The following is a 56,864-nucleotide window of genomic DNA, read 5'->3' on the forward strand; positions in this document are numbered from 1 at the left end:
AATCGCTCTGTTTGCATCCATCGCCCTGATGGCCGCCTGCCAATCGGCGCCATCCCCTACCGCCACCGTCGCGTCCTTGGACGGTGAAGTCTTCTACCTGCAACGCATCGCCCTGCCGCCCAACGCCACCTTGAGCGTGAGCCTGCAGGATGTCTCGCTGGCCGACGCGCCAGCCGTGGTGCTCGACGAGCAGAGCGGCCCGGTCAACGGCCAGGTCCCACTGCCGTTCCACCTCAGTTATGATCCCACCCGGGTCAAGCCCGGCCATCGCTACGCCGTCAGCGCCCGCATCGAGGCGGACGGCCAGTTGATGTTCATCACCACCGAGCAACACCCCGTGCAGCTCGACGGTAAGGACCCGCAACCGTTGAAGATCCGCGTCAACGCCGCACGCTGATTGCCTCTCCAAACTTCTTCAAGGACGCCACCATGTTCCGTTCTACCCTCCGTTTCACCGGCCTGTGCGCGGGCCTGCTGATCTGCGCCAACGCCATGGCCCTGTCCTTGGGCGACCTGTCGCAAAAGGATGCCACCGGCGGCCTCAAGGATGCCCTGACCCAGGGCGCGCAAGTGGCGGTCAAGCAACTGGGCACGCCGGGCGGTTTCAGCAATAACCCGGACGTGAAGATCGAGCTGCCGGGCAAGCTCGGCAAAGTCGCCAGCAAGATGAAGGCCTTCGGCATGGGCGAACAGGTCGATCAACTGGAAACCAGCATGAACCAGGCCGCCGAAGCGGCGGTGGTCCAGGCCCAGCCGATCCTGGTCAACGCGGTGAAGAACATGAGCGTGGACGATGCCAAGGGCATCCTGAGCGGTGGCAATGACTCGGCGACGCAATACCTGAACAAGAGCAGCCGCGAGCAGATCCGCGCCAAGTTCCTGCCCATCGTCAAGCAAGCCACCGACAAGGTCGGTCTGGCTCAGAAATACAACACCTTCGCCGGCCAGGCCGCGTCCCTCGGCGTGGTGGACGCCAAGAGCGCGAACATCGAGAACTACGTGACCGAACAGGCGCTGGACGGGTTGTTCGAAATGATCGGCAAACAGGAAGCCACCATTCGCCAAAACCCGGCTGCCGCGGCGACCAGCCTGGCGAAGAAGGTGTTCGGGACGCTCTAAGCCCCCACATAAAACAAACTGTGGGAGCCTGCTCGCGATGAAAATACTACATACCTGACAAACTACATGACCTGTGGCGAGGGAGCTTGCTCCCGCTGGGCCGCGCAGCGGCCCCAAGCGTTTGCGGTTGCTGCGCAACCGAGCGGGAGCAAGCTCCCTCGCCACAGTTTCGGAGTGCAGTGGCGTGTCAGGCCTTCTTGACCCTGAACCACGCCGCATACAGCGCCGGCAGGAACAACAGCGTCAACGCCGTCGCCACGATCAGCCCGCCCATGATCGCCACGGCCATCGGGCCGAAGAACAGGCTGCGCGACAGCGGGATCATCGCCAGCACCGCCGCCAGTGCGGTGAGCACGATGGGTCGGAAACGGCGCACGGTCGCTTCGATGATCGCCTGCCAAGGCGTGAGCCCGGCTGCGATGTCCTGCTCGATCTGATCCACCAGGATCACCGAGTTGCGCATGATCATTCCCGAGAGCGCGATGGTGCCGAGCATGGCGACGAACCCGAACGGCTGGCGGAACACCAGCAAGAACAGCGTGACGCCGATCAAGCCCAGAGGCGCGGTCAGAAACACCATCGCCGTGCGTGAGAAGCTGCGCAGTTGCAGCATCAGCAGCGTCAACACCACGACGATGAACAACGGCACCCCGGCATTCACCGACTTCTGTCCACGGGCCGAATCCTCCACCGTACCGCCGACTTCCAGCAGATAACCGTCCGGCAGCTCGGCACGAATCGGATCCAGGGTCGGGAAGATCTGCTGCACCAGGGACGCCGGTTGTTCCTTGCCGTAAATATCCGCCCGCACGGTCACGCTCGGCAGGCGGTTGCGGTGCCAGATCACGCCCTCTTCGAAGCCGTACTCCAACGTCGCGATCTGCGACAGCGCAACGCTGCGCCCATTCTCGGTAGGCACCGCCAGGCTCGGCAACAACGACAGCTCGGTGCGCTCGTGCACCGTGCCCCGCAGCAGGATCTCGATCAGCTCGTTGTCTTCACGGTACTGGCTGACGCTGGACCCGGTCAGGGAACTGCGCAGGAAGCTCGCCAGGTTGGCGGTGCTCACGCCCAGGGCACGGGCACGGTCCTGATCGACGTTCAGGTACACCACCTTGCTCGGTTCTTCCCAGTCCAGGTGCACATTGGTCACATAGGGGTTTTCGCGAACCTTCGTCGCCACTTTCCGCGCCAGAGCCCGGACTTCCTCGATGTGCTCCCCGGTCACGCGAAACTGCACCGGGTAGCCCACCGGCGGACCGTTTTCCAAGCGCGTGACCCGCGAGCGCAGGGTCGGGAATTGTTCGTTCAAGGTGCTGATCAACCAGCTGCGCAGCGGCTCGCGGTCTTCGATGGTCTTGGCCAGCACCACAAACTGGGCGAAGCTGGACGCCGGCAGTTGTTGATCCAGCGGCAGGTAGAAGCGCGGTGAACCGGTGCCGACATAAGCGACATAGTTATCGATGCCGGGGTGATCCTTGAGCAGCGCCTCCAGACGCTTGACCTGCTCGGCGGTGTTACTCAGGGACGCGCCTTCTTCAAGTTTCAAATCGACCATCAGCTCCAGCCGCCCCGACGCCGGGAAGAACTGCTGCGGTACAAAACGGAACAGCACCACCGAGCCGACGAACAACAGCACGGTCAGGGTGATGACGGTCTTGCGCCGCTGCACGCACCATTCCACCAACCGCCGCACGCGCTGGTAGAACGGCGTGCCGTAGGGATCGGGCTGGCCGTGACCACTGCCATGCCTGGCTGCATGGATTTTCGCCAGGTCCGGCAGCAGCCGCTCACCCAGGTAGGGCACGAACACCACCGCGGCCACCCAGGACGCCAGCAAGGCCAGGGTCACCACTTGGAAAATCGAGCGGGTGTATTCGCCGGTCCCTGATTGCGCGGTGGCGATAGGCAGGAAGCCCGCCGCGGTGATCAGCGTACCGGTGAGCATCGGGAACGCGGTGCTGGTCCAGGCGAAACTGGCGGCCTTGAGCCGGTCGAAGCCCTGCTCCATCTTGATCGCCATCATCTCCACCGCAATGATCGCATCATCCACCAGCAATCCGAGAGCCAGCACCAGCGCACCGAGGGAGATCTTGTGCAGGCCGATCCCCAGGTAGTACATCGCGGCAAAGGTCATCGCCAGCACCAGCGGAATCGCCAGGGCCACCACCATCCCGGTGCGCAGCCCCAGGGAAAAGAAGCTCACCAGCAGCACGATCACCAGCGCCTCCACCAGCACCCGGACGAACTCGCCGACGCCGGTCTTCACCGCCGCCGGCTGATCGGAGACCTTGCGCAACTGCATGCCTGCGGGAAGATTGTTCTGGATCCGGGCAAACTCGGCTTCCAGGGCCTTGCCCAGCACCAGGATGTCACCGCCCTCCTTCATCGCCACGGCCAGGCCGATGGCGTCCTTGCCCATGAAGCGCATGCGCGGCGCCGGTGGATCGTTGAAACCACGACGTACATCGGCGACATCGCTGATACGGAACGTGCGGTCGGCGACGCGGATCGGGAAGTTGCGGATCTCCTCCACGGTCTGGAAATTGCCCGAGACCCGTAGCTGCAAACGCTCGCTGCTGGTTTCGAAGAACCCTGCGGTGGACACCGCATTCTGCTCCTCAAGGGCCTGCTGGACCGCCGCCATCGGCAGGCCGAGGGTGGCCAGCTTGACGTTCGACAGCTCGATCCAGATCTTTTCGTCCTGCAAGCCGATCAGTTCGACCTTGCCGGTGTCCTTGACCCGTTGCAGCTGGATCTGGATACGGTCGGCGTAATCCTTGAGTACCGCGTAGTCGAAACCGTCACCGGTGAGCGCGTAGATATTGCCAAAAGTCGTGCCGAACTCATCGTTGAAAAACGGCCCCTGGATGCCCGGCGGCAAGGTGTGGCGAATGTCGCTGACCTTCTTGCGGATCTGATACCAAAGCTCGGGAATCTGCGCCGAATGCAGGGAGTCACGGGCCATGAACGTCACCTGGGATTCACCAGGGCGAGAGAACGAAACGATCCGTTCATAATCGCCGGTCTCCATCAGTTTCTTTTCAATGCGCTCGGTGACCTGGCGCGAGACTTCCTCGGCGGTCGCTCCCGGCCAGTTGGTCCGAATGACCATGGCCTTGAAGGTGAACGGCGGGTCTTCGCTCTGCCCCAGTTTGGTGTAGGAAAGCGCGCCAACGATGGCCAGCAACAGCATCAGGAACAGTACGATCTGGCGATTGCGCAGCGCCCATTCGGAAAGATTGAAACCCATCGGGGATTACTCCTTGGCCGCCAGGTTGACGACGCGATTGGAGCGATCCACCGGCCGCACCTTCTGCCCGTCGAGCAGCACGTGCACGCCCGCCGCGATCACCCAGTCATTGGCGCCGAGGCCTTCGAGCACCGGGACGGTTTTTTCGCCAAAGGCGCCGACCCGGACCGGGACTTTCTTCACCGTGCTGTCAGGGTTGACCACCCAGACATAGCTCGCACCGTTCTCCGCCGTCAGGGCTGACAATGGCACGGCCAGCGGCACCTTGTCGGCGGTCTGGATAAACACTCGGGCACTCTGGCCCAGTTCGGCCGGCACACTGCCAGCGTTAAAGGCAACACGGGCCGCGAAGGTACGAGACCTGGGGTCGGCGGCCGGGGAAAGTTCGCGAATGCGACCGCTGAAACGCTGGTCGGGCTGGCTCCACAGTTCCACCGAGACCGGCTGACCAACCTTGAACCGGCCAAAGCTCTGTTCCGGCAGGCTGATCAGCACTTCACGCTCACCGTCGGTGGCCAGGGTGAAGACGGTTTGCCCAGCCGACACCACTTGCCCGACTTCCACTGCACGGCGGGCGACCACGCCATCCTGGGGAGCACGCAGCACCGAGTAGCTGGCCTGGTTGCTGGCTACATCGAACTCGGCCTTGATCTGCTTGAGTCGCGCGCTGCCTGCGCGATAGAGGTTTTCGGCGTTGTCGTATTGCGAACGGCTGACCATCTGCCGCTCCATCAGGGTCTTGTAGCGATCACGCTCGGCGCGCACCAGGTTCAGGTTGGCCTCGGCGGCAGCGACCTGGGCCCGGGTCGCTTCCAGTTGCAACCGGACATCTTCGGGATCGAGCTCAGCCAGCGGCTGATTGGCCTTGACCCGCTGCCCCTCTTCAACCAGCCGCCGGCTCACTTTACCGCCGATGCGAAACGCCAGGTCAGGCTCGAACCGCGCGCGTACTTCGCCGGGATAACTCTCTGTCGCCTGGGCTGAAGGCTCGGGCTTGACCACCATGGCCGGGCGCACGGCGACGGCCACCGGCTCGTCATGGCCACACGCAGACAATAAAAAAGCCAGGCTGACTGGCACGGCGAGGGACAACGCATAGCGGAACATGGCGGGCGACCTTTCGCTAATGATGCTTGGAATAATTATACTGGCGAGTATGTTATTAATAGCAAACTGACCAGTCCAGTATTAAAGCGAAGAAATGTCGAACAATCTTTCAACTCCCAGCGGCCCCGGCCGTCCGAAGGACCTGGCCAAGCGCCAGGCCATTCTTGACGCGGCCAAACGCCTGTTCGTGAGCCTGGGTTACGCCAGTACCAGCATGGACGCAGTCGCCACCGAGGCGGGCGTTTCCAAGCTGACGGTGTACAGCCATTTCAATGACAAGGAGACGTTGTTTTCCGCCGCCGTGATCGCCAAATGCGAGGAGCAGGTACCGCCGCTGTTCTTCGAATGGCCGGACGGCGCTGCGATTGAACAGGTGTTGTTGAACATCGCCCGCGGCTTTCACCAGTTGATCAACAGCGAAGAGTCGGTGAATCTGCATCGGGTGATCATGGCCTTGGGCAGCCAGGATCCGAAACTCTCGGCGATTTTCTACGAGGCCGGCCCGCAGCGGATGCTGTCCGGCATGGAGCGCCTGCTGAACAAGGTCAACCAGAGCGGCGCCTTGAACATCGACAAACCCCGCAATGCCGCCGAGCATTTCTTTTGCCTGATCAAGGGCGCGGCGAATTTCCGGCTGCTGTATGGCTGCGGCGCCCCGCTGGGACCCGAAGCGGCCGAAGCCCATGTGCAGGAGGTGGTGGGGTTGTTTGTGCGGGCTTACAGGCCTTAGATTTTCATTGCCCGGACCGGCCTCATCGCGAGCAAGCTCGCTCCCACAGTTTTGATCGAGGTGCCCACAGAATCCATGTCCACCGCAGCCCCCCTGTGGGAGCGGGCTTGCCCGCGAAAGCGTCGGCACAATCAAGATCTGCACCCACTGACCCACCGCTATCGCGAGCAAGCTCGCTCCCACAGTGATCTATGTTGTTTGCAGGATTTGCGGCACACCACAGGACCCCGTGGGAGCGAGCCTGCTCGCGATGGGGGCGCCGCGGTCTCAGGCCTTGAGCGCTTTCTTGGGATAAATATCGTAGCGACTGGATTTTCCCTCAAGCCCGTGGCTCGGCTTCGGCCCTTCGATGCACGGGGCCTTTCTCGGGCGCTTGACCACCACCCGGTGGGTCGCCAGGGCCAGGGCTGCGGCGAGCAGCGCCGGGGCGTCGGGGTCATCGCCCACCAGGGGACGGAACAGACGCATTTCCTTCTTCACCAGGGCCGTTTTCTCACGATGAGGAAACATCGGGTCCAGGTAGATGACCTGGGGTGGCTCCCCTTCCCAGTTGCGCATCACCTCGATGGAATTGCCCTTGAGCAAACGCATGCGGGCCACAATCGGCGCGACGTCGAAATCCTCCGCCGCACGGGCCAGGCCATCCTCCAGCAAGGCGCCGATCAGCGGCTGGCGCTCGATCAGGCTCATTTCACAGCCCAGGCTCGCCAGCACAAATGCATCCTTGCCCAACCCGGCTGTGGCATCCAGCACTCGCGGGCGCACGCCCTGGGCGATGCCGACCGCCTTGGCGATCATCTGGCCGCTGCCACCGCCGTACAGCCGACGATGGGCCGCGCCGCCCTCGACGAAGTCCACCCGCACCGGCCCCGGCGCGTCCGGGCCCAATTGCAGGAGTTGCAGCCCTTGTTCGCCGACTTGCAAGGCGAATTCGCCATCGTCTACCTGCAACGGCAAGTCGAGCCGCTGCGCCCAATGTTCGGCCTGCGCCTGGAAATTCGGGGCCAGGGCCTCGACATGGATGCGGCAGGCCGCCGGTTGTTCGCTCATGGAAAAACACGCTCAAAAAATTAAGGATCGGCAAAACCGGCCGATAACATCAGTGAACGGCATTTTGCCAGAGCTGAGCGTCGACCGAGAAAAATGTCAGACATTCATTCCATAGCGCCAGGCATCATCTCCCCCTACGGTGATTACCGCCTGCGCAACACCCAGGCCCTGAGCGGTGTCAGTCACCTGTGGCAGGATTTTTTTGCCCAGGCCCTGGCCGATCAGTTGGGTGATGCCGCTCCGGCGCCGGGTAGTTACCAGCCCGTTGCCCTGGATGAAAATGTCGAGCCGACCCTCGGCGCCGAGCTGCTGGACCACATTGTCAGCCAGCGCACTTGCGACGTGAAGGAAACCCTGGTGGCCCCGCCCGAGCCGCTGTTCCTGCCGATTGCTGAATTCGAACTCGACCTGCTGGACAAGCCCTTCCCACCCTTCCCGCCGGAAGAAATCACCGCCCAGCAAAAACAGCAGGATTTCGAAAGCCACTGGGTTCGCCCCATCGTCCTTGCCGCCGGCCAACCATTGCCAGAGCCCGGCCCGGCGCCACAGCCGCGCCCGCTGCACCTGCCTATCGCCGAGTTCGATCTCGACCTGCTGGACAAACCCTTCCCGCCGTTCCCGGAAGAAGAACTCGTGGCCCAGCAGAAAGAACTGGACTTCGACACCCGCTGGGCACGCCCGATCGTCTTGCAGAACCTGCGCATCGCCGCTTGATTCAGCGACAGATCCACCACGGCCCCACGTCCAGATGAAAATGGTTACGGTGCGCGGCGTTGTAATCCGGACTCAAGACCACACTGAACGTGTCACAGGCGCCGTCGCGCACCTGACGCAGGAAACGCGCGTCGTTGCTGTCTTTCGGCCAATCCCTGAGCACGCTGACCGTGCGCCCATCGGCCAGGCGAAAACCGGCGATGTCCAGCGCGCTGGCCGTGGCATGCTGGCTGCGCGCCCCGCTCTCACGCCCGTACATGTTGCGACAGGCGAAACTGCCGAGATGGTCGACCCGTGTGACTTTCTGCCCAAAGGCCGCTGCCGCCGCCGGTTGCAGCGCATGACGCTCGAACAGCGCGAACGCCACCGCCAGCGGACAACTGGCCAGAAAGCTGCTGCTCAACGCCACTTCACCGCCCTGAACCCGCAGCACATTGACCAGAGGGCAATCGGTCTTGGCGCCGCTATCAGCCTGGCGAGCGGTCCGCAGCCCGGAGGTCGCAATGGCCTGGTCGCACAGTTGCGGGTCGTTGCGCAGGGCCATGAGCTTGTAGCGGGTCAGCAGGTTCGGCGCCGCGTTGACGTCCAGGGGCGCCCAGGGATTCCATTGCGGCGGCAGTGACAGCCAACCGCGCCACACCGCGAACGCCGCAACGCCAATCAATAGCCCTAGCACCAGTAATCCTTTCAGAACCCGCACGGCCATGCCTCGTTCATCGCCCCTTGAACAGCTCGTTGGCCTGCTTGAACGGCATCGAGCGCCGGGTGAAGGTGAACGTGCCCTGCTGCTGGATTTCCTCGGCAGCACGGAAAAACTCGCCATATGCCGCCAAGGCCAGCGCCGACCCGACACTGATGCGCTTGACGCCCAGCTCGCTCAATTGCGCAACGGTCATGTCCAACGCGCCGGACATCAGCACATTCACCGGCTTCGGTGCCACGGCCTGTACCACCGCCAGCACTTGTCCGGCGGTGCTCAGCCCCGGGGCATACAACACATCGGCGCCGGCATCCGCAAAGGCTTTCAGGCGGCGAATCGTGTCGTCCAGGTCCGGATTACCATGCAGGAAGTTTTCCGCACGGGCAGTCAGCAGGAACGGATACGGCAAATTGCGCACCGCCTCGGCTGCGGCCTTGACCCGTGCCACGGCATGATCGAAGCAATAGATCGGGCTGTCCTCACGCCCCGTGGCGTCCTCGATGGAGCCGCCCACCGCGCCGGCTTCTGCCGCACGCAGCAGGTTGCGGGCGCAATCCTCGGGCGCATCGGCAAAGCCGTTTTCCAGGTCTACTGCCACCGGCAGGTCGGTGGCCGCCACAATCGCCCGGACATTGGCCAGGGTGTCTTCCAGCCCCACCGCACCATCGGGCCGCGCCAGGGAAAACGCATGGCCGGCACTGGTCGTCGCCAGGGCCTGGAATCCAAGAGAGGCGAGCATTTTGGCGGACCCGGCATCCCACGGGTTGGGGATGACAAACGCCCCTTCACGTTCATGCAGGGCCTTGAAGGCCTGGGCTCGTCGAATTTGCGCATCCATGGTGTTCGCTCCTGGGCAGGGAAGAGTGCGCCTCAGAGCAAACCGAGTTGCTCGGCGGCGGGCTCTCTGTATAGCTCAGGCAAGGCCGGCAAGCCAGGCAATCGACGCATCAATCGACTGTGGAAGTGTTGCGCCAGTTTTGCCGCCAGCCGGTTATCGGCGGTGTGCAGGAAAATGTAAGGCGTGCGCCCTTCTTCGATCCAGCCGGCGATTTTCTCCACCCACGGGGTCAGGAACGATTCGTTGGCTTCCAACACCGGATGCCCGATGAAACGCACCTGCGGACACTGTGTGAACGCCGTGGGCCTGGGCGGCACACGGGGCTTTTTCGATTGGGCGTGGAGCACCGAGGGATCGGTGGAGGTACAACTGAACAAGGCCCGAGGGTCGAGGCAGATGCGCTCGATGCCCCGATCCAGCAGCAGGCGATTGAGACGTCGCTCAGCCTCGCCCTTGGCGAAAAACTCGGCGTGGCGGACTTCTACCGCCAACGGCCCGTCGAAGGCATCGATAAAACCTGCCAGCTCTGGCAGCCGATGGGGCGTGAAGGCCTTGGACAACTGCAACCAGTACGGCGAAACCCGCTGTCCCAATGGGCTGAGCAGTTGCACGAAGGTTTCGATAGCCGTCTGATGCTCGCGCAAGTCGCCGTTGTGGCTGATGTCGCCGGGCAGCTTGGCGGTGAAGCGAAAGTGCTCGGGCATGCTCTCGGCCCAGCGCTGGACAATGGTCGCAGACGGGCTCGCGTAGAAGGTCGTGTTGCCTTCCACGGCGTTGAACACTTGGGAATAGAGATTGAGGAAATCGGAGCTTTTGGCATCCTGGGGATACAGATAGTCACGCCAGGCGTTTTCGCTCCAGGACGGACAGCCCAGGTAGTAAGGCAACACCATCAGATGTAGAGGTCGAGACCCAGCACTTCCATATCCCAATCGACGAAGCCGGCGGTGCTCAGGTAGCTGGCCAGGGCCGTCGCCACGCTGCGACTCATGGAGCGGTGATACAGCATGTCCTGCTGGCGGGCCGGAAGATTGCTCAGGCGTTGCGCGGAAGCCTTGGCGGCGCGGGCGGCCAATTGTTCTTCAGATGGGGTTTCCAACTCACCATCGATGTCATCGAAAGACTCGGGCTCGGCAGCCTTGCTCGCACGAGGCTTGCGCTTGATGGGATAGGACTGAGAGGAAACGCCGTCTATACGCATGACAAAATGCTCGGTATCAGTGATGGCAATTTAGCGGCACTTTCCTGGCCGCGCAAACGCGCAAGTGATAACTAGAACACATAAAGCCGAAAAGGTTTAAAAACCCGGGGAAAAAGTGACGACTGGTGGTATGGGGTGTGACTTTGCGACTGGGAAATGACTTTCGAGAGAAACGCATCCCCCTGTGGCGAGGGAGCTTGCTCCCGCTGGGTCGCGAAGCGGCCCCAAAAAGCGATGAGTGCTTCGCACTCAAGCGGGAGCAAGCTCCCTCGCCACAACGCTGCCCACTCAAATGTTCATCGCTATAGAGATTTACCGCTCAGACTTGGGAACAGCAACCTTATCGCGCAAATACACCGGTTGCGCATCGTCCGCCGGAATGACTTCGCCGCGCTCCCAGGCGAAGCGGGCCAGGGCCAGCAGGTCTTGCGCATGGGGCAGCGCGGTTGCGTCTCGGCCGCTGAGGTTGACGGCGATCCGCTCGCCATAGCCCCAGCCGGTGCCGGCGCCGAACCAGTCGCCGTCAGCACCCGCTGGCAATGTCGCCGCTTCCGGTGGCAGTACCGCTTCAGCGCCTACCAGACGCATTTCGCCATCGGTTTCGCGATAGCAACCCCAGTACACCTCGTCCATGCGCGCATCGATGGCCGCCGCCACTTGTCGGGCGCCATGCTCACGCAACGCACGCTGGGCCAGTACCGCCAGGTTGGAAACCGGCAACACCGGTCGTTCCAGGGCAAAGGCCAAGCCCTGCACCACGCCGATGGCAATCCGTACGCCGGTAAAGGCTCCAGGCCCGCGACCGAAGGCAATCGCATCCACTTGCTGCAAGGTCACTCCGGCATCGCCAAGCAGTTGCTGAATCATCGGCAAGAGTTTCTGGGCATGCAGGCGCGGGATCACCTCGTAATGGCTCGTGACCTTGCCGTCGTGCAGCAAGGCAACAGAGCAGGCTTCAGTCGCGGTGTCCAGGGCCAGCAAGGTGCTCATCGGTGTGTCCGTAAATCAGGTGGGAAAAAGTGCGCCAGTATAAACAACTACGGCCCGCAAGCGGGCCGTGGATGATTGCAGCAATCGGACTTTTCAGCTCAGCGCTTGAAGCACCTTGCCGGTGATGGCTTCTACCGAACCGACGCCGGCGATGTGACTGTACTTCGGCTTGCCCTGGGTCTTGGCCGACAACTGCTGATAGAAGGCTACCAGCGGCTTGGTCTGGGAATGGTAGACCGACAGGCGATGGCGCACGGTTTCCTCGGTATCGTCCTTGCGCTGCACCAGCTCTTCACCGGTGATGTCGTCCTTGCCGGCGAGTTTCGGCGGGTTGTACACGGTGTGGTAGACGCGACCCGACGGCTCGTGGACGCGACGACCGGCGATGCGCTGGACGATCTCCTCGTCATCGACGGCGATTTCAACCACGTGATCGAGCTCCACGCCGGCCTCTACCAGGGCTTCGGCCTGGGGAATGGTGCGTGGGAAACCGTCGAACAAAAAGCCATTGGCGCAATCGGCCTGAGCGATACGGTCCTTGACCAGGGCGATGATCAGGTCATCCGATACCAGGCCGCCGGCATCCATGATGCTCTTGGCCTTGACGCCCAACTCCGTGCCGGCCTTGACCGCGGCGCGCAGCATGTCGCCGGTGGAGATTTGCGGGATACCGAATTTTTCGGTGATGAACTTTGCCTGAGTACCTTTACCGGCCCCGGGAGCTCCCAGCAGAATGACGCGCATCGATGTGCTCCTCAATTTTTTTATGTAAACGCTCGGATTCGCCTCGTGGGGCCAATCTCGCAAAACGGGTTGGTGACCGCCCAAACGGCCAAAGGCTGATCAAGATACACAGCAGGCCCCACCCACACAAGCCGCCAAAAGTCGGAGGAACCGGCCCCCGGCGCGACCTTCGGAGGAGGTTGCAAGCGTCGCAACCCGACAACAAACTGTCGCCTGGCCGACCTGTTGCCTCCTCCTGCCGGGGAACGCCTTGAGCCTGTGGGCGGGCCGTTTCGGTAGGCTATCTGACTTTAGCCGGTGTTGCGCAAACCGGCGGCAATCCCTGCCACAGACACCAGCAACGCCTGTTCCACGGGGCTGCCCTGGGCGACTTCCGGCTTACGTGAGCGCGCCAGCAGTTCGGCCTGCAACAGGTGCAGCGGGTCGAGGTAGGTGTTGCGCAGGCGGATGAATTCCAGGGTCTCCGGGCTATGTGCCAGTAGCTGCGACTGACCGGTCAACCCGAGTACAACGGAGCAGGCCTGCGACAATAGGTCGCGTAAGTGCGCACCCAAAGGCAACAGTTCAGGTTCCACCAGACGTTCGTCGTAGGAGCGGGCGATATCGGCATCCGCCTTGGCCAGCACCATTTCCAGCATATCGATGCGGGTCCGGAAAAACGGCCATTGCTCGCGCATCTGGGCCAGCAAGGCGCCTTCGCCGCGCTCCAGCGCCTTGCCCAGTGCGGTTTCCCAGCCGAGCCAGGCCGGCAACATCAGGCGGGTCTGGGTCCAGCCGAAGATCCACGGAATGGCCCGTAGGCTCTCGATCCCGCCTGCCCGGCGCTTGGCCGGCCGGCTGCCGAGGGGCAAGCGGCCCAGCTCCTGCTCCGGCGTGGACTGACGAAAGTACTCGACGAATTGCGGGTTCTCCCGTACCACGGCGCGGTAGGCGTTGACGCCATCTGTGGCCAGCTCGTCCATCAGGTCTCGCCATTGCGGCGTCGGCGGCGGCGGTGGCAACAGCGTCGCCTCCAGCACGGCGGCCAGATAAAGATTGAGGTTCTGTTCGGCGATGTCCGGCAGGCCGAATTTGAAACGAATCATTTCGCCCTGTTCCGTGGTACGGAAGCGCCCGGCTACCGAGCCCGGCGGCTGGGACAGGATCGCCGCGTGCGCCGGACCGCCGCCACGCCCCACGGTGCCACCGCGACCGTGGAACAGCAGCAGTTCGACCTGCTGCTCGCGGCAGATCTCCACCAGGCATTCCTGGGCCCGATACTGCGCCCAGGCCGCCGCGGTGGTCCCGGCATCCTTTGCCGAATCGGAGTAGCCGATCATCACTTCCTGCGGCCCTTGCAGCCGCGAGCGATAGCCCGGCAGCAGCAACAATCGCTCGATCACCGGCCCGGCGTTGTCCAGGTCGGCCAGGGTTTCGAACAGCGGCACCACGCGCATCGGCCGCAGCACGCCGGACTCTTTCAACAACAGCTGCACCGCGAGTACATCGGAAGCCGCGCCGGCCATGGAAATGACGTACGACCCCAGGGACGCCGCCGGCGCCGCAGCGACTTCCCGGCAAGTGGCGAGGACTTCCGCCGTATCGGCCGAGGGCTTGAAATGCGCCGGCAGCAATGGACGGCGGTTGTTCAGCTCCTCCAGCAAAAAGCTGATGCGCTGTTCTTCGTTCCAGTCCTCGTAGCGGCCAAGACCCAGGTAATCGGTTATTTCGGTCATGGCCGCGGTATGGCGCGTCGAATCCTGGCGCACGTCGAGGCGCACCAGGAACAAGCCGAAGGTAACCGCCCGGCGCAGACAATCGAGCAGCGGCCCGTCGGCAATCACACCCATCCCGCATTCATGCAGTGACTGATAGCACAGCTCCAGCGGCTCCAGCAGTTCGCGGTTGTTCTGCAACACCTCGGCGGTGACCGGCGTGGCGGACTTCAGGGAAGCCTGGGCCCAGTTGCGCGTGGCCCGCAGGCGCTCACGCAGTTGCTTGAGCACGGCGCGATAGGGTTCTGCGCTGTCGCCCGCCTGGGCACGCAAGGCCTCGCTGGCTTTCTGCATGGACAGCTCGGCGGCGAGGTGGTCGACGTCCCGCAGATAAAGATCTGCCGCCATCCAGCGCGCCAGTAGCAAAACCTCACGAGTCACCGCCGCGGTGACATTCGGGTTGCCGTCACGGTCACCGCCCATCCACGAAGCGAAGCGGATCGGCGCCGCTTCCAGAGGCAGGCGCAGCCCCGTGGCGGCGTGCAGGGCCTGGTCGGCCTTGCGCAGGTAATTGGGAATGGCCTGCCACAGCGAATGCTCGATCACCGCGAATCCCCACTTCGCCTCGTCGACCGGCGTCGGCCGGGTGCGGCGGATTTCTTCGGTGTGCCAGGCTTCGGCGATCAGCCGCTGCAGGCGTTGGTGAATCTGGGCGCGCTCGGCGCTGGTCAGGTCGCGGTGATCCTGGGCTGCCAGTTGCGCGGCAATGGCATCGTATTTCTGGATCAGGGTGCGGCGCGCCACTTCCGTAGGGTGGGCCGTGAGCACCAGTTCGATCTCCAGGCGCGCCAACTGTCGGGCCAGGGACTCGGCGCCATGCCCCTCGGCCCGCAGTCGGCCGAGCAGCTCAGGCAAGACCCGCGCCTCGAAGGGCGCCGGCTGCGATTCCTCGCGGCGGTGGATCAACTGGTACTGCTCGGCGATGTTGGCGAGGTTGAGAAACTGGTTGAATGCCCGTGCCACGGGCAGCAATTCGTCTTCGCTCAATTGATTGAGACTGGCGCTGAGCTCGGCGTCCACGGAGCCACGGCGGTCGGCCTTGGCGCCCTTGCGGATCTGTTCGATCTTGTCGAGAAACGTGTCCCCGTACTGCTCGCGGATGGTATTGCCCAGCAGCTCGCCGAGCAGGTGAACATCCTCGCGCAGACGCGCATCGATATCGGTCATCAGCAGTTCTCCAGCAAAAGGTCCGGACAGCGATCGGATTAGACACATTGAGATAGACGCACTGGGTAAAGAGTGCCGATGCTGATCGTTTATGACAAGCGACGAAGGGTCTGTAAACCTTGTAGGACAAAGCTAGTCTGATGAATAAGCCACACAACGGCTTGTCACTCACCGCGCCGCCACGAGCAGGCTGATTGAGGTCATCATGAAAATCCGCGAGCTTGCCCAGCACTGGGAACAGAATGCCAAGGGTCGCTTGACCCAGACCGGCTACACGATTCATCTGGACATGGAAGCCGCCGCCCGCCTGGCGGCGATCTGCGACATGTACCCCAAGCGTCAGCCCGAAGAACTGTTGGGTGAATTGATCGGCGCAGCACTGGAAGAGCTTGAGGCGAGCTTCCCATACGTCAAGGGCTCGCAAGTCGTCTCCACCGATGAGGAAGGCGATCCGCTGTACGAAGACGTCGGCCCGACCCCGCGATTCCTCGCCTTGTCCCGTCGACACCTACAGCAACTCACTTCCCAGACAGACAAATCGAAACACTGAATCCTCCCCCATTTCGTCTCCCGGCACACTGTCCTGACTGCGCGACAAGTGCCGGGGATACCACCGCGCGCCTGGAAAGTTCAGCTTTTTAGCGCTGACCGATCAGTCAGCAATTGCTTTTTGGCGATTGGCCATCCCCGCTGAACTTTTGAAAAAAGCTTCAGGTCACACCGAATAACCATGCTGGAACGGTCGTTTGATAAACACCCTTGGCGCCAGCGCCACCTAGACGTCATGGCTGATGCCTCGGCATGGATATGTAGTTTTTTCAGGAGTTTTCCAATGGAGTTGAAGCCTATGAATACCTGCACTGCCAAACCCTCATCCGCGGGCCTGCGTGGCCTGAAATTGGCTGCCCTGGCCATCGGTAGCGGCTTCATCCTGGCCGGTTGCGCTGGCAACCCGCCTTCGGAGCAGTACGCCGTGACCCAATCGGCGGTCAACAGCGCCGTCACCGCAGGCGGTACCGAATTCGCCGCCGTGGAAATGAAGTCCGCCCAGGACAAGCTCAAGCAAGCCGAGCTGGCCATGCACGACAAGAAATACGACGAAGCCAAGCGTCTGGCCGAACAGGCCGAGTGGGACGCCCGCGTCGCCGAACGCAAGGCCCAGGCCGCCAAGGCTGAACAAGCGCTCAAGGATTCCCAGAAAGGGGTTCAGGAACTGCGTCAGGAAGGCATGAACAAGGTTCAGTAAACCTGTTCACGCCACGACGTATTGCCCATTGATAAAAGGACGACAGACTATGATGCACAAACATTTGATGATGCCCGCCCTGCTCGCCGCTTGCGTTGCACTGGCCGCTTGCTCTCACGATCCGAACGCCAACCTGGAACAGGCTCGCACCAACTACAACGGCCTGCAGGCCGACCCGGCCGCCACCAAGGTCGCCGCCCTGGAAACCAAGGACGCTGCCGACTTCCTGGCCAAGGCTGACAAGGCCTACCTGGACAAGGAAGACGAAGCCAAGGTCGACCAACTGGCCTACCTGACCAACCAGCGCGTTGAAGTGGCCAAGCAGACCATCGCCCTGCGCAACGCCGAAGCCGCGTTGAAAAACGCCGGCGACGAACGCGCCCGCGCCTTGCTCGACGCACGCAACGCGCAGATCAAGAAACTGCAGGACAGCCTGAACGCCAAGCAGACCGAACGCGGCACCCTGGTGACCTTCGGCGACGTGCTGTTTGCCACCAACAAGTCCGACCTGCGTGCCAGCGGCGTGTCCAATGTGAACAAACTGGCGCAATTCCTCCAGGAAAACCCGGACCGTAAGGTGATCATCGAGGGTTACACCGACAGCACCGGTTCGGATTCCTACAACCAGTCGCTGTCCGAGCGTCGCGCCAGCTCGGTGCGTACCGCCCTGGTGAAAATGGGCGTCGATCCGGCCCGTATCGTGACCCAGGGTTACGGCAAGGAGTTCCCGGTCGCCGACAACACCAGCGTCTCGGGCCGTGCCATGAACCGTCGTGTGGAAGTGACCATTTCCAACGACAACCAGCCAGTCGCCCCGCGTTCGAGCATGAGCGCCAACTGATCGGCTGAGTGCAACGCAAAAGCCCCGCCTGAGCGATCAGGCGGGGCTTTTCATTGGCATGTACTTCTCAAATGTGGGAGCGAGCTTGCTCGCGATAGCGGCAGTACATTCGATAAAGATATCGACTGAGCCACCGCTATCGCGAGCAAGCTCGCTCCCACAAGGGATAGCCGATGTTCAACAATCGGTGTCTATGGCTGAAGCTTCTGCGGCGTCTCCTGCCCCATGCAGCGCACGGCGCGCTTCTTCTCGTTGACCAATACGCCGGTCAGGCCTTTCTGTTCGGTGTCGAACAACACCAGCACGCCGTCGATGCACTGGGCCACCTGGGGCGCCGGCTCCAGGGAGACTTTGTAGTCTTCGCCCGGCACGGTCTTGAGCATGGTGAACTCGTTGAGCAGCAACGCATCCTCGGGCTTGGCGAAGTGCAGGTAGCCGTAGTACCACAGCACCGCGACGGTGCCGAGGATGCTACAGATGCCGGTGATGATCAGGGGGATGGCGTTACGTTCTTCGCTCATTGCGGGCTCTCTGGGGATTCAGCGGGTGATTTCGGATAATTCGGCACTTCGCCCAGGCGACGCAGGCCGTCGAAATGCCGGGGATCGTCGAGGTAGCGCAGCATCACGGTGCGCCAGGTCGGGTCGGCGAATGTCTGCACGTGCCCGCCGCGAGTCAATTGCAAGACCCTGGGCGGCGGCGCAGCTTGATACAGACGAATGCCATTGGAAAGCGGCACGATGGGATCATCGAGACTGTGGTAGATCAGTTTCGGCACCTCGCTCAGTTGCGCGATCGAGCCGATGGCACTGTCACCGTCGGGCACCAGCCAGGACAACGGCACCTGGAAGGCCCAGGTCAACCATGAAGTACTCAAGGCGAAACGCCCGACGTCGCGATAGCTGGCAGGTACGCCATCGAGCACCAGGGCCTTGAGCTGACCCTGGCGCTGTGGATGCTCCACCAGGTAATGCACTGCCAGCGCGCCACCCAGGCTCTGGCCGAGCAACACCAGTGGCTTGCCCTGGACCTCGGGCGACTGGTCGAGCCAGTTGAAGGCCGCATCGATGTCCTGGTAAATCGCCGGCAGGCTCGGCTCGCCTTCAGACACGCCGTACCCCCGGTAATCCACCATCAACACCTGATAACCCTGTTCCGGCAACCACCAACTGCCACCCAGGTGCCAGGCCAGGTTGCCGCCATTGCCGTGCAGGTGCAGCACCGTGCCCTTGACCTCGACGCCCTTTTTGACCGGCAACCACCAGCCGTGGAGCTTGAGGCCGTCGGCGGTGACGAGAGTCACGTCGCGGTAGTCGAGTCTGGCCCGCTCCGGGGTGAACGGCAGGCCGCGCTCGGGGTAGAACAGCAGCGAACTGCAACCACTGAGTGTCAATAGCAGGCAGATAATGCCGAGGGTTCGCATCCGGTGAAGCCTCGATGGAGGGTTGAAATGCAGGACCTGTGGGAGCGAGCTTGCTCGCGATGACGGTCGAACATTCAACATCTATGTCGACTGAACAACCGCTATCGCGAGCAAGCTCGCTCCCACATTTTTGACCGCGTTGTGGTTAAAGGATATTGGAATAATCCGCTTCGATCCGATCCAGGCTCAGGTGGTTCAGGAAGTTGGAGAAACACATCCAGGCCGACAGCGCGTTCATGTCGCGAAATTGCTCGGGCAGGTATTTGGGCGGTACGACCAGGCCCTCATCCACCAGTTGCCGCAGGGTGCGCATGTCTTCAAGGGTGGTCTTGCCGCAGAACAGCAGCGGCACTTGTTCCAGCTTGCCTTTGCGCACGGCCAGCTGAATGTAGTTGTAAACCATGATGAAGCCCTTGAGGTAGGACAAGTCTTTGGTGAATGGCAGACCGGTCGGCACCGAGCCACGGAAAACCCGGCTGGCGTTGCCGTAGCTTTCCGCCATCTCGAAGCCTTGCTCACGGAAGAATTCGAAGACCTGCAGAAAGTCGGCGCCCTCCTCCACCATGTGGATCGCGCGGGTGCGGTTGGTGAGTTTGCGCAGCCGACTCGGGTAGGAGGCGAAGGTGATGATTTCCATGAGGATCGCCAGGCCCTCCTGGGTCACCGTGGACGAGGGTGGCCCCTTGGACAGGAAGGTGCAGATCGGCTGGTTCAGGCCGTTGAGTGTGGTGCCGACATGCACCAGTCCTTCATGGACTTCCAGGGCCCGCACGTCGCGCTCGTTGAACATCGCATCGGTGCGGATCTTGATGTAGTCGGCGCCCGCCGCCGCGTCGGCCACGATGCCATCGGACTCGTACACCCGAATGGTTTCCTCGGCCTCGCCGAAGACCCGGTTCAGGCGGTGTTGCAGCAGATCGACGGCTTCCTTGGCACTGAGCACCTTGGGCTCGTCCTTCAAGTCGCCACGGCCGTCGATGTTGTTCAGGTAGTCGGACAGCATCAGGCCCAGGTCGGCCAGGGTCGGGTCGCCGGCATGGAACGCGTCGGACGCGGCGCCATACAACTCCTGGGAAATCAGCCCGAAATCCTCGGTCCCACGGGCTTCGAGCATGCGCACCACCATGCGGTATTCCTTGCACATGCGGCGCATGATCTGGCCCACTGGGTTGAACTGCCCGAGTTGGCGGGTGATGTCGCGCTCGATGTTCTGGAACTCCAGCTTCACTTTGCTGGAATCGAAGGACAGCGGCCGGTTGAGGTAATAATCGCGGTCCACCGCAGGCATTTCCTTGCCCTTGGCCTTAAGGAACCCCTTGCGGATGTTCTCGTCCCACTTCACCGCATCGAGGATGCGAATCGGCGTTTGCGCCAGCACAATGCGATCGGACAAGGTGCGTATCGTCTGCTGGTAATCGTCCACCCGGAACTCCTGTGAAAAAACGTCTGCCTGCTGCGTTATTGGGTTTTGTCCAGCCGCCGGTAGCGCACGGCCTCGGAGAACACATCGGAATTGGCCGGATCGTCGAGGTAACTGAAGACCGTGCGCATGTCGCTGTCTATCAGCACGCCATCACCTTCATCGCTCGGGTTCGCCTGGCCGCTGAGCCGCTTCTGGCCGATGGCCTGGTTGATCTGCTCCAGGTCCAGGTTGTAGACCACCAGTTCCTGCCGATCGGTCAGTTCAAAACCGGCGATGATGTAATGGCCGCCGAATCGGGCCGGCACCTTGGCCGACAGGTACCAGCGGCTGCCATGTCGGGAGACGGTCAGGGGGATGGCTTCGCGCTCCTGGGGGCGGGCCCGGAAGTAGCTGATGGCCTGGTAATGATGCTTGCTGACCTGGGTGAGTTCAAGATTCAGCGGCTCGCCCCAGGCATTGGTGCTGGTCCAGTGACCGAGCAGGCCCTTGGGCGCGGCTTCGCTGTCAGGCAACGGCGCCTTGAAAGACACCAGACAGCCACTGAGCAGCAGCAGCAACGACACGGCCAGTACAACGGCACGCCAGGCTTTCATTTGAACTCCCTATGGTAGACGACGCTTTTGTCTCTCTTGTGGCGAGGGAGCTTGCTCCCGCTGGGCTGCGCAGCGGCCCCATTTTGTGAGTGCTGCGCACTCAAGCGGGAGCAAGCTCCCTCGCCACAAGACAATGGTGCCCCCCCAAAAATGGGTTTACACCGACGCCAATACCAGGTGCATGTAGCGGGTCAGGATGCCGAGCATGTCTTCATCGGCCACCGGCTCGGCGCCATTGAGCAAGCCTTGATATTCCATCCGACCGATAATCGCCGTCAACACTTTGGCATCCTGTTGCGGATCGCGCGAGCCCAGTACCTGGAAAATCTGACAGGTACCTTGCAGCAGGATCTGCTGATGGGAACGCACCAGTTCAGCCAGCCGGGGGTTAAGGAGTGCCTCCTGGCGAAAGGCTTGCTCGGCCATCAGGTACTCACGACGGGTATGCAGCTGGTGTTGCACGTAATCGGCGGCCAGGCGCGCCATATCGTCCGCCAGTTGTGAGCGGGACTCGGCGCTGCCGTCCCCGTAGGCGACCATTTCCCGCAAAAGGCCTTCCTTGTTGGTCCACAGCTTGGCCATGAACGCGGCACTGCGCTCCACATACTGGGCGAAGGTATCGGTGAGCAGGTCATCGATGTCCTTGAAATAGTAAGTGGTGGCCGACAGTGGCACGCCCGCTTCGGCGGCCACGGCACGATGGCGCACGGCCCGCACGCCGTCGCGCACCACGATGCGCATGGCCGCGTCGAGAATTTCCTGGCGACGCTGCTCACTGCCCTGCCGGCTGGCCTTGCGACCCTGGTACTGAACACTTTCAGCGACAGCCGTGGCGACGCCCGCTGCACCTTCTGAAGCCATTGCACGATTCACGACAGGTCTTTCCTCGCTGTTTCACAAGTAACCATTTGATACGTTTGTACCAGACAGGCAATAAAAAGCCGCCCATCGAGGCGGCTTTTTAATTGAAGCACTTACGCTTGAGGCCGCATGTGCGGGAAGAGAATGACATCCCGGATCGACGGTGAGTTGGTCAGCAACATCACCAGGCGATCGATCCCGATGCCCTCACCGGCGGTCGGCGGCATGCCGTACTCCAGGGCGCGCACGAAATCGGCGTCGTAGTGCATGGCTTCGTCATCACCCGCGTCCTTGTCGGCCACCTGGGCCATGAAGCGCTCGGCCTGGTCTTCGGCGTCGTTGAGCTCGGAGTAGGCGTTGGCGATTTCACGGCCGCCGATGAACAGCTCGAAGCGGTCGGTCACGCTCGGGTTTTCGTCGTTGCGACGGGCCAGCGGCGAAACTTCGAACGGGTATTGGGTGATGAAATGCGGCTGCTCCAGCTTGTGCTCGACCAGCTCTTCGAAAATCATCACTTGCAGCTTGCCCAGGCCTTCGAAGCCGAGCACCTTGGCGCCGGCCTTCTTGGCAATGGCCCGCGCCTTGTCGACGTCCTGCAGATCGGCGGCGGTGATGTCCGGGTTGTACTTGAGAATCGAATCGAACACCGACAGCCGCGCGAACGGCTCGCCAAAGTGGAACACCTTGTCGCCGTACGGCACGTCGGTGCTGCCGAGAACAAGCTGTGCCAGCTCGCGGAACAGTTCCTCAGTCAGATCCATGTTGTCTTTGTAATCGGCGTAGGCCTGGTAGAACTCGAGCATGGTGAACTCGGGGTTGTGCCGGGTCGAAACGCCTTCGTTACGGAAGTTGCGGTTGATCTCGAAGACCTTCTCGAAGCCACCGACCACCAGACGCTTGAGGTACAGCTCGGGCGCGATGCGCAGGAACATTTCCATGTCCAAGGCGTTGTGGTGGGTCTCGAACGGCTTGGCCGCCGCACCGCCGGGGATGGTCTGCAGCATCGGCGTCTCGACTTCGAGGAAGTCACGCTTCATCAGGAAGCTGCGGATGTGGGCAATGACCTGAGAGCGCACGCGGAACGTCTGGCGCACGTCTTCATTGACGATCAGGTCGACGTAGCGCTGGCGATAGCGCTGCTCGGTGTCGGTCAGGCCGTGGTGCTTGTCCGGCAGCGGTCGCAGGGATTTGGTCAGCAGGCGCACGCTGGTCATTTCAACGTACAGGTCGCCCTTGCCGGAACGGGCCAGGGTGCCTTCGGCGGCGATGATATCGCCCAGGTCCCAGGTCTTGACGGCGGCGAGGGTTTCTTCCGGCAGCGTCTTGCGATTGACGTAGACCTGGATGCGCCCGGTCATGTCCTGGATCACCATGAACGACCCGCGGTTGAGCATGATGCGACCGGCCACCTTGACGGGGATCGCCGCCTCGGCCAGCTCTTCCTTGGTCTTGTCCGCGTATTGCTTCTGCAACACGTCGCAATACGCGTCGCGGCGGAAATCATTCGGGAAGGCCTGGCCCTTGGCGCGCTCGGCAGCAAGCTTTTCCTTGCGCAGGGCGATCAGGGAGTTTTCTTCCTGTTGCAGGGCTTGCGGGTCGAGTTCTAGGTCGCTCATGTCTTTAAGGATTCCATCACAGGTTCGTTGCCTCCGGCCCCGGGCCGGAGTTTGCCGGCAAGCCTCGCTTCATCGTGCAAGCGTGCCCGTCCGGCGCATGGTTGTCGCGTCAAAGCCCTTGCTTGAGGCTCGCTTCCAGGTATTCGTCGATGTCGCCGTCGAGCACCTTGTCGCAGTCGCTGCGTTCGATATTGGTGCGCAGGTCCTTGATCCGCGAGGCGTCGAGCACGTACGAACGGATCTGGTGGCCCCAGCCGATGTCGGACTTGGTGTCTTCCAGGGCCTGGGACGCCGCGTTGCGCTTCTGCACTTCCTGCTCGTACAAACGGGCCCGCAACATCTTCATCGCGGTGTCTTTGTTGGCGTGCTGGGAGCGCTCGTTCTGGCAACTGACCACGGTGTTGGTCGGTACGTGGGTGATCCGTACGGCCGAGTCAGTGGTGTTGACGTGCTGGCCACCGGCGCCCGAAGAGCGGTAGGTGTCGATGCGCAGGTCCGCCGGGTTGATCTCGATTTCAATGTTGTCATCGATTTCCGGCGAAACGAACACCGCCGAGAACGAGGTGTGGCGACGGTTGCCGGAGTCGAACGGACTCTTGCGCACCAGGCGGTGCACGCCAATCTCCGTACGCAGCCAGCCAAAGGCGTATTCACCCTTGATGTGCACGGTGGCGCCCTTGATCCCGGCGACTTCACCGGCCGACAGCTCCATGATGGTCGCGTCGAAACCGCGCTTGTCGGCCCAGCGCAGGTACATGCGCAGCAGGATGTTGGCCCAGTCCTGGGCTTCGGTGCCGCCGGAGCCGGCCTGGATGTCCAGGTAGGCGTTGTTCATGTCCATCTCACCGCTGAACATGCGACGGAATTCCAGCTTGGCCAGGGACTCCTCGAGGCGCGCCAGCTCGGCGACGACATCACCGACCGCGCCTTCGTCGGCTTCTTCGACAGCCATGTCGAGCAGGTCGCGACAATCGGCCAGGCCGCTGGACAGCTCGTCCAGGGTCTCGACGATCTGCGCCAGGGCAGAACGCTCGCGGCCCAGTTCCTGGGCGTACGAAGGGTTGTTCCAGACACTCGGATCTTCAAGCTCGCGATTGACTTCGGTCAGACGCTCATGCTTTTGATCGTAGTCAAAGATACCCCCGAATAGTTTCGGAGCGCTCGGACAGGTCCTTGATGGTGTTCAGGATCGGGTTGATTTCCATGGCGGGCGGCACTCGTTGGCGAACTTTTGAAAGCCGGCGAGTATAACGTAATCAAGCGCCAGCGGCAGCCCGCCTGGCGGCTTTAGGGGCAGCAATGTGCAACCCCTGTGCAGACCGTGTGGGCACCATAGTGCAGGTGCAGTGCAGTTCCCGTGGCGAGGGTGCTTGCTCCCGCCGGGGCGCGAAGCGGCCCTGAAACCAGGCGGCGCGGTGTGTCGGGACGATTGAGTCGTCGGTTTTGGCGCTGCTGCGCAGCCCAGCGGGGATAAATCCCCTCGCCACAGAAGCATCTTCGTCCGCGAGGGGCTACTCCACCCCCACCCGATTGCGCCCATTGTGCTTGGCCATGTACAGGCCCTTGTCTGCCGCAGAAATCAGTTGCCGGTAATCACCGCCCTGCTGCGGGGTCACGGTCGAGACGCCGATACTGACGGTCAGGTACTGGCCGCCGTTCGGCGTGGCGTGGGGGATTTGCAGGGCCGCGACGCTCTGCCGGAGTTTCTCGGCCATCAGCCGTGCGCCGCCGGGCGAGGTGCTGGGCAGGACCAGGGCGAACTCCTCGCCGCCGTAGCGGGCCGGCAGGTCGGAGGGCCGGCTGCACGCCTCGCGGATGGCCGTAGCGACCTTGCGCAGGGCCTCATCCCCATCCAGGTGACCGAAGTTGTCGTTGTAGGATTTGAAGTAGTCCACGTCGATCATCAGCAGCGACAGCTGGCTCTGGTCGCGCAACGCCCGCCGCCACTCCAGCTCCAGGTATTCGTCGAAGTGCCGGCGGTTCGAGAGCCCGGTCAGGCCATCGGAGTTCATCAGGCGTTGCAGCACCAGGTTGGTGTCGAGCAGCTGCTGCTGGCTGACCCGCAGGGCGCGATAGGCCGCGTCACGCTGCAACAACATCATGTAGGAGCGCGAGTGATAGCGGATGCGCGCCACCAGCTCGATGTTGTCCGGTAACTTCACCAGGTAATCATTGGCCCCGGCCGCGAACGCCGCGCTCTTGATCAGCGGGTCTTCCTTGGTGGACAAGACAATGATCGGAATATCCCGGGTGGCCGGGTGGTTGCGGTAGTCACGCACCAGGCTCAGGCCATCGAGACCAGGCATCACCAGGTCCTGGAGAATCACCGTAGGCTTGATACGGATCGCATGGGCGACAGCCTGGTGCGGGTCGGAACAGAAATGGAAGTCGATGTTTTCCTCATCCGCCAGCCCGCGCCGCACTGCCTCGCCGATCATGGCCTGGTCGTCGACGAGCAGGACCATGGCGGCATTTTCATCGCTCTTGAATTCGTCGAGCTGTAATTCATTCATGGGACTTACCTGAGTACGGCTAGGGACAAGGCTGCCGGAGCTTGTCATTGGGTAAATATCTTCAACAGCCGTGGTGCAATATCGTCCAGGGCAAGGATATGGGTAGCGGCGTCGATAGCGGCCGCCGCTTTCGGCATGCCGTACACCGCGCTGCTGCGCTGGTCCTGGGCGATGGTCACGCAGCCTTGCTGGCGCATGAGTCTAAGCCCTTGGGCACCGTCGCGCCCCATCCCGGTGAGCAGGACGCCTACTGCGTCACCGCTCCAGAACTGGGCGACACTTTCGAAGAACACATCGATGGAGGGTCGGTAGATCTCGTTCACCGGCTCGGCGGTGTAAGCCAGGGTGCCGTCCTTCAACAAACGCAGATGGTGATTGGTCCCGGCCAGCAGCACCGTGCCGCTTTGTGGCGTCTCGCCGTGCACCGCCAGGCGAACCTTATGGCCCGACGCGCTACCCAGCCACTGCGCCATGCCGGCGGCAAACACCTCGTCCACATGCTGGACCAGCACGATGGCCGGTTCGAAGTTGCGAGGCAGTGCCTTGAGCAGCACCTCCAGCGCCGCCGGCCCGCCCGCCGATGAACCGATCGCTACCAGGCTGTTGCGCGACACGGCGCAACGCTGGGCCGCCTGAGCCGGGCGCTCATGCTTGTTGCGCTCACCGATCAACCAGCCGATGTTGGTGATCTTGCGCAGCAGCGGTGCCGCGGCGTCCTGCGGCTTGCCGACCCCGAGGGGCGGCGTATCGACGACATCCAGTGCGCCGTGGCCCATGGCCTCGAACACGCGGTGGACGTTCTGCTGACTGTCACCGGTGACGATCAAAATGGCACATGGCGTCTCGGCCATGATCCGCCGGGTGGCCTCCACCCCATCCATGATCGGCATGAACAGGTCCATCAGGATCAGGTCCGGGGTATATTCGGCGCTGCGTTGCACCGCTTCGGCGCCGTTGGCGGCCACCCAGACCAACTGGTGCGCCGGCTCGAACGCCAGGGCGCGGCGCAGGGCTTCGACCGCCAGGGGCATGTCATTGACGATGGCGATCTTCAAGCGCGGGCCCCTCCAATCAATTCGACCACGGCATCGAGCAAGGCGTCGTCGTGGAAACTCGCCTTGGCTAGATAATAGTCGGCTCCGGCGTCCAGGCCACGACGGCGATCTTCCTCGCGATCCTTGTAGGACACCACCATCACCGGCAACGATTGCAGGCGGTTGTCGCGCCGCAGCAGCGAGACCAGTTCGATACCGTCCATGCGCGGCATGTCGATGTCGGTGATCAGCAGATCGAACTCTTCCGAGCGCAAGGCGTTCCAACCGTCCATGCCGTCCACCGCCACCGCCACGTCGTAGCCGCGCCCCCGCAACAGCTTGCGTTGCAGCTCGCGTACGGTCAGCGAGTCGTCCACCACCAGGATCCGCTTGCGCGGGGCCTGGGCCTGGTTCTGCCGGGCGATGCGTTCCAGGCGCCCGGTGTCGAGCAACTTGTCCACCGAGCGCAGCAGGTCTTCGACGTCGATGATCAACACCACCGAACCGTCGTCCAGCAAGGCCCCGGCGGAAATGTCCTGGACCTTGCCCAGGCGTTCGTCCAGCGGCAGGACCACCAGGGTCCGCTCGCCGATGAACCGCTCCACCGCCACGCCGTAGATCGTCTCGCGCTCTCGGATCACCACGACCTTGAGGGTCTGGCCGCTGTTCTGGGTCGCCGGGCGATTGAGCAACTGGCTCGCCGCGACCAGCCCGACATGCCGGCCTTCGTGCCAGAAATGCTGGCGCCCCTCGACCTGGACGATATCTTCCGGGGCCAGGTCGCACATGCGCTCGATGTGGGCCAGGGGGAAGGCGTAGGCTTCACCGCCGACCTCCACCACCAGGCTGCGCACCACCGACAGCGTCAGCGGCACTTCGAGATGGAAACGACTGCCCTCGCCCGCCGTCTGCTCCAGCACCACCGCACCGCGCAACTGCCGGACCATGTGCTGGACGGCATCGAGGCCCACGCCCCGCCCCGAAACTTCGGTGACTTTGTCCCGCAGGCTGAAACCGGGCAGGAACAGGAAGGTCAGCAGCTCCTCTTCGCTCAGGCTGGCGGCGGTGTGCTCGGGAGAAAGGCCGCGCTCGACGACGCTGCGGCGGACCTTTTCCAGGTCCACGCCAGCGCCATCGTCCGCCAGCTCCAGTACCAGCAGGCCGGCCTGATGGGAGGCGCGCAGGCGAATCACGCCTTCGGCGGGCTTGCCGGCCAGCATCCGCTGTTCCGGGCTCTCGATACCATGGTCGACTGCGTTACGCAGCAGATGGGTCAGCGGCGCTTCGAGTTTTTCCAGCACGTCACGGTCGACCTGGGTTTTCTCGCCTTCGACTTCCAGGCGTACCTGTTTGCCCAGGCTGCGACCCAGGTCGCGAACCATGCGCACCTGGCCCGAGAGCACATCGGCAAACGGACGCATGCGGCAGGCCAGCGCCGTGTCATACAGCACCTGGGCACGCTGGCCGGCCTGCCAGGCGAACTCGTCCAGCTCGGCGGTCTTGTCCGTCAGCAATTGCTGGGTTTCAGCCAGCATCCGCCGGGCATCGCCAAGGGCCTCCTGGGCTTGCAGGCTCAGCGCGTGGTCCTTGAGGTGCACGTTCAGCGCTTCAAGGGCTCGCAGGCCGTTGCTTTGCTGGCGCTTGAGCCGCTGCATCGCCGCAAGCCAGGGTTGCAGGCGCTGGGTTTCCACCAGGGATTTGCTCGACAGGTCGAGCAAGCTGTTCAAGCGTTCAGCGGTGACGCGCAGGATCCGCTCGCCACTGTCGGTGACCCGCCTGTTGCGGGGGGCTGGTTCCGTTGGCGCATCGAGTGCTGCTTCAGGCACCTCGACACGCACCGGTTCGACGGGCGTCTGGATTTCCGTCGGCGCCACCGGAGTCTGCGCCACCAGGGGAACCTGCGGCGCATCCGGGTCAACCAGACGCGTCATCATCGCCACATAGGCCTCAATGTCCGGCGCGCCCACGTCGTTGCCCGGTGTAGCGATACGCGTCAGCAGGTCGGTGCCTCGCAGCAAGGCATCGATGTGTTCGGCACTCAGCACCAGGCGCCGCTGCTGGGCGCCGACCAGGCAATCTTCCATGACGTGCGCCACGCTGACCCCGGCGTCTACGCCGACGATGCGCGCCGCGCCCTTGAGCGAATGCGCCGCGCGCATGCACGATTCCAGGTATTCGGCCTGGGTCGGATCACGTTCCAGGGCCAGCAATCCGGTACTGAGCACCTGGACCTGGGCCTCGGCTTCCAGGCTGAACAGTTCCAACAGCGAGGCGTCGCGCATCTGGTCAGGGGTCATGACAGGCTCCGGGCCACGGCGGCGAGCAACTGTTCCTCGTCCAGCCAGCGCAGGCTGCGCCCCTTGTAGGGCAGTACGCCGCGGGTGTATTTGCCCGCCGATTGCGAAGCACTCGCCAGGATCCGCTCGTCGATGGCATGGATACCGTCCACTTCGTCCACCGGCACCACCACCGGCCCGCCCTTGGCGGCGACAATCAACATGCGCGGCATGATCCTTGCGCCGGCCTGCACCGCCGCGCCGGGTTCCAGATCCAGCAATTCCACCAGCGACAGGCAGGCCACCAGGGCGCCGCGCACGTTCGCCACGCCCAGCAAGGCTCGCGAGCGCTGGTGGGACAAGGAGTGGATCGGCTGCAACGGCGCCACTTCCACCAGGCTGCGAGTGGTCAGGCCCAACCACTCCTCGCCAAGGCGAAACATCAACAGCGAACGCGTGACAATCTCGCTGTCCGGCGCAGCGCGGGCCGGTTGCCGATCCTCTTGCTGCAAGGCATAGCGGTCCAGCAGCCGGGTCGCGGCAGCCGAATACACCGAGCAGTTGCGGCAATGGATATGCTCGGCCAGCAATGGGCAGGATTTGTCGCCGTGCACCCCGATGCGGTTCCAGCAATCGTCGATGACCTGGGCCTCATCGTGGGTGACCTTGTAAGGAGCCGAACCGCTCATCGTTTACGCTCACTGTCTGTCGCGCGCCCGCTGCGGGCAGCGCGATCCTGCAATCGACGGGCTCCGGCCGCGTCTCCCTGAGAAGCCAGCAGCGCCGCCAGATGCACCAGGGCCTCGGCATGCTGCGGTTCGAGATAAAGTGCCTTGCGATAAAAGCCCTGGGCTTCAAGCGCACTGCCGGCCATGTCGCTGAGCAGCCCCAGCCAGTAGAACACCTGGGCCTTGGGTTCGTGGTTGCGCAGGTAGTGCTCGCAGGCGGCGCGGGCCTCGGCGCTCTTGCCACTGTTGGCCAGGGCGGTAATCTGCGCCAGCAAGGTCGCGGCGTCGCTGCCCTTGGGCACGGCGATCGGCGCGGTACTGGTGGCAAACGGGCGGGGCCGGACCGGCGCCGGAACGACCCGGGCCGCAGGCTGGCGAACCGGCAACGGCGTCGGCATCAACGCCGGCTGTGGCTGAGGCTGCGATTCGGGCACACCCTGGCGGCTGAAGGCGAACGACTGGGCCACCCCGATCGAGCGCATGCCCAGGCGGCCCAGCAAACTGCCTTCGGCGGGGCCGATGAACAACACGCCGTCCTGATGCGTCAGGCGCTTGAGCACTTCGAACACCTGCTGCTGAGTCGGTTGGTCGAAATAGATCAGCAGGTTGCGACAGAACACGAAATCGTAGGGCGCTTCGTTCGCCAGCAAGGCCGGATCCAACAGGTTCCCCACCTGCAAACGGACCTGTTCCCGCACCCGCTCGCTGAGGCGATAGCCCTCGTTTTCGGCGGTGAAATGCCGTTCGCGGAACACCAGGTCTGCGCCACGGAAGGAGTTCCTGCCATACAGTGCCTGCCGCGCACGCTCCACCGACGCGGGGCTGACGTCCAGCCCGTCCACCTTGAATTGATGGGCCCCAAGGCCTGCGTCAAGCAGCGCCATGGCAATGGAATAAGGCTCTTCACCGGTGGAACACGGCAGACTGAGGATGCGCAAGGCTCGCAGGTGCCTGATCTCGGCGAGGCGCTTGAGCGCCAGCCTGGCGAGGGTCGCAAAGGATTCCGGATAGCGGAAGAACCAGGTCTCCGGGACGATCACCGCCTCGATCAGCGCCTGTTGTTCCTGTGCGGAATGTTGCAGGCACTGCCAATAATCATCGGCGGACCGTCCGGGCACGGCAGCGGTACGCTGGCGCAACGCCCGCTCGATGATAGCGGTGCCGACGGACGTTACATCCAGGCCGATGCGCTCCTTGAGAAAATCGAAAAAACGCTGGTCGTTGTTCATGTCAGGTCCTCGAAATCATCGAGGTTCAGCGCAGGCGTAGGGAACAACATGGCGCGGACCGACTCGTCCAGCAGGTCGTTGACCCGCACCCATTGCAGCAATCCTTGAGCATCTTCGCGCACCGGGCCGAGATACGGCGCTTGGCGGTTTTCCAGGCCATAGGGCTGAAAATCCGCCGGGTCACAGCGCAACGTGTCGGTGGCTTGTTCGAGGATCAGCCCCAACACTCGCGCCGTTGGCTCGACGTCGGGTCGATAGTTGACCAGCACCAGGCGCGTGCTGGTACGGGCCTCGGCGCGCCGCCCGAACGTCAAGGCACAGAGGTCGATCACCGGTACTACGGTCCCGCGCCAGGCAAACACACCCGCCACCCAGGACGGCGCTCGGGCAATGGGCTTGAGGGACAGGCGCGGCAACACCTCCACGACATCGGTGGCCTGCAGGGCATAGCGTTCGCCGCCGATGCAGAACACCAGGAACAACGCCTGGCGGGCCGCCGGCGCCGCACCGCGCCTGGTCTCTGATTCGCCCATCAGATTTTGAAACGCGAGACGCCGCTGCGCAGCCCTACGGCCACCTGGCTCAGCTCGTCGATGGCGGAACTGGCCTGGCGCAGCGACTCCACCGTCTGGCTGCTGGCATCGCCCAGTTGCACCAGGGCATGGTTGATCTGCTCGGCGCCGGTGGCCTGGGCCTGCATGCCCTCGTTGACCATCAGCACCCGCGGTGCAAGGGCCTGGACCTGATGGATGATCTGCGACAGTTGCTCGCCCACCTGCTGCACTTCGGCCATGCCCCGGCGCACCTCTTCGGAGAACTTGTCCATGCCCATTACGCCGGCCGAAACGGCGGACTGGATCTCACGGACCATTTGCTCGATGTCATAGGTTGCCACGGCCGTCTGGTCAGCCAGCCGCCGCACTTGCGTGGCGACCACGGCGAAACCGCGTCCGTATTCACCAGCCTTCTCGGCTTCGATGGCGGCGTTGAGCGACAGCAGATTGGTCTGGTCAGCCACCTTGACGATGGTGGTCACCACCTGGTTGATGTTGCCGGCCTTCTCGTTGAGGATCGCCAGCTTGGCGTTCACCAGGTCGGCGGCGCCCATCACCGAGTGCATGGTTTCCTCCATCCGCGCCAGGCCTTGCTGGCCGGAGCCGGCAGCTACCGAGGCCTGGTCGGCGGCAGTGGACACTTCGGTCATGGTGCGCACCAGGTCCCGAGAAGTGGCGGCGATTTCCCTGGAGGTCGCGCCGATCTCGGTAGTGGTGGCGGCGGTTTCGGTGGCCGTGGCCTGTTGCTCGCGGGAAGTGGCGGCGATCTCGGTCACCGAGGTGGTGACCTGCACCGAGGAACGCTGGGCCTGGGAGACCAGCGCCGTCAGCTCGGTCATCATGTCGTTGAAACCGGTCTCCACCGCGCCGAATTCGTCCTTGCGCGCCAGGTTCAGGCGCCCGCTCAGGTCGCCCGTGCGCATGACTTCGAGGATCTCGACGATGCGATTCATCGGCGCCATGATCGCGCGCATCAACAGCAAGCCGCAGAGCAAAGCGATGACCAGTGCGACGAGAAACGACAGGCCCATGGCGACCTTGGCCGCGGTGACAGCATCGCCGATGGTCTCGGTCGCGCTTTGCGCCAGTTCACGGTTGCGCTCGATGATGTGATTCAAGTGCGTGCGCCCGCCAATCCAGGCCGGCGTCAGCTCCTTCTCCAGTGCCTGCCGCGCTCCTTCGTAGTCCTTGCGCTGGTACAGATCCAAGACCTTCGCCATGGCCAGGTTGAACGCTTGGTGCTGGGCCTCGAACTCATCGAAGGAGGCCTGGTCGGCAGGGTTCTGGATCAGCTTCTGATAGTTCTGTATTTCTTCGCGCAGGTGCCGCTCGAAGCCCTGGTAGCGGGCCGTGTCGTCGGCGGTGATTTCCCGGTTCCCCGAAAGACCGACGATCTGCTGGGTCAAGACATAGCTGTCGACCCAACCGCCGCGAATCATGGAGCTGTAATAGACCCCCGGCACCGCATCGGCCCGTACCTTTTCTTCGCTTTCCTGGATTTTCAGCAACCGTGAATAGGAGACCACCACCATCAGCAGCATGATGGCGATGATGACTGCAAAACTCGCCAGGATGCGTTGGCGCAACGTCCAGTTCTTCACAGTAAAACCTCAGGCCTTTGAAATGGTGGGGAGTATAGCCGAGGGTTGCGTGGGGTCTGTATGGCGGTAGCGGGGAATTTTTGACTCAATAATCACCCCAAAACTGCAACCACAGGTATTGGCGCCAACACACAACCCCTGCTCGCGATAGCGGTGGGCCAGTCAATGCATCGTTGGCTGCCACACCGCTATCGCGAGCAGGCTCGCTCCCACAGGGGATAATGTTCGCCCGAAGATCGATGAAATCTGGCCTTACACAGCCGCCTCGCGCACCTGCTTCTCCAACTCAGCCTTCAACCCCGGCTCCAGCTTGAGCTGGCGTGCCAGTTCATCGAGGTAGGATTTCTCCATGAAGTTCTCCTCGTCTACCAGCATCACGCTGGCGATGTACATTTCCGCCGCGATTTCCGGCGTGCCGGCGGCGCGCGCGACGTCGGTGGGATCCAGGGGCTTGTTGAGTTCGGCGTGCAGCCAGTGTTGCAGTTCCTGGTCGTTGTCGAGCTTGGTAAATTCGCCTTCGATCAACTGCCGCTCGCGCTCGTCCACGTGGCCGTCGGCCTTGGCTGCCGCCACCAGCGCCTTGAGAATCGCCTGGCTGTGCTGTTCGACCTGCGCCGGCGGAACGCGGTCCAGTGTCTGCGGTTCGGTTAGCGGTGCCTTGCCCTGTTGGGCCTGCCAGTTACCGTAGGCCTTGTAGGCGATGACGCCCAGGGCCGCCAGGCCACCATAGGCCAGGGCCTTGCCGCCAAAGTTGCGGGCCTTCTTGTTGCCCAACAGCAGGCCCATGGCCCCGGCGGCCAGCGCCTTGCCGCCTGCGCCGGAGAGCATGCCGCCCAGGCCGCCAGCGTTACCGGAGCCACCGAGTAACCCGCCCAAGCCCCCGGATGACTTGCCCTGTGCGCCGCCCGCCTTGTTCTGCAGCAGTTCCTGGCCGGACTTGAGTAGCTGATCGAGCAATCCACGAGTGTTCATTTGAAACCTCCACACATTCGGGTCAAGCGAACCATTAAGGCCACCAGCCTAGATCGAAAGTGCCCGGCAGCCGCGACGAGTTTGCTTCCAGATGTTGCCTGGATAAAGAACAGCACTACGCTGTTAGCAGGCCTCTATGGCCGTTCGTACCGTCGCGCCCCTGCCCCGACCACCATTAAAGCAAGAGGGATTTCCATGTACGCGCACAAGACCGCATTGCCCGGCGCAATCACCATGGCGCTGCTGACCAGCGTCAGCCTCCAGGCCGCCGAACCGCTCAAGGCCGTCGGCGCCGGCGAAGGCCAGTTGGACATCGTCGCCTGGCCGGGCTACATCGAGCGAGGCGAAAGCGACAAGGCCTATGATTGGGTCACTGGTTTCGAGAAGGCCAGCGGCTGCAAGGTCAATGTGAAAACCGCCGCGACGTCCGACGAGATGGTCAGCCTGATGACCAAGGGCGGCTACGACCTGGTGACCGCCTCGGGTGATGCCTCCCTGCGCCTGATCGCCGGCAAGCGCGTGCAACCGATCAATACCGCGCTGATCCCCAACTGGAAAAACCTCGACTCACGCCTCAAGGATGCACCGTGGTACGTGGTCGGCCAGCAAACCTACGGCACCCCGTACCAGTGGGGCCCGAACGTGCTGATGTACAACACCGAGGTGTTCAAGCAACCGCCCACCAGCTGGAGCGTGGTGTTCAGTCCCCAGTCATTGCCCGACGGCAAGCCGAACAAGGGACGCGTACAGGCCTACGATGGGCCGATCTACATCGCCGACGCGGCGCTATACCTCAAGACGGCCAGGCCCGAACTGGGCATCAAGGACCCGTACCAGCTCGACGAAGCACAGTACAAGGCGGTGCTGGAGTTATTGCGGGCCCAGCAACCGTTGATCCACCGCTATTGGCACGACACCACCGTGCAGATGAGCGATTTCAAGAATGAAGGCGTGGTGGCGTCCGGCGCCTGGCCGTATCAGGTCAATGGCCTGGTGAACGAAAAACAGCCGATCGCCTCGACCATTCCCAAGGAAGGCGCCACCGGCTGGGCCGACACCACCATGCTGCACGCCGAAGCCAAGCACCCCAACTGCGCGTACAAGTGGATGGACTGGTCGTTGCAACCCAAGGTCCAGGGCGACGTCGCCGCGTGGTTCGGCTCCTTGCCCGCCGTGCCTGCGGCGTGCGAGGGCAGCGAGCTGCTGGGTGCCGAAGGTTGCAAGACCAACGGTTTCGACCAGTTCGACAAGATCGCCTTCTGGAAAACCCCGCAGGCCGAGGGTGGCAAGTTCGTGCCTTACAGCCGCTGGACCCAGGATTACATTGCGATCATGGGTGGGCGGTAGGCACCGCGCCAAACCCTGTGGCGAGGGAGTTTGCTCCCTCGCCACGGGTTGGGTTCCAACAACTGCTACCTACATCGGCCCGTTTTCTGGAGCACCGCACCATGACGCTCGCAGTTCAATTCACTCAGGTCTCGCGCCTGTTCGGCGAGGTAACCGCCGTTGACCGGGTCTCCATCGACATCCAGGACGGTGAGTTCTTTTCCATGCTGGGTCCTTCCGGGTCGGGCAAGACCACCTGCCTGCGCTTGATCGCCGGGTTCGAGCAACCGAGCGCCGGCTCGATCCGTATCCATGGCGAAGAGGCCGTGGGACTCGCGCCGTATCAGCGGGATGTAAATACGGTTTTCCAGGACTACGCCCTGTTCCCGCACATGAGCGTACGGGACAACGTCGCCTATGGCTTGAAGGTCAAACGCGTCGCCAAGCCGGAGCGAATCCGGCGCGCTGAAGAAGCATTGGAGATGGTCGCCCTGGGCGGCTACGGTGAGCGCAAACCGGTGCAGCTTTCCGGCGGCCAGCGCCAACGGGTGGCCCTGGCCCGTGCGCTGGTCAATCGCCCACGCGTACTGCTGCTGGATGAACCCCTGGGCGCCCTCGATCTCAAGCTGCGTGAACAAATGCAGGGCGAACTGAAGAAGCTGCAACGCCAGTTGGGCATCACGTTCATTTTCGTCACCCACGACCAGACCGAGGCGCTGTCGATGTCCGACCGGGTGGCGGTGTTCAACAAGGGCCGAATCGAACAGGTCGATACGCCGCGCAACCTGTACATGAAGCCCCTGACGACCTTTGTCGCGGAGTTCGTCGGTACGTCCAACGTGATCCGTGGCGAACTGGCGCAACAATTGAGCGGGCAACCACAGCCGTTCTCGATCCGCCCCGAACACCTGCGCTTCGCCGACGGCCCGTTGGCCGCCAATGAAATCGAAGTCCAGGGCGTGCTGCACGACATCCAGTACCAAGGCAGCGCCACGCGCTACGAATTGAAGCTCGCCAACGGCCAGGGCCTGAACCTGAGCCAGGCCAATACCCGGTGGACCGACGACGGTGCGCCGCACCAGCCCGGCCAGCACTTGCGCGTGCGCTGGGCCCGTGAAGCGATGATCGCGCTGCACGACACTGTCGGCGGCGGGGTGTGAAATGAACACAGCGGCCCTGCCCCGGACAGCCACGCCGGGTTTTGCCCGACGCTTGTCCAACCTGCTCTACCGACGACCGAACCTGTACATGTCGCTGCTGTTGGTCCCGCCGTTGATCTGGTTCGGCGCGATCTACCTCGGCTCGTTGCTGACTTTGCTGTGGCAGGGTTTCTACACCTTCGACGACTTCACCATGGCGGTCACGCCGGACCTGACCCTGGCGAATTTCACGGCACTGTTCCAACCCTCGAACTTCGACATCATCCTGCGCACCTTGAGCATGGCCGTGGCGGTCTCCATCGCCAGCGCCATCATCGCCTTCCCCATCGCCTATTACATGGCGCGCTACACCAACGGCAAGACCAAAGCGTTTTTCTACATCGCGGTGATGCTGCCGATGTGGGCCAGCTATATCGTCAAGGCCTATGCCTGGACGTTGCTGCTGGCCAAAGGCGGCGTCGCGCAGTGGTTCATCCAGCACCTGGGCCTGGGGGCGCTGTTGCAGGGGGTGCTGGGCATTCCCGGGGTGGGCGGCAGCACGTTGTCCACTTCCCACCTGGGGCGCTTTCTGGTGTTCGTCTACATCTGGCTGCCGTTCATGATCCTGCCGATCCAGGCCTCTCTGGAGCGTCTGCCGCCGTCGCTGTTACAAGCCTCGGCCGACCTGGGCGCGCGGCCGCGCCAGACATTCATGCAGGTGATCCTGCCGCTGTCGGTACCCGGCATCGCGGCCGGTTCGATCTTCACCTTTTCGTTGACCCTGGGGGATTTCATCGTGCCGCAACTGGTGGGCCCACCGGGCTATTTCGTCGGCAGCATGGTCTACGCCCAGCAAGGGGCCATCGGCAACATGCCGATGGCGGCGGCGTTCACCCTGGTGCCCATCGTGCTGATCGCGATCTACCTGTCTATCGTCAAGCGCCTGGGGGCTTTCGATGCACTCTGACGCTTCTTTGCCTGGGCGGGCGTCCTGGGGCTTGCGCATCGCGGCATGGGGCGGGTTGGTGTTCCTGCACTTCCCGATCCTGATCATCTTTCTCTATGCGTTCAACACTGAAGACGCGGCGTACAGCTTCCCGCCCAAAGGCCTGACCCTGAAGTGGTTCAGCATCGCTTTTTCACGCCCGGATGTGCTGGAGGCGATCAAGCTGTCGTTACAGGTGGCAGCACTCGCCACGCTGATCGCCCTGGTGCTCGGCACGCTCGCCTCGGCGGCGCTGTACCGGCGGGATTTCTTTGGCAAGCAGGGGATTTCACTGATGCTGATCCTGCCGATTGCCCTGCCGGGGATCATCACCGGCATCGCGCTGCTGGCTACCTTCAAAACCCTGGGGATCGAACCCGGGATGTTCACCATCGTCGTCGGCCACGGGACTTTCTGCGTGGTGATCGTCTATAACAATGTCATCGCCCGCCTGCGTCGTACGTCCCACAGCCTGATCGAGGCATCCATGGACCTGGGCGCGGACGGTTGGCAGACCTTTCGCTACATCATCCTGCCCAACCTTGGCTCGGCACTGCTGGCCGGCGGGATGCTGGCGTTTGCGCTGTCGTTCGATGAAATCATCGTCACCACTTTCACCGCCGGCCACGAGCGCACGCTGCCATTATGGTTGCTCAACCAACTGAGCCGACCTCGCGATGTACCGGTGACCAATGTGGTGGCGATGCTGGTGATGATGGTCACGATGTTGCCGATACTCGGCGCCTATTACCTGACTCGGGGCGGGGAGAGTGTGGCGGGCAGTGGTGGGAAATAAACCACCGACCAACGACGACTATCCAGTGTAGGAGCGAGCCTGCTCGCGATGACTGACGAATATTCAACAAAGGTGTTGACAGTGGGGCCGCTATCGCGAGCAAGCTCGCTCCCACAGGGGTACCTTTACAGGCCAAGACTGCTTCATCGAGGACACGAACATGCAAACCAAACTGCTGATCAATGGTCATCTGGTCGCCGGCGAAGGTCCAGGCCAGGCGGTGTTCAACCCGGCGCTGGGCCGGGTGCTGGTAGAGATCAACGAGGCCAGCGAAGCCCAGGTCGATGCCGCCGTGCGTGCCGCCGACAGCGCCTTCGATAGCTGGTCGCAGGTCGCGCCAAAGGATCGCTCGCTGCTGTTGCTCAAGCTGGCCGATGCCATCGAAGCCCACGGTGAAGAACTGGCGAAGCTGGAATCGGACAACTGCGGCAAGCCCTTGAGCGCCGCGCTGAACGACGAGATCCCGGCGATTGCCGATGTGTTCCGCTTCTTTGCCGGCGCCAGCCGCTGCATGAACGGTTCGGCGGGCGGTGAATACCTGCCGGGGCACACCTCGATGATCCGCCGCGACCCGGTGGGCGTCATTGCTTCAATCGCACCGTGGAACTACCCGCTGATGATGGTCGCCTGGAAAATCGCCCCGGCCCTGGCCGCCGGCAATACCGTGGTGCTCAAGCCCTCGGAACAAACACCACTGACGGCGCTGCGCCTGGCCGAGCTGGCGTCAGAGATTCTACCGGCCGGTGTGCTCAACGTGGTATTCGGCCGTGGGCAAACCGTCGGCCAACCGCTGGTGACCCATCCGAAGGTACGCATGGTCTCGCTGACCGGCTCCATTGCCACCGGCTCGCACATCATTTCCAGCACTGCCGACAGCGTCAAGCGCACCCACATGGAGCTGGGCGGCAAGGCCCCGGTGATCATTTTCGACGATGCCGACATTGACGCGGCGGTAGAAGGCATCCGTACCTTCGGTTTCTACAATGCCGGCCAGGATTGCACCGCTGCCTGCCGCATCTACGCCCAGCAGGGTATCTACGAGAAATTTGTCGAGAAACTCGGTGCGGCGGTGGCCAGTATCAAGTACGGCCTGCAAACCGCATCGGACACCGAGATGGGCCCGCTGATCACGGCCCAGCATCGAGATCGTGTGGCCGGTTTCGTCGAACGAGCCATCGCCCAGCCGCACATCCGCCTGGTCACTGGCGGCAAGTCGGTGGAGGGCAACGGTTTCTTCTTCGAACCAACCGTGCTGGCCGACGCCCAGCAGGACGATGAGATTGTCCGCCGGGAGGTCTTCGGCCCGGTGGTGTCGGTCACGCCGTTTCTCGACGAAGCCCAGGTACTGGCCTGGGCCAACGATTCGGAATACGGCCTGGCCTCATCGGTGTGGACCGCCGACATCGGCCGCGCCCATCGCCTGTCGGCCCGCCTGCAATATGGCTGCACCTGGGTCAACACCCACTTCATGCTCGTCAGCGAAATGCCCCACGGCGGTCAGAAGCGTTCCGGCTATGGCAAGGATATGTCCATGTATGGGCTCGAGGATTACACGGTGGTGCGGCATGTGATGTTCAAGCATTGAATACGCTGCAAAGCACTTTGAAACACATGTGCAGCACCACTCCCGGTGCGTCTTGCTAAGGTTTGCGTCGGATCGGTACATGCTCGCCGGTTGACGGAAATCCTGGCAAGGCCTACGGTGTCTACAATGTATACACCTCGGAGAGCTACTATGGCCTCGCCTGTTTTATCCTTTCGTGTGGAAGAAGGTCTGGCCCAACAGCTGGACATGCTCGCTGCTGCCACCGATCGCGATCGTCAATACCACCTCAAGCGTGCTCTGGTTCGATATGTGGAAGCCGAATCCTGGCATCTGCAAGCCATTGGCGAAGGCATCGCGGATGCCGATGCCGGAAACCTGACCGACCTGGATGCCGTAGAGGCTAAGTGGGCAAAGCGTGCCGAGCATCGTACTGACCGATAAAGCACAAAGTGACCTGGACTCGATTCATGAATACTACCAAGGCGCTATCGGTACTGAAGGCGCCGACGACGTCATCACGCACATCCTGACAACGTTGCGGCAGTTGCAACGTTTTCCAGGCTCAGGCCGTCCGTCACCCATTCCTGATATCCGCGAATTGGTACTGACACGCTACCCGTTCATTGCACCTTATCGGGTGATGGACGGGCAGTTGCAGGTCTTGCGGATACTTCATCAACGCACGGAGCGCCCTCAGGACTGGTCAACGCAATGATGCCGGCCGAGCTCCCAGGCCCGGCCGTTCGCCTTCTGTTAAAACCTCGAAACACTCCTCATCGCATCCACCAGGTAACGCATGGCGATCCGGTCGTTTTCCGACAGTTCCCGATAGCGCTCCACCAGTTTCAGTTCTTCCAGGCTGAGTCGTCGAGTCCTGCGCACACGGGTCAGGCCAGGAAAGATTCCCAGCATTTCAGCGATGCTCTGTATTTTCGTCATGAGCGTTGTCCTTCTTTACGTCGAGTTTGACCTGATAGCGCTTTCTGGAATCCGGATCGGACTGCCTACACTTCAAGAATAGGGACGATTCGAACGGTGGAAAGGGAGTTTTAGAGTAATTAGTCAAAAAATGCTGGAAACGACATAAAAAAAGAAATATCTGTAAGAAAATTTAACTAAGTCCCGCTTTCTTTTCTCTTCTCGCCCGCTCATCCCCTATGATTTTGCGCCTCAGTGAACCGATCCGGCTCTCAGGCATCTGTTCTAGCGTCCGTCGCGTTTGGCCAAAGGTATGTCCGAACTCTTTTACCCATTTTCTGTTGCCAGGATCGGCACGGGATGGTTGTGAGAAAGGTTGTATTTATGCATCGCAGGAACCTGCTCAAGGCCTCCATGGCCTTCGCCGCCTATACCGGTCTTTCGGCCACCGGACTGATGGCCGCTCGCGCCTGGGCCACGGATCAAGCCGCCGACGGCGAAGCCCGTCCCTTCGATTTCGATGCGCTGAAAGACCAGGCCCGGCACTTGGCCAAGACCCGCTATGTCGACACCAAGCAAGTCTTGCCACCGACCCTGGCGATGATGTCGCCCCTGCAATTCAATGCGATTCAGTACGACGCCAACCACTCGTTATGGAACAAGCTGGACGGTCAATTGGACGTGCAGTTTTTTCATGTCGGCATGGGCTTCAAACAGCCGGTGCGCATGTACAGCGTCGACCCCAAGACCCGACTGGCTCGCGAAGTGCACTTCCGCCCTCAGTTGTTCAACTATGAAAAAACCACGGTCGACACCTCTCAATTGACCGGCGACTTGGGATTTGCCGGTTTCAGGGTGTTCAAGGCACCGGAGCTGGACCGGCACGACATCGTTTCATTCCTGGGGGCCAGTTATTTCCGCGCCGTGGACGCCACCGGCCAGTACGGGTTGTCCGCTCGTGGTTTGGCCATTGACACCTATGGCAAGAAACGCGAAGAGTTTCCGGACTTCACCAAGTTCTGGTTCGAGACGCCGGATAAGAACAGCACCCGTTTCGTGGTCTACGCCCTGCTCGATTCCCCCAGCGCCACCGGTGCCTATCGGTTTGACATCGATTGCCAGCCGACCCGGGTGGTGATGGAAGTCGACGCGCACGTCAATGCCCGGACCGCCATCGAGCAACTGGGCATTGCCCCCATGACCAGCATGTTCAGCTGTGGCACTGTCGAGCGGCGCATGTGCGACACCATTCACCCGCAGATCCATGATTCCGACCGACTCGCCATGTGGCGTGGCAACGGCGAGTGGGTCTGCCGTCCGCTGAACAACCCGGCCACCCTGCAATTCAACGCCTTCGCCGACAACAACCCGAAAGGGTTCGGCCTGGTACAGACCGACCACGACTTTGCCAGTTACCAGGACACCGTGGACTGGTACAGCAAGCGCCCGAGCCTGTGGGTCGAACCGACGACGGCCTGGGGCGAAGGCTCGGTGGACCTGCTGGAAATTCCTACCACCGGCGAGACCCTGGATAACATCGTGGCGTTCTGGACACCGAAAAAACCGGTGGCCGCCGGTGATTCGCTGAACTACGGCTACAAACTCTACTGGAGCGCCCTGCCTCCGGTCAGCACCGACCTGGCTCACGTGGACGCGACCCGCTCGGGTATGGGCGGTTTTATCGAGGGCTGGGCGCCGGGCGAGCACTACCCGACCGTCTGGGCGCGCCGCTTCGCGGTGGACTTCAGTGGCGGCGGCCTCGACCAACTGCCGCCGGGCACCGGCATCGAACCGGTGGTGACCTGCTCCCACGGCGAGGTGAAGGATTTCAACGTGCTGGTGCTGGATGCGATCAAGGGCTACCGAATCACCTTCGACTGGTACCCCACCGACGATCGCGTCGACCCGGTGCAGATGCGCCTGTTCATTCGCACCAAGGACCGCACCTTGAGCGAAACCTGGTTGTACCAGTACTTCCCGCCGGCGCCGGAGAAGCGTAAGTATCCCTGATATAGATTTAGCGCCTGGAATGGCCCTATCGCGAGCAAGCTCGCTCCCACACTGGCTTGTGTAGCTCACCAGGTTTGTGAACAACATCGGCCCCTGTGGGAGCGAGCTTGCTCGCGATGAGGCCGGCACAAGCCCCGAATGTCCGAGCAGAAAAGCAAAAGCCCCGGCCAACATAGCCAGGGCTTTTCGCTTTATCACTCACTCAATCGCGTAAATCCGACTCATGAATCGGCTGGTCGCGATGCGTCGCCCGCTGGTACTGCGCCGGCCACACGGCCTTGCGCCCACCCAGGTCATCGTCGGCATGCAGGGCCCAGTACGGGTCACGCAACAATTCGCGGGCCAGGAAAATGATGTCGGCCTGGCAGGTGCGCAGGATGTGCTCGGCCTGGGCCGGCTCGGTGATCATGCCGACCGTGCCGGTGGCGATCTCCGACTCCTTGCGCACCCGTTCGGCAAAGCGCGTCTGGTAACCCGGGCCGGTGGGAATTTCCGCATTGGCAGCGGTACCGCCCGACGACACATCGATCAGGTCCACCCCCAGCGCCCGGAATCGCCGCGCCAGTTCCACGGTTTCGTCCGGGTTCCAGCCGTCCTCGACCCAGTCGGTGGCCGACACGCGCACGAATACCGGCAACTCCTCGGGCCAGACGGCCCGGACCGCTTCGGTGACTTGCAGCACCAGACGGATGCGGTTCTCAAACGAGCCGCCGTATTGGTCACGTCGCTGGTTGCTCAACGGTGATAGAAACTGGTGCAGCAAATAACCATGGGCCGCGTGGACCTCGACCACTTTGAAACCAGCGGTCAGCGCACGCTTGGCTGAATCGACGAACGCCTGGATCACGCCGGCGATCTGCCCTTCGTCCAACTGCACCGGCTGGGTGTGCTGCGGGTCAAAGGCAATTGGCGACGGACCGACGGGAACCCAGCCGCCATCCGCCGGTTTCACGCTGCCATGCTTGCCCACCCAGGGACGCCAGGTGCTGGCCTTGCGCCCGGCGTGAGCCAGCTGGATAGCCGGCACAGCCCCTTGGGCGGTAATGAACCGGGTGATGCGTTGCAGGGGTTGGATCTGTTCATCGTTCCACAGCCCAAGGTCCTGGGCGGTGATCCGTCCATCGGCGGTGACTGCGGTGGCCTCGGTGAACACCAGCCCGGCTCCGCCCACGGCGCGGCTGCCAAGGTGCACCAGGTGCCAGTCGTTGGCCAGGCCATCGACGCTCGAGTATTGGCACATCGGCGACACCGCGATGCGATTGGGCAGGGTCAGTTGGCGAAGGGTATAGGGTTCCAGCAGCAGACTCATGGGGCACCTCTCGAATCAGTGGGCAGGCTCCAGGGTTCTGTTTGAAAAGTCGACGAGTGACAAAAGGTACAACACCCGCCCCCGCGGGCAACGAAAATCGACAAGACGTCACAAGGGCTATCAACCAGTGCTTAGAGCCTAGTCGACAACCTGAAGCAAGGGAGGGTTCAGAACTAAAAACCTGGCCTTGTGGGACAGCGCTGCACTGAAGGCAATATGCCCCCGTGGCGAGGGAGCTTGCTCCCGCTGGACGCGCCAGCGTCCCCTTGCAATGTGATGGCTGGAATTCAGGGGCCGCTTCGCAGCCCAGCGGGAGCAAGCTCCCTCGCCACGAAGGCCCCTCGCCTACCGCGGCTCGATATGAGCAATCATCAACTGCACCGTTTCCTGGCCGCGGAATTCGTTGAGATCAAGCTTGTACGCCAGTTCGACCCAACGCACCGTAGGGTTGGGCCAGATGTCCCGGTCGATGCCAAAGGCGATGCCGTCGAGCTTCACCGAGCCGCACTCGCTCTTGAGCACCACCTTGAGGTGCCGCTCGCCCACCACGCGCTGCTCCACGAGCTGGAATACGCCGTGGAACATCGGCTCGGGGAAATGTTGGCCCCAGGGCCCGGCGTGGCGCAGCGCCCGCGCCAGCTCCAGGTGGAATTCTTCCACCGCCAATGTCCCGTCCGACAACAGGCGACCAGTCAGGTCTTCTTCACGCAATTGCCTGCGCACCTCCGCGTCGAACGCCTCGGCGAACAGCGGGAAATTCGCTTCCGGCAACGTCAGGCCCGCCGCCATGGCGTGACCGCCGTACTTGCTGATCAAGGTGGGATGCTGCGCCGCCACCACGCTCAGCGCATCACGAATGTGAAAGCCCGGCACCGAACGCCCCGAGCCCTTGAGCAAGCCGTCGCCGGCGTCGGCGAAGGCAATGGTCGGGCGGAAATAGCGTTCTTTCATCCGCGAGGCGAGGATGCCGATAACCCCTTGGTGCCACTGCGGATCGAACAGGCACAGGCCGAAGGGCATCGACTCCAGCGGCAGGTCCTTGAGCTGGGCCATGGCTTCGCGCTGCATGCCCTGTTCGATGGACTTGCGGTCCTGGTTCATGCCGTCCAGTTGCGCAGCCATCTCCCGGGCCAGGGCCAAATCGTCGGTGAGCAGGCACTCGATGCCCAGGCTCATGTCATCCAGGCGGCCCGCCGCGTTCAGGCGCGGCCCGAGGATAAACCCCAGGTCGGTGGAGGTGATGCGTGAATGGTCGCGCTTGGCCACTTCCAGAATCGCCTTGATGCCCGGGCGGGCGCGTCCGGCACGAATCCGCTCCAGGCCCTGGTGCACCAGGATCCGGTTGTTGGCATCCAGGGGCACCACGTCGGCGACGCTGCCCAAGGCTACCAGGTCCAGCAGTTCGCCAATGTTCGGCTGGGGCTGGGTGGCATACCGACCCAGACTGCGCAGACGCGCCCGCAGCGCCATCAGCACGTAGAAGATCACCCCGACACCGGCCAGCGCCTTGCTCGGGAATTCACAGCCCGGCTGGTTCGGATTGACGATAGCATCGGCCGCCGGCAGCTCCAGGCCCGGCAAGTGGTGGTCGGTGACCAGCACCTTGAGCCCCGCCGCTTTCGCCGCCGCCACGCCTTCCACGCTGGAAATGCCGTTATCCACGGTGATCAGCAACTGCGGCTCGCGGGTCAGCGCGACTTCGACGATCTCCGGGGTCAGGCCGTAGCCATATTCGAAGCGATTGGGCACCAGATAATCGACATGGGCCGCCCCGAGCAGGCGCAGGCCCAGCACACCCACGGTGCTGGCCGTCGCGCCATCGGCATCGAAGTCGCCGACGATCAGGATCCGCTGGCGTTGCTCCAGCGCCACCACCAGCAGTTCCACCGCCGCGTCGATGCCCTTGAGCTGCTGGAACGGGATCAAGCGTGCCAGACTCTTGTCCAGCTCCGTTTCGGACTGCACACCGCGGGCGGCGTACAGGCGGGTCAACAGGGGCGGCAGGTCACCGAGAAATGGCAGGGTTTCGGGTAGCTGGCGGGGTTCTATGCGCATGGGGTGACGGGTGTTTCTCTTTGATGTGTAGGAATATCGGCTTTGGATCGTGGCGAAGGAGCTTGCTCCCTCGCCACAATGAAGCCTGACTCTGGCTCAGTGAATCAAAGCCCCGGGATTAGCCTCGCTCACCCAGCAACCATTGCAACTGCACCTCATGCTGGCCACGGTCGTCGGTTACGAAAATCGTCCCCTCGCTGATCATCACGTCCCACTTGATCACGCGGGGCATGTCCTGGGCGAGAGTTTCCAGCACTTCCTGGGGCACGGCGGCGATGTTGACGTTCTTCAGGCCCTTGACCGCCGGGATCACCTTGCCTTCCCAGACCCGCAGGCTGCCGTAGGCCAGCAGGCTGGTGCGCTCGGTACGGCGCGAGCACCAGGTCAGGCGTTCGGCGTCAGGCTGGCCCACTTCGATCCAGTGCAACACACGGTCATCCAGGCTTTTTTCCCACAACGCAGGTTCATCTACATCCGACAGACCGCGACCAAACGACAGTAGCTCGTTGTACCAGAAGGCGTAGGCCAGCAAGCGCACGGTCATGCGCTCTTCGGTTTCCGAAGGATGGCGGGCGATGGTCTGTTTCACGTTCTCGTACACGTTGCGGTCGAGGTCGGTGAGGTTCAGTTCAAACTTATAGGTCGTGGACGGCTGGGCCATGAACGGGCTTCTTGATGCGAGGAAAGGCGGCAAGTCTAACCGATGACGCGGCCATTCCACGAATTGCCGACCATCAACCTGCGGCGGGCGGCATCGGCCTATGATAAAACGCTCTTCTCGTTCGTTTTTGTCCTACAGGATCCATCATGTCGCTTACTGCCAAACCGCTCGCGGGCGTCAAAGTCATCGAACTTGGCACTCTCATCGCAGGACCTTTTGCCTCGCGGATCTGCGGGGAGTTCGGGGCCGAGGTGATCAAGGTCGAATCGCCCGATGGCGGCGATCCACTGCGCAAGTGGCGCAAGCTGTATGAAGGCACGTCGCTGTGGTGGTTCGTCCAGGCCCGTAACAAGAAATCCCTGACTTTGAACCTCAAGCACCCCGAAGGCCTGGCGATCCTGAAGAAGCTGATCGGCGAGGCTGACATTCTGATCGAGAATTTCCGTCCCGGGGTGTTGGAAAAACTCGGCCTGGGCTGGGAGGTTCTGCACGCGCTGAATCCCGGACTGGTGATGGTGCGGCTTTCGGGCTTCGGCCAGAGCGGACCGATGAAAGACCAGCCGGGGTTCGGCGCGGTGGGCGAATCCATGGGTGGCCTGCGCTACATCACCGGGTTCGAGGACCGCCCGCCGGTACGCACCGGGATTTCCATCGGCGACTCCATCGCCGCCTTGTGGGGTGTGATCGGTGCGCTCATGGCGCTGCGCCACCGCGACGTCAACGGCGGCACCGGCCAAGTGGTCGACGTGGCGTTGTACGAAGCGATTTTCGCCATGATGGAAAGCATGGTGCCCGAATTCGACGTGTTCGGTTTCATCCGCGAGCGCACCGGCAACATCATGCCTGGCATCACCCCTTCGTCCATCCACACCAGCGCCGACGGCAAGCATGTGCAAATCGGCGCCAACGGTGACGCGATTTTCAAGCGCTTCATGCGAATCATCGGTCGTGATGACCTGGCCAACGATCCACAACTCGCCAGTAACGACGGGCGAGACAGCCGGCGCGACGAGCTGTACGGCGTGATCGATCGCTGGGTCAATTCGCTGCCGCTCGACAGCGTGATGGAACGGTTGAACCGGGCCGAGGTGCCGGCCAGCCGGATCTTCAGCGCCGAGGATATGTTCAGCGACCCGCAGTTCCTGGCTCGGGAGATGTTCCTGCAAGCCCGATTGCCCGACGGCAAGGCGTTCAAGATGCCAGGTATCGTGCCGAAGCTCTCCGACACGCCCGGGACATCCGAATGGGTCGGACCAGGGCTGGGCGAGCACAACGATCAGGTACTCGGCGCCCTGGGCTACGACGCGCAACAGATCGCCAAACTACGTAGCGACGGTGCTATTTGACGGCCCATGCTGCGAACGACGGTCCATGACTACCAAAGCCCCACTGTGAGAGCGAGCCCGCTCGCGATAGCGTGTATCAGCCAGTATCGAATCGACTGACCCGACGCTTTCGCGAGCAGGCTCGCTCCCACAAAAGCGTCACACACCGGAGCTTGAATGCCGGACAAAACGCCGGGCAAAAAGAAACCCCGAGCAGTGGGGAGACAACTCGGGGTTAAACGTAACCCATATCAAGGTTCGTACCACAAGCGACGAGCACCGGAGCACAATGCTCGCTCTTGTTGGTAAAAAGTCTGACTCTCCAGACTGTAAGAAGGTTCCCACACAATCTCAGTCAATTCGGGGCGGCCATGACCTTGTCGGCGGCCAGGTTACGCAGCGCTGCGATCACACAAGGCTCCAGGCGCCCCTCGGCAATCAGTACATCGCGATGCAAGCCATCGACGACATCCGTCAACTGACGCTTGTCGGTCAATTGAGCCTGGTTGAACACGCGCTCGACCATGATCGCCCCAGAGGTATTCTTCAGTGTCACCAGGCATTCGCCCTTGGCGCCAGAGGGAGTCAGCGTGACCTGATACGGGCTCAAAGCCTCACCCAGCAATAGGCTGATACTTTCCATTCGCTCACCCTTCAATAGTCCGAAAACAACTGCATGTACACACTAAGTGACCGTGGGCCGCAGTAGAAAGTTCGTTAGCGCACCGAGCCGGCACGCCGGAACTCGTTCAATCGAGCATGCGCGTCGAATATGACAGCTAGACAACAGCCGCATCGGCCCGCCTCAGGCCAGGAACCGATCGGAGCGGCTCCAGCGGCGGCCGACATCGATCCAGCCCCCCAGCAGGCCACGCAATTGCCCGTCGGCGCCATAGAAGGGCACCGACCAGTGGTAGATTTCCCGCAAACCGCTGCGAAACATCAACTGGCGGTCGATGTATCGAGGCTGGCCGGTGCGCAGCTGCTCCATGACCTCCCCGTGCAGCAACTCGGCCGTGGCCGGCGGGAACGCGGCACAGTCAATCAGCCGCGTACCACGCAGCCTTTCAAAGCGGGTCGCGAATTGTTCCTCATAGCTTTTGTTGCACATGATCAGGCGGCCTTCCAGGTCCCGGATAAAAATCGGGTCGGGGATAGCGTCCATCAAGGCGCTCTGAAGCATCAGTTGGTCCTTGAGCACCGCCTCGGCCTTGAGGCGCTGGTCGATCTGTATTTTCAGGCGGCGGTTCCACAACACCGAGAGCAAACCGAATAGCGCCACCACCGGCACGCACCAGTAACCCCAACCGGACACCCGCCTCCAGAATGACGGCTCCTGGGCAGGCGCACTGCCGGCCATCCATTTGGCGCGCAGGGCACGCATTTCCTCGGCCGGGAAGACCTCCAGGGCCTTATTCAGAATGCTGAGCAGCGACGGCAGGTCCTGGCGCACGGCCAGGTAATCCGGCTCCCATTTGCCCTCCACACTGGCGCCTACCTGCAACTGCCCTGTGGGGTACAGATGCACCCCCGTTTCATTTTCGATGGTCGCGAAGGCTTCCCGACTTTCCACCAGTGCCCGCGCCTCGCTGTTGGTCTTGACCGTACGCAGCTGGATGGCCGGGTAGTCACGGCGGATTTCCGCTTCCAGGGCATGCCGCGCCGGCAACGCCAGGACCCTGCCATTGAGCTGCTCCAGGGAATGCAAGGCAGACTCGCCATCACGCCCGACGAACACCCAGCCGTAACCGCCAAAGGCATGGCTGAAGCTCAGGAAATCCCTACGCTCGTCATTCATTGCCAGGGTGGTGGTCATGTCGGCTTCGCCGTTCTCCAGCATCGTCATCAACTGATCGGGGGAAAATGACTCCCGGTGCACGAATTCGAGCCCGGTCATTTGCGCGATACGCTGGAGAATGTCGTGATTGAGCCCGTCCCACCGGCCCAGTTCATTCTTGAACAGGTACAGCGGAAACTGCATCGAGGCGACGATGACCCGCGGGTTCTCCTTGATCCATTTCAACTCCTGGGCATCCAGCACCGGCCGCACATCGGGCGGTGGCGTGTCGAGGGCCGCCATCTGTGCCGCGCTGCTCCATTGCGCCCAGTACAACAGGGCCAGGCCCATCACCCAGCTCAGCGCTGGCTTGCTTCTGATAAAAAACGACATCTGCACTTCCTTCGAGATGACTCGCCCTCCTCCAAGGCGAAAACCCGGCCAGTTTGGCATGTAGAAACAAGAAAGCCCGTCAGGAGACGGGCTTCAAAATGTGACAGGTTGCGGCGGTCAGAGAGGCTTGCCGCGGTTGCCATGCTGGCTGACAAAGGCCTGTACGGCTTTCAGGTCATTTGGCAACACGGTGCAGCGCTCATCTCGCTCAAACAAATCAGAAAGATGTGCAGGCAGTTCAAGCGCTTTTCCTACGCCAGCTTTCTCCACTGCTTCCGGAAACTTGACCGGGTGGGCGGTCCCTAGGATGACCATCGGGGTATCCAGGCTGCGACGGCACTCCCGGGCAGCCCGCACGCCGATGGCGGTGTGCGGATCGAGCAGTTCGCCCGTCTGGGCGAACACCTCGGCGATGGTCTCGCAGGTTTGTGCGTCATCCACCGCCAGGGAATCGAACAGCTTGCGGGCTTCGGTCCAGCGTTCGGGTTCGACGCTGAAACCACCACCCTGTTTGAAGCTGTCCATCAGGCCGGCAATCGCCGCTCCGTTGCGCCCGTGGAGGTCGAACAACAGGCGTTCGAAGTTCGACGACACCATGATGTCCATCGATGGCGACAACGTGGCGTGCAGGGTTTCCTTGACGTACTGGTTGCCGCTCATGAAGCGATGCAGGATGTCGTTGCGATTGGTGGCGACGATCAATTGGTTGATCGGCAGCCCCATGTTGCGCGCCAGGTAACCGGCGAAGATATCGCCGAAGTTGCCGGTGGGCACCGAGAACGACACAGAGCGGGCCGGGCCGCCCAACTGCAGCGCCGCGTGGAAGTAGTAAACGATCTGGGCCATGATCCGCGCCCAGTTGATCGAGTTCACCGCCACCAGACGGGTACCCTTGAGGAAGCCCTGGTCGGCGAAGCTGGCCTTGACCATTTCCTGGCAGTCGTCGAAGTTGCCTTCGATGGCGATGTTGTGGATGTTATCGCCGAAAATCGTCGTCATCTGCCGACGCTGCACTTCCGAGACGCGGTTGTGCGGGTGCAGGATGAAGATGTCGACGTTTTCGCAACGCTTGCAGCCTTCGATGGCGGCCGAACCGGTGTCGCCCGAGGTCGCACCGACAATCACCACCCGCTCGCCGCGCTTTTGCAGCACGTAGTCCAGCAAGCGGCCAAGCAGCTGCAGGGCAAAGTCCTTGAAAGCCAGTGTCGGGCCGTGAAACAGCTCCATCACCCATTCGTTACCGTTGAGCTGACGCAGCGGTGCGATGGCGTTGTGGGAAAAGACCCCATAGGTCTCTTCCAGGATCTTCCTGAAATCGGCATCCGGAATGCTGCCGGTGACGAACGGGCGCATGACCCGGAACGCCAGCTCGTGGTATGGCAGGCCGGCCCAGGAAGCGATTTCTTCCTGGGTGAAGCGCGGCAGGTTTTCCGGCACATAGAGGCCGCCGTCCGTGGCCAGGCCGGCCAGCAGGACATCTTCGAAATTCAGGGCCGGTGCCTGGCCGCGGGTGCTGATATAGCGCATGGGGGCAAACCTTTGGTTTGAGCTTCGAGCTTCGAGCTGCAAGCTACAAGTTGACAGCGGATCGGCTTTTACTTGGAGCTTGCAGCTTGCGGCTTGCAGCTTTGGTTAATTCAGATGCTCAACGCGGATCCGGACAACAGGGCCGACGACGCCCTGGAGCGCTTCCAGCGCGGCAATCGCATCGTTGATACGCTGCTCGACCACGCGGTGGGTCAGCAGAATCATCGGCACCAGGCCGTCGTGTTCCTCGACTTCCTTCTGCATGATCGACTCGATATTGATGCCACGCTCCGACAGGATAGTCGCCACCTGGGCCAGTACGCCCGGATGGTCCTTGGCCTGTATGCGCAGGTAGTAGGAGCTTTCGCATTCCTGGATCGGAAGAATCGGGTGCGCCGACAGCGAGTCCGGCTGGAAGGCCAGGTGCGGCACACGATTTTCCGGATCCGAGGTCATGGCGCGAACCACGTCCACCAGGTCGGCCACCACCGAAGAGGCGGTCGGCTCCATGCCCGCGCCGGCGCCGTAGAACAACGTCGAACCGGAAGCGTCGCCGTTGACCATCACCGCGTTCATCACGCCGTTGACGTTGGCGATCAGACGGTCGGCCGGGATCAGGGTCGGGTGCACACGCAGCTCGATGCCGCTGGCGGTGCTGCGCGCCACGCCCAGGTGCTTGATGCGATAGCCCAGGGCCTCGGCATAGTTCACGTCAGCGGTGGTCAGCTTGGTGATGCCTTCGGTGTAGGCCTTGTCGAATTGCAGCGGGATACCGAAAGCGATGGACGCCAGGATCGTCAGCTTGTGCGCCGCGTCGATGCCTTCCACGTCGAACGTCGGATCGGCTTCGGCATAACCGAGGGCCTGGGCTTCGGCGAGCACGTCTTCAAAGGTGCGGCCCTTCTCGCGCATCTCGGTGAGAATGAAGTTGCCGGTGCCGTTGATGATCCCGGCTACCCAGTTGATGCGGTTGGCCGACAGGCCTTCGCGGATCGCCTTGATCACCGGTATACCACCGGCCACGGCGGCTTCGAAAGCCACGATCACGCCCTTCTCGCGGGCCTTGGCGAAAATTTCATTACCGTGAACGGCGATGAGCGCCTTGTTCGCGGTGACCACATGCTTGCCATTCTCGATGGCCTTGAGTACCAGCTCGCGGGCAACGGTGTAGCCGCCCACCAACTCTATGACGATGTCGATCTCAGGGTTCGTGGCCACTTCGAACACATCGTTGGTAATCGCAATACCGGTCGTCTGGAACTGAGGCTTTGGCGTGCGCATGGCAATTTGTGCCACTTCGATTCCACGCCCGGCACGACGAGCAATTTCCTCGGCGTTGCGCTGAAGTACGTTGAAGGTGCCGCCACCGACGGTACCTAACCCACAGATGCCTACTTTGACCGGATTCACACTTGACTCCCCATGAAACGGCCGACGCAAGGTCGGCCGTGAAATACAGCCGCGCAGCAACGCGACTTTGTGTTTAACGGCCCGACGAAGGTTTTCGCCGAGCCGTGATCTTCAAGAACGGATCGCCCATGATCATTTCGCGCCAAGGGCCAGTTTGGCGACTTGTGGCGCCGGCTGATAGCCCGGAATCACCTGTCCGTCCGCCAAAACGATGGCCGGCGTACCGTTCACGCCAATGGACTGGCCAAGGGCGAACTGCTTGGAAACCGGGTTCTCGCACTTGGCAGCCTTGATTTCCTTGCCGTCGACCATTTTATCCATGGCCGCTTTCTTGTCCTTGGAGCACCAGACCGCCTGCAACTGCTCATCGCCCGGCGAGCCCAGGCCCTGGCGCGGGAACGCTACATAGCGTACTTCGATGCCGCGCTTGTTCAGCTCCGGCACTTCGGCATGCAGCTTGTGGCAGTACGGGCACGTGGTGTCGGTGAACACGGTGATATGGGACTTGGTTTCGCCGACCGCCGGGTAGACCACGGTCTCGGCGACCGGAATGCCGTTGATCAACTTGGAGATGCCCTGACGCTCGGTCATTTCGGTGAGATTGACCGGCTTACCATCCTTGAGCTTGAACAGGTTGCCCTGGACGATGTATTGCCCGTCGGCACTGGCATAAAGCACGCGGCTGCCCTTGAGCTTGACTTCATACAGTCCGCTCATGGGGCTGGCCGAGATGGCTTCTATTGGCACTTCCAGCTGAAGGTTTTCCAGGCTCTTGCGGATAGCCTTGTCAGCCGCGTCGTCGGCGATGGCAAAGGTACTGGCCAACGCAATCGCGGCGGCGGTGAACATCTGGATCAAACGCATGGGGACTCCTGAGGCGGACAAATGAGACGGGGAAACGCCGACCCGCAGATTCGGGTTCCAGCCGCCCACTGTGCAAACCGGCAAAGCCTACCACAGTAAGCCCCGCGTGGCCGAATGCCGGTGATGCAAGACATTGGCGGGGGGGCTTTTTTGTAGGGCCTGGCTCAAGAAACTCATTGACTGTACCGCCGTCTTCGCGAGCAGGCTCGCTCCCACAGGGGAACGGCGGTGAACACAAAATAGCCCAACACCAAAAATCAGTGTGGGAGCGAGCCTGCTCGCGATAGCGGTGGGTCAGCTTGCACAGCTGTTGAATGTACCGCCGTCTTCGCGAGCAAGCCCGCTCCCACAGGGGAATGGCGGCGAACACAAAATAACCGGACGCCACAGATCATTGTAGGAGCGAGCCTGCTCGCGATAGCGGTGGGTCAGCTTGCACAGCTGTTGAATGTACCGCCGTCTTCGCGAGCAAGCCCGCTCCCACAGGGGAATGGCGGCGAACACAAAATAACCGGACACCAAAGATCAATGTGGGAGCGAGCCTGCTCGCGATAGCGGTGGGTCAGCTTGCACAGCTGTTGAATGTACCGCCGTCTTCGCGAGCAAGCCCGCTCCCACAGGGGAATGACGGCGAACACAAAATAATCCGACACCAAAAATCAGTGTGGGAGCGAGCCTGCTCGCGATAGCGGTGGGTCAGCTTGCACAGCTGTTGAATGTACCGCCGTCTTCGCGAGCAAGCCCGCTCCCACAGGGGAATGGCGGCGAACACAAAATAACCGGACGCCACAGATCATTGTGGGAGCGAGCCTGCTCGCGATGGCGGTGGGTCAGCTTGCACAGCTGTTGAATGTACCGCCGTCTTCGCGAGCAAGCTCGCTCCCACAGGGATAGTGGCTGTCGCCCTCATTCATCCCCGAGGATGGTGCTTGGCGTGCAAATCCTGCAACCGTGCCCGGGCGACGTGGGTGTAGATCTGGGTGGTGGACAGGTCGCTGTGGCCCAGTAGCATCTGCACGACCCGCAGGTCGGCGCCGTGGTTGAGTAAATGCGTGGCGAAGGCATGGCGCAGGGTGTGGGGCGAGAGGGACTTGGCGATCCCGGCGACCTTGGCCTGGTGTTTGATGCGGTGCCAGAAGGTCTGACGGGTCATCTGCTCACCGTTGCGGCTCGGGAACAAGACGTCGCTGGGGCGTCCGCCCAGCAGTTCATGGCGCGCGTCGCGCATGTAGCGCTCGACCCAGACGATCGCTTCTTCACCCATCGGCACCAGGCGTTCCTTGCTGCCTTTGCCCATCACCCGCAGCACACCCTGGCGCAGGTTGACCTGTTCCAGCGTCAGGCTGATCAGTTCGGTGACCCGTAGGCCACAGGCATAGAGCACCTCCAGCATGGCCCGGTCGCGCTGGCCGATGGCTTCGCTCAGGTCCGGCGCCGCCAGTAGCGCTTCCACGTCAGCCTCCGACAGCGACTTGGGCAGTGGGCGTCCCAATTGGGGCATTTCCACGCGCAACGTCGGATCCACCGCGATCAGCTTTTCCCGCAACAGATAGCGATAAAACCCACGCAGGCCGGAAAGAAAGCGTGCGGTCGAGCGCGGTTTGTAGTTTTGCTCCAGGCGCCAGGCCAGGTGATCGAGGATCAGCTCGCGCCCGGCATTGATCAGCTCCAGGTCCTGTTCCTGCAACCAGCCGTTGAATAGCGCCAGGTCGCTGCGATAGGCGCCACGGGTGTTATCGGACAGGCCCTTCTCCAGCCAAAGGGCGTCGAGAAACTGGTCTATCAAGGGGTGATCGATGGCAGGCATAAACGCTCATGAAAGATGCAAAACCGAAGTTATGCAGGGTGCGCAAAGTGCAAATCGCAGGCAACAAAAAAGCAGCCCGCAGGCTGCTTTTTTTGCATCGGAAGCTGGACTTAAGCCAGTTTTTCCTTGATGCGCGCTGCTTTACCGGACAGGTCACGCAGGTAGTACAGCTTGGCTTTACGCACGTCACCGCGACGCTTCACAGCCATGCTGTCGATTTGCGGGCTGTAGGTCTGGAAAGTACGCTCTACGCCAACACCGTTGGAGATTTTACGAACGGTGAATGCACTGTTTACGCCGCGGTTACGCTTGGCGATAACAACGCCTTCGAACGCTTGCAGACGCGAACGGTCGCCTTCCTTCACTTTCACCTGAACGACAATGGTGTCGCCCGGGGCAAAGGTAGGGATTTCCTTGGTCATCTGCTCTGCTTCGAGTGCAAGGATGATTTTGTTAGTCATGCTGTGCTCCTAAGGCAAGTCGTCGGACTCACCATCGATACGTTGTTAACTATCGTCCCGCTCGCGGATGTATTCCTCGAGCAGCTTCTTCTCTTCTCCAGAAAGCGAGCGGCTTTCCAGAAGATCGGCGCGTCGTTCGTAGGTCCGACCAAGGGACTGCTGCAAACGCCAACGCCGGATGTGCGCGTGGTTGCCACTTAGCAACACGTCGGGAACACGCTGATCCGCATACACCTCCGGTCGGGTGTAGTGCGGGCAATCCAGCAGACCATCCGTAA

53 protein-coding genes (1 of these 53 running past the window's edge) are annotated in these 56,864 nt (G+C 62.2%); 16 read left to right on the forward strand and 37 right to left on the reverse strand.

Annotation, left to right across the window (positions count from 1 at the left end):
* Window positions 1–28: 28 nt before the first annotated feature.
* Both ACLEJR_RS07625 and ACLEJR_RS07630 read left to right on the forward strand, forming a co-directional pair.
* Complete coding sequence (locus ACLEJR_RS07625) at window positions 29–397, forward strand: YbaY family lipoprotein (RefSeq protein ID WP_440813337.1); 369 nt, start codon at window positions 29–31, stop codon at window positions 395–397.
* A gap of 32 nt (window positions 398–429) precedes the next feature.
* The gene (locus ACLEJR_RS07630; RefSeq protein ID WP_440813106.1) at window positions 430–1,119 is read left to right on the forward strand and encodes a DUF4197 domain-containing protein; all 690 of its coding nucleotides are present in this window, start codon (window positions 430–432) and stop codon (window positions 1,117–1,119) included.
* Between the two features lie 187 nt (window positions 1,120–1,306).
* On the opposite strand, the gene ACLEJR_RS07635 is transcribed toward ACLEJR_RS07630, so the two are convergent.
* Window positions 1,307–4,372 (reverse strand): efflux RND transporter permease subunit, encoded by a 3,066-nt coding sequence (locus ACLEJR_RS07635; protein WP_440813107.1) that lies wholly within the window; start codon window positions 4,370–4,372, stop codon window positions 1,307–1,309.
* 6 nt (window positions 4,373–4,378) lie between these two features.
* On the reverse strand, window positions 4,379–5,479 hold the full coding sequence (locus ACLEJR_RS07640; protein ID WP_440813109.1) for an efflux RND transporter periplasmic adaptor subunit: 1,101 nt from the start codon (window positions 5,477–5,479) through the stop codon (window positions 4,379–4,381).
* 94 nt (window positions 5,480–5,573) lie between these two features.
* Here ACLEJR_RS07640 and ACLEJR_RS07645 point away from each other — a divergent pair, with 94 nt between their 5' ends.
* The gene (locus ACLEJR_RS07645) at window positions 5,574–6,209 is read left to right on the forward strand and encodes a TetR/AcrR family transcriptional regulator (RefSeq protein WP_440813110.1); all 636 of its coding nucleotides are present in this window, start codon (window positions 5,574–5,576) and stop codon (window positions 6,207–6,209) included.
* Between the two features lie 267 nt (window positions 6,210–6,476).
* Here ACLEJR_RS07645 and ACLEJR_RS07650 read toward each other — a convergent pair whose 3' ends face one another.
* Window positions 6,477–7,259 (reverse strand): class I SAM-dependent methyltransferase, encoded by a 783-nt coding sequence (locus ACLEJR_RS07650; protein ID WP_440813113.1) that lies wholly within the window; start codon window positions 7,257–7,259, stop codon window positions 6,477–6,479.
* 93 nt (window positions 7,260–7,352) lie between these two features.
* Here ACLEJR_RS07650 and ACLEJR_RS07655 point away from each other — a divergent pair, with 93 nt between their 5' ends.
* On the forward strand, window positions 7,353–7,973 hold the full coding sequence (locus ACLEJR_RS07655; protein ID WP_440791240.1) for an energy transducer TonB: 621 nt from the start codon (window positions 7,353–7,355) through the stop codon (window positions 7,971–7,973).
* 1 nt (window position 7,974) lies between these two features.
* Here the strand turns inward: ACLEJR_RS07655 and ACLEJR_RS07660 are convergent, their stop codons facing one another.
* The 7 genes from ACLEJR_RS07660 to ppc all read right to left on the reverse strand — a co-directional run bounded on the left by ACLEJR_RS07660 (window position 7,975) and on the right by ppc (window position 15,367).
* Window positions 7,975–8,673 (reverse strand): extensin-like domain-containing protein, encoded by a 699-nt coding sequence (locus ACLEJR_RS07660; RefSeq protein ID WP_440813115.1) that lies wholly within the window; start codon window positions 8,671–8,673, stop codon window positions 7,975–7,977.
* Between the two features lie 13 nt (window positions 8,674–8,686).
* The gene (locus tag ACLEJR_RS07665; RefSeq protein WP_440813116.1) at window positions 8,687–9,511 is read right to left on the reverse strand and encodes an isocitrate lyase/PEP mutase family protein; all 825 of its coding nucleotides are present in this window, start codon (window positions 9,509–9,511) and stop codon (window positions 8,687–8,689) included.
* Between the two features lie 32 nt (window positions 9,512–9,543).
* On the reverse strand, window positions 9,544–10,404 hold the full coding sequence (locus tag ACLEJR_RS07670; protein ID WP_440791246.1) for a DUF72 domain-containing protein: 861 nt from the start codon (window positions 10,402–10,404) through the stop codon (window positions 9,544–9,546).
* On the reverse strand, window positions 10,404–10,712 hold the full coding sequence (locus ACLEJR_RS07675) for a hypothetical protein (protein WP_440791248.1): 309 nt from the start codon (window positions 10,710–10,712) through the stop codon (window positions 10,404–10,406). Before ACLEJR_RS07675 ends, ACLEJR_RS07670 begins: the two co-directional genes overlap by 1 nt.
* Before the next feature lie 312 nt (window positions 10,713–11,024).
* Window positions 11,025–11,702, reverse strand: coding sequence for a tRNA (adenosine(37)-N6)-threonylcarbamoyltransferase complex dimerization subunit type 1 TsaB (gene tsaB, locus ACLEJR_RS07680; RefSeq protein WP_440813119.1), 678 nt, complete (start codon window positions 11,700–11,702; stop codon window positions 11,025–11,027).
* Between the two features lie 93 nt (window positions 11,703–11,795).
* Window positions 11,796–12,446 carry an adenylate kinase gene (gene adk / locus ACLEJR_RS07685; protein WP_440791252.1) on the reverse strand — a complete coding sequence of 217 codons (651 nt, stop codon included), beginning with the start codon at window positions 12,444–12,446 and terminating at the stop codon, window positions 11,796–11,798.
* A gap of 290 nt (window positions 12,447–12,736) precedes the next feature.
* On the reverse strand, window positions 12,737–15,367 hold the full coding sequence (gene ppc, locus ACLEJR_RS07690) for a phosphoenolpyruvate carboxylase (protein WP_440813121.1): 2,631 nt from the start codon (window positions 15,365–15,367) through the stop codon (window positions 12,737–12,739).
* Window positions 15,368–15,572: 205 nt separating this feature from the next.
* On the opposite strand from ppc, the gene ACLEJR_RS07695 reads away from it, so the two are divergent.
* The 3 genes from ACLEJR_RS07695 (at window position 15,573) to ACLEJR_RS07705 (ending at window position 17,454) form a co-directional block, all read left to right on the forward strand.
* Window positions 15,573–15,917 (forward strand): pilin assembly protein, encoded by a 345-nt coding sequence (locus ACLEJR_RS07695; protein WP_440791255.1) that lies wholly within the window; start codon window positions 15,573–15,575, stop codon window positions 15,915–15,917.
* Between the two features lie 282 nt (window positions 15,918–16,199).
* Window positions 16,200–16,613 carry a DUF4398 domain-containing protein gene (locus ACLEJR_RS07700; protein WP_440813124.1) on the forward strand — a complete coding sequence of 138 codons (414 nt, stop codon included), beginning with the start codon at window positions 16,200–16,202 and terminating at the stop codon, window positions 16,611–16,613.
* Window positions 16,614–16,665: 52 nt separating this feature from the next.
* Window positions 16,666–17,454, forward strand: coding sequence for an OmpA family protein (locus tag ACLEJR_RS07705; protein WP_440791636.1), 789 nt, complete (start codon window positions 16,666–16,668; stop codon window positions 17,452–17,454).
* A 191-nt stretch (window positions 17,455–17,645) separates the two neighbouring features.
* Here the strand turns inward: ACLEJR_RS07705 and ACLEJR_RS07710 are convergent, their stop codons facing one another.
* The 15 genes from ACLEJR_RS07710 to ACLEJR_RS07780 all read right to left on the reverse strand — a co-directional run bounded on the left by ACLEJR_RS07710 (window position 17,646) and on the right by ACLEJR_RS07780 (window position 34,277).
* Entirely contained in the window at window positions 17,646–17,975 is a 330-nt protein-coding gene (locus ACLEJR_RS07710; RefSeq protein ID WP_041024802.1) for a hypothetical protein, read from the reverse strand.
* On the reverse strand, window positions 17,972–18,877 hold the full coding sequence (locus ACLEJR_RS07715) for an alpha/beta hydrolase (RefSeq protein WP_440813125.1): 906 nt from the start codon (window positions 18,875–18,877) through the stop codon (window positions 17,972–17,974). The genes ACLEJR_RS07710 and ACLEJR_RS07715 overlap by 4 nt, the downstream gene beginning before the upstream one ends.
* 145 nt (window positions 18,878–19,022) lie before the next feature.
* Entirely contained in the window at window positions 19,023–20,300 is a 1,278-nt protein-coding gene (locus ACLEJR_RS07720; RefSeq protein WP_440791261.1) for a flavohemoglobin expression-modulating QEGLA motif protein, read from the reverse strand.
* Between the two features lie 35 nt (window positions 20,301–20,335).
* Window positions 20,336–20,893 (reverse strand): hypothetical protein, encoded by a 558-nt coding sequence (locus ACLEJR_RS07725; protein ID WP_440813127.1) that lies wholly within the window; start codon window positions 20,891–20,893, stop codon window positions 20,336–20,338.
* Window positions 20,894–21,049: 156 nt separating this feature from the next.
* On the reverse strand, window positions 21,050–21,766 hold the full coding sequence (locus ACLEJR_RS07730; protein ID WP_440791265.1) for a TetR/AcrR family transcriptional regulator: 717 nt from the start codon (window positions 21,764–21,766) through the stop codon (window positions 21,050–21,052).
* A gap of 101 nt (window positions 21,767–21,867) precedes the next feature.
* Window positions 21,868–23,370 carry a lysine--tRNA ligase gene (lysS, locus tag ACLEJR_RS07735; protein WP_440791267.1) on the reverse strand — a complete coding sequence of 501 codons (1,503 nt, stop codon included), beginning with the start codon at window positions 23,368–23,370 and terminating at the stop codon, window positions 21,868–21,870.
* A 109-nt stretch (window positions 23,371–23,479) separates the two neighbouring features.
* Window positions 23,480–24,575, reverse strand: a protein-coding gene (gene prfB / locus ACLEJR_RS07740; RefSeq protein WP_440791269.1) for a peptide chain release factor 2 whose coding sequence is annotated in 2 segments (ribosomal slippage) — window positions 23,480–24,502 and window positions 24,504–24,575 — 1,095 coding nt in all. Because the reading frame shifts where the segments join, the coding sequence is not laid out codon by codon here.
* A gap of 306 nt (window positions 24,576–24,881) precedes the next feature.
* Entirely contained in the window at window positions 24,882–25,883 is a 1,002-nt protein-coding gene (locus ACLEJR_RS07745; protein ID WP_440813129.1) for a diguanylate cyclase domain-containing protein, read from the reverse strand.
* A 44-nt stretch (window positions 25,884–25,927) separates the two neighbouring features.
* Entirely contained in the window at window positions 25,928–26,938 is a 1,011-nt protein-coding gene (locus tag ACLEJR_RS07750; protein WP_440813130.1) for a chemotaxis response regulator protein-glutamate methylesterase, read from the reverse strand.
* Entirely contained in the window at window positions 26,935–29,214 is a 2,280-nt protein-coding gene (locus tag ACLEJR_RS07755) for a hybrid sensor histidine kinase/response regulator (protein ID WP_440791275.1), read from the reverse strand. The genes ACLEJR_RS07750 and ACLEJR_RS07755 overlap by 4 nt, the downstream gene beginning before the upstream one ends.
* A complete protein-coding gene (locus tag ACLEJR_RS07760) occupies window positions 29,211–29,882 on the reverse strand; it encodes a chemotaxis protein CheW (protein WP_440791277.1) in 672 nt (223 codons plus the stop codon). The genes ACLEJR_RS07755 and ACLEJR_RS07760 overlap by 4 nt, the downstream gene beginning before the upstream one ends.
* On the reverse strand, window positions 29,879–31,150 hold the full coding sequence (locus ACLEJR_RS07765; protein ID WP_440791279.1) for a CheR family methyltransferase: 1,272 nt from the start codon (window positions 31,148–31,150) through the stop codon (window positions 29,879–29,881). Before ACLEJR_RS07765 ends, ACLEJR_RS07760 begins: the two co-directional genes overlap by 4 nt.
* On the reverse strand, window positions 31,147–31,683 hold the full coding sequence (locus ACLEJR_RS07770) for a chemotaxis protein CheW (protein WP_440791281.1): 537 nt from the start codon (window positions 31,681–31,683) through the stop codon (window positions 31,147–31,149). Before ACLEJR_RS07770 ends, ACLEJR_RS07765 begins: the two co-directional genes overlap by 4 nt.
* Window positions 31,683–33,305: a methyl-accepting chemotaxis protein gene (locus ACLEJR_RS07775; RefSeq protein WP_440791283.1), complete on the reverse strand. Its 1,623-nt coding sequence runs from the start codon at window positions 33,303–33,305 to the stop codon at window positions 31,683–31,685. The genes ACLEJR_RS07770 and ACLEJR_RS07775 overlap by 1 nt, the downstream gene beginning before the upstream one ends.
* A gap of 252 nt (window positions 33,306–33,557) precedes the next feature.
* Entirely contained in the window at window positions 33,558–34,277 is a 720-nt protein-coding gene (locus ACLEJR_RS07780; protein ID WP_440791285.1) for a tellurite resistance TerB family protein, read from the reverse strand.
* Window positions 34,278–34,472: 195 nt separating this feature from the next.
* Between ACLEJR_RS07780 and ydcS the strand changes: the two genes are divergently transcribed.
* The 7 genes from ydcS (at window position 34,473) to ACLEJR_RS07815 (ending at window position 40,784) form a co-directional block, all read left to right on the forward strand.
* Window positions 34,473–35,624, forward strand: coding sequence for a putative ABC transporter substrate-binding protein YdcS (ydcS, locus tag ACLEJR_RS07785; RefSeq protein ID WP_440813132.1), 1,152 nt, complete (start codon window positions 34,473–34,475; stop codon window positions 35,622–35,624).
* A gap of 101 nt (window positions 35,625–35,725) precedes the next feature.
* A complete protein-coding gene (locus tag ACLEJR_RS07790; protein ID WP_440813133.1) occupies window positions 35,726–36,763 on the forward strand; it encodes an ABC transporter ATP-binding protein in 1,038 nt (345 codons plus the stop codon).
* A gap of 1 nt (window position 36,764) precedes the next feature.
* The gene (locus ACLEJR_RS07795; protein WP_440813135.1) at window positions 36,765–37,709 is read left to right on the forward strand and encodes an ABC transporter permease; all 945 of its coding nucleotides are present in this window, start codon (window positions 36,765–36,767) and stop codon (window positions 37,707–37,709) included.
* Window positions 37,699–38,523: an ABC transporter permease gene (locus ACLEJR_RS07800; protein WP_440813136.1), complete on the forward strand. Its 825-nt coding sequence runs from the start codon at window positions 37,699–37,701 to the stop codon at window positions 38,521–38,523. Before ACLEJR_RS07795 ends, ACLEJR_RS07800 begins: the two co-directional genes overlap by 11 nt.
* 160 nt (window positions 38,524–38,683) lie before the next feature.
* On the forward strand, window positions 38,684–40,108 hold the full coding sequence (locus ACLEJR_RS07805) for a gamma-aminobutyraldehyde dehydrogenase (RefSeq protein WP_440813138.1): 1,425 nt from the start codon (window positions 38,684–38,686) through the stop codon (window positions 40,106–40,108).
* A 150-nt stretch (window positions 40,109–40,258) separates the two neighbouring features.
* Entirely contained in the window at window positions 40,259–40,510 is a 252-nt protein-coding gene (locus ACLEJR_RS07810; RefSeq protein ID WP_440813141.1) for a CopG family ribbon-helix-helix protein, read from the forward strand.
* Complete coding sequence (locus tag ACLEJR_RS07815) at window positions 40,485–40,784, forward strand: type II toxin-antitoxin system RelE/ParE family toxin (RefSeq protein WP_440813143.1); 300 nt, start codon at window positions 40,485–40,487, stop codon at window positions 40,782–40,784. The genes ACLEJR_RS07810 and ACLEJR_RS07815 overlap by 26 nt, the downstream gene beginning before the upstream one ends.
* A 38-nt stretch (window positions 40,785–40,822) precedes the next feature.
* On the opposite strand, the gene ACLEJR_RS07820 is transcribed toward ACLEJR_RS07815, so the two are convergent.
* Entirely contained in the window at window positions 40,823–41,008 is a 186-nt protein-coding gene (locus tag ACLEJR_RS07820; RefSeq protein WP_440791299.1) for a hypothetical protein, read from the reverse strand.
* Window positions 41,009–41,371: 363 nt separating this feature from the next.
* On the opposite strand from ACLEJR_RS07820, the gene ACLEJR_RS07825 reads away from it, so the two are divergent.
* Window positions 41,372–42,997: a glucan biosynthesis protein D gene (locus tag ACLEJR_RS07825; protein WP_440813144.1), complete on the forward strand. Its 1,626-nt coding sequence runs from the start codon at window positions 41,372–41,374 to the stop codon at window positions 42,995–42,997.
* A 202-nt stretch (window positions 42,998–43,199) separates the two neighbouring features.
* Here the strand turns inward: ACLEJR_RS07825 and ACLEJR_RS07830 are convergent, their stop codons facing one another.
* The 3 genes from ACLEJR_RS07830 to ACLEJR_RS07840 form a co-directional block, all read right to left on the reverse strand.
* Entirely contained in the window at window positions 43,200–44,306 is a 1,107-nt protein-coding gene (locus ACLEJR_RS07830) for an NADH:flavin oxidoreductase/NADH oxidase (protein ID WP_440791303.1), read from the reverse strand.
* Between the two features lie 345 nt (window positions 44,307–44,651).
* The gene (gene recJ, locus ACLEJR_RS07835) at window positions 44,652–46,361 is read right to left on the reverse strand and encodes a single-stranded-DNA-specific exonuclease RecJ (RefSeq protein WP_440813147.1); all 1,710 of its coding nucleotides are present in this window, start codon (window positions 46,359–46,361) and stop codon (window positions 44,652–44,654) included.
* Window positions 46,362–46,479: 118 nt separating this feature from the next.
* Complete coding sequence (locus tag ACLEJR_RS07840) at window positions 46,480–47,022, reverse strand: YaeQ family protein (protein ID WP_245144898.1); 543 nt, start codon at window positions 47,020–47,022, stop codon at window positions 46,480–46,482.
* A gap of 146 nt (window positions 47,023–47,168) precedes the next feature.
* Between ACLEJR_RS07840 and ACLEJR_RS07845 the strand changes: the two genes are divergently transcribed.
* The gene (locus ACLEJR_RS07845; RefSeq protein ID WP_440813149.1) at window positions 47,169–48,368 is read left to right on the forward strand and encodes a CaiB/BaiF CoA transferase family protein; all 1,200 of its coding nucleotides are present in this window, start codon (window positions 47,169–47,171) and stop codon (window positions 48,366–48,368) included.
* Window positions 48,369–48,702: 334 nt separating this feature from the next.
* Here the strand turns inward: ACLEJR_RS07845 and ACLEJR_RS07850 are convergent, their stop codons facing one another.
* The 8 genes from ACLEJR_RS07850 to trmD form a co-directional block, all read right to left on the reverse strand.
* On the reverse strand, window positions 48,703–48,990 hold the full coding sequence (locus tag ACLEJR_RS07850) for a DUF3509 domain-containing protein (protein ID WP_245144900.1): 288 nt from the start codon (window positions 48,988–48,990) through the stop codon (window positions 48,703–48,705).
* A 162-nt stretch (window positions 48,991–49,152) separates the two neighbouring features.
* Entirely contained in the window at window positions 49,153–50,517 is a 1,365-nt protein-coding gene (locus tag ACLEJR_RS07855; protein ID WP_440791311.1) for a transporter substrate-binding domain-containing protein, read from the reverse strand.
* Window positions 50,518–50,634: 117 nt separating this feature from the next.
* Window positions 50,635–52,044: a threonine synthase gene (gene thrC, locus ACLEJR_RS07860; protein WP_440813152.1), complete on the reverse strand. Its 1,410-nt coding sequence runs from the start codon at window positions 52,042–52,044 to the stop codon at window positions 50,635–50,637.
* A 105-nt stretch (window positions 52,045–52,149) separates the two neighbouring features.
* Window positions 52,150–53,454, reverse strand: a complete 1,305-nt coding sequence (locus ACLEJR_RS07865; protein ID WP_440791315.1) for a homoserine dehydrogenase — start codon at window positions 53,452–53,454, stop codon at window positions 52,150–52,152.
* 132 nt (window positions 53,455–53,586) lie between these two features.
* On the reverse strand, window positions 53,587–54,318 hold the full coding sequence (locus ACLEJR_RS07870) for a DsbC family protein (RefSeq protein WP_440813154.1): 732 nt from the start codon (window positions 54,316–54,318) through the stop codon (window positions 53,587–53,589).
* A gap of 910 nt (window positions 54,319–55,228) precedes the next feature.
* Window positions 55,229–56,125 (reverse strand): site-specific tyrosine recombinase XerD, encoded by an 897-nt coding sequence (gene xerD / locus ACLEJR_RS07875; protein ID WP_440791319.1) that lies wholly within the window; start codon window positions 56,123–56,125, stop codon window positions 55,229–55,231.
* A 110-nt stretch (window positions 56,126–56,235) separates the two neighbouring features.
* The gene (gene rplS, locus ACLEJR_RS07880; RefSeq protein WP_003175895.1) at window positions 56,236–56,586 is read right to left on the reverse strand and encodes a 50S ribosomal protein L19; all 351 of its coding nucleotides are present in this window, start codon (window positions 56,584–56,586) and stop codon (window positions 56,236–56,238) included.
* 45 nt (window positions 56,587–56,631) lie between these two features.
* Window positions 56,632–56,864, reverse strand: partial view of a tRNA (guanosine(37)-N1)-methyltransferase TrmD gene (gene trmD / locus ACLEJR_RS07885; protein WP_440791321.1) — the 3' end only. Its footprint extends 541 nt past the window's final position; only the last 233 of its 774 coding nucleotides appear in the window; its start codon lies beyond the right edge, outside the window — the gene reads right to left on this strand; the stop codon is at window positions 56,632–56,634.

This window comes from Pseudomonas sp. SMN5 (genome assembly GCF_052041925.1).
Lineage (GTDB): Bacteria > Pseudomonadota > Gammaproteobacteria > Pseudomonadales > Pseudomonadaceae > Aquipseudomonas.

Coding starts and splice junctions, on each gene's coding strand:
- ACLEJR_RS07795 (WP_440813135.1), top strand. CDS start 36,765: ATGAACACAGCGGCCCTGCCCCGGACAGCCACGCCGGGTTTTGCCCGA.
- lysS (WP_440791267.1), bottom strand. CDS start 23,370: ATGAGCGACCTAGAACTCGACCCGCAAGCCCTGCAACAGGAAGAAAAC.
- ACLEJR_RS07625 (WP_440813337.1), top strand. CDS start 29: ATGGCCGCCTGCCAATCGGCGCCATCCCCTACCGCCACCGTCGCGTCC.
- ACLEJR_RS07870 (WP_440813154.1), bottom strand. CDS start 54,318: ATGCGTTTGATCCAGATGTTCACCGCCGCCGCGATTGCGTTGGCCAGT.
- ACLEJR_RS07675 (WP_440791248.1), bottom strand. CDS start 10,712: ATGCGTATAGACGGCGTTTCCTCTCAGTCCTATCCCATCAAGCGCAAG.
- ACLEJR_RS07700 (WP_440813124.1), top strand. CDS start 16,200: ATGGAGTTGAAGCCTATGAATACCTGCACTGCCAAACCCTCATCCGCG.
- ppc (WP_440813121.1), bottom strand. CDS start 15,367: ATGACCGATATCGATGCGCGTCTGCGCGAGGATGTTCACCTGCTCGGC.
- ACLEJR_RS07760 (WP_440791277.1), bottom strand. CDS start 29,882: ATGAGCGGTTCGGCTCCTTACAAGGTCACCCACGATGAGGCCCAGGTC.
- recJ (WP_440813147.1), bottom strand. CDS start 46,361: ATGCGCATAGAACCCCGCCAGCTACCCGAAACCCTGCCATTTCTCGGT.
- ACLEJR_RS07695 (WP_440791255.1), top strand. CDS start 15,573: ATGAAAATCCGCGAGCTTGCCCAGCACTGGGAACAGAATGCCAAGGGT.
- ACLEJR_RS07800 (WP_440813136.1), top strand. CDS start 37,699: ATGCACTCTGACGCTTCTTTGCCTGGGCGGGCGTCCTGGGGCTTGCGC.
- ACLEJR_RS07765 (WP_440791279.1), bottom strand. CDS start 31,150: ATGAACAACGACCAGCGTTTTTTCGATTTTCTCAAGGAGCGCATCGGC.
- ACLEJR_RS07725 (WP_440813127.1), bottom strand. CDS start 20,893: ATGAAAGCCTGGCGTGCCGTTGTACTGGCCGTGTCGTTGCTGCTGCTG.
- ACLEJR_RS07825 (WP_440813144.1), top strand. CDS start 41,372: ATGCATCGCAGGAACCTGCTCAAGGCCTCCATGGCCTTCGCCGCCTAT.
- ACLEJR_RS07645 (WP_440813110.1), top strand. CDS start 5,574: ATGTCGAACAATCTTTCAACTCCCAGCGGCCCCGGCCGTCCGAAGGAC.
- ACLEJR_RS07655 (WP_440791240.1), top strand. CDS start 7,353: ATGTCAGACATTCATTCCATAGCGCCAGGCATCATCTCCCCCTACGGT.
- ACLEJR_RS07745 (WP_440813129.1), bottom strand. CDS start 25,883: ATGAATGAATTACAGCTCGACGAATTCAAGAGCGATGAAAATGCCGCC.
- ACLEJR_RS07855 (WP_440791311.1), bottom strand. CDS start 50,517: ATGTCGTTTTTTATCAGAAGCAAGCCAGCGCTGAGCTGGGTGATGGGC.
- ACLEJR_RS07715 (WP_440813125.1), bottom strand. CDS start 18,877: ATGCGAACCCTCGGCATTATCTGCCTGCTATTGACACTCAGTGGTTGC.
- thrC (WP_440813152.1), bottom strand. CDS start 52,044: ATGCGCTATATCAGCACCCGCGGCCAGGCACCGGCCCTGAATTTCGAA.
- ACLEJR_RS07840 (WP_245144898.1), bottom strand. CDS start 47,022: ATGGCCCAGCCGTCCACGACCTATAAGTTTGAACTGAACCTCACCGAC.
- ACLEJR_RS07670 (WP_440791246.1), bottom strand. CDS start 10,404: ATGGTGTTGCCTTACTACCTGGGCTGTCCGTCCTGGAGCGAAAACGCC.
- ACLEJR_RS07805 (WP_440813138.1), top strand. CDS start 38,684: ATGCAAACCAAACTGCTGATCAATGGTCATCTGGTCGCCGGCGAAGGT.
- adk (WP_440791252.1), bottom strand. CDS start 12,446: ATGCGCGTCATTCTGCTGGGAGCTCCCGGGGCCGGTAAAGGTACTCAG.
- ACLEJR_RS07845 (WP_440813149.1), top strand. CDS start 47,169: ATGTCGCTTACTGCCAAACCGCTCGCGGGCGTCAAAGTCATCGAACTT.
- ACLEJR_RS07810 (WP_440813141.1), top strand. CDS start 40,259: ATGGCCTCGCCTGTTTTATCCTTTCGTGTGGAAGAAGGTCTGGCCCAA.
- xerD (WP_440791319.1), bottom strand. CDS start 56,125: ATGCCTGCCATCGATCACCCCTTGATAGACCAGTTTCTCGACGCCCTT.
- ACLEJR_RS07650 (WP_440813113.1), bottom strand. CDS start 7,259: ATGAGCGAACAACCGGCGGCCTGCCGCATCCATGTCGAGGCCCTGGCC.
- ACLEJR_RS07640 (WP_440813109.1), bottom strand. CDS start 5,479: ATGTTCCGCTATGCGTTGTCCCTCGCCGTGCCAGTCAGCCTGGCTTTT.
- ACLEJR_RS07630 (WP_440813106.1), top strand. CDS start 430: ATGTTCCGTTCTACCCTCCGTTTCACCGGCCTGTGCGCGGGCCTGCTG.
- ACLEJR_RS07850 (WP_245144900.1), bottom strand. CDS start 48,990: ATGGAAAGTATCAGCCTATTGCTGGGTGAGGCTTTGAGCCCGTATCAG.
- ACLEJR_RS07710 (WP_041024802.1), bottom strand. CDS start 17,975: ATGAGCGAAGAACGTAACGCCATCCCCCTGATCATCACCGGCATCTGT.
- ACLEJR_RS07665 (WP_440813116.1), bottom strand. CDS start 9,511: ATGGATGCGCAAATTCGACGAGCCCAGGCCTTCAAGGCCCTGCATGAA.
- ydcS (WP_440813132.1), top strand. CDS start 34,473: ATGTACGCGCACAAGACCGCATTGCCCGGCGCAATCACCATGGCGCTG.
- ACLEJR_RS07780 (WP_440791285.1), bottom strand. CDS start 34,277: ATGAACACTCGTGGATTGCTCGATCAGCTACTCAAGTCCGGCCAGGAA.
- ACLEJR_RS07705 (WP_440791636.1), top strand. CDS start 16,666: ATGCACAAACATTTGATGATGCCCGCCCTGCTCGCCGCTTGCGTTGCA.
- tsaB (WP_440813119.1), bottom strand. CDS start 11,702: ATGAGCACCTTGCTGGCCCTGGACACCGCGACTGAAGCCTGCTCTGTT.
- ACLEJR_RS07830 (WP_440791303.1), bottom strand. CDS start 44,306: ATGAGTCTGCTGCTGGAACCCTATACCCTTCGCCAACTGACCCTGCCC.
- ACLEJR_RS07755 (WP_440791275.1), bottom strand. CDS start 29,214: ATGACCCCTGACCAGATGCGCGACGCCTCGCTGTTGGAACTGTTCAGC.
- rplS (WP_003175895.1), bottom strand. CDS start 56,586: ATGACTAACAAAATCATCCTTGCACTCGAAGCAGAGCAGATGACCAAG.
- ACLEJR_RS07820 (WP_440791299.1), bottom strand. CDS start 41,008: ATGACGAAAATACAGAGCATCGCTGAAATGCTGGGAATCTTTCCTGGC.
- ACLEJR_RS07790 (WP_440813133.1), top strand. CDS start 35,726: ATGACGCTCGCAGTTCAATTCACTCAGGTCTCGCGCCTGTTCGGCGAG.
- ACLEJR_RS07770 (WP_440791281.1), bottom strand. CDS start 31,683: ATGGGCGAATCAGAGACCAGGCGCGGTGCGGCGCCGGCGGCCCGCCAG.
- ACLEJR_RS07635 (WP_440813107.1), bottom strand. CDS start 4,372: ATGGGTTTCAATCTTTCCGAATGGGCGCTGCGCAATCGCCAGATCGTA.